41 protein-coding genes and 3 pseudogenes (1 of these 44 running past the window's edge) are annotated in these 57,671 nt (G+C 46.7%); 26 read left to right on the top strand and 18 right to left on the bottom strand.

Annotation, left to right across the window (positions count from 1 at the left end):
* On the bottom strand, positions 1–96 hold the start of the coding sequence (locus tag BN93_RS07430) for a DNA topoisomerase IV subunit B (RefSeq protein WP_019187715.1). Its footprint begins 1,947 nt before the window's first position; the window shows 96 of its 2,043 coding nt (coding positions 1–96); its start codon is at positions 94–96; its stop codon lies beyond the left edge, outside the window.
* 51 nt (positions 97–147) lie between these two features.
* Positions 148–1,293: a hypothetical protein gene (locus BN93_RS07425; protein ID WP_019187714.1), complete on the bottom strand. Its 1,146-nt coding sequence runs from the start codon at positions 1,291–1,293 to the stop codon at positions 148–150.
* 423 nt (positions 1,294–1,716) lie between these two features.
* Here BN93_RS07425 and BN93_RS07420 point away from each other — a divergent pair, with 423 nt between their 5' ends.
* The 7 genes from BN93_RS07420 to BN93_RS07385 all read left to right on the top strand — a co-directional run bounded on the left by BN93_RS07420 (position 1,717) and on the right by BN93_RS07385 (position 11,744).
* Entirely contained in the window at positions 1,717–4,017 is a 2,301-nt protein-coding gene (locus tag BN93_RS07420; RefSeq protein WP_019187712.1) for a carboxypeptidase regulatory-like domain-containing protein, read from the top strand.
* Between the two features lie 39 nt (positions 4,018–4,056).
* Positions 4,057–6,255, top strand: coding sequence for a ribonuclease R (rnr, locus tag BN93_RS07415; RefSeq protein ID WP_019187711.1), 2,199 nt, complete (start codon positions 4,057–4,059; stop codon positions 6,253–6,255).
* 462 nt (positions 6,256–6,717) lie between these two features.
* On the top strand, positions 6,718–7,362 hold the full coding sequence (locus tag BN93_RS07410) for an HAD family hydrolase (protein WP_044260179.1): 645 nt from the start codon (positions 6,718–6,720) through the stop codon (positions 7,360–7,362).
* A 67-nt stretch (positions 7,363–7,429) separates the two neighbouring features.
* Complete coding sequence (gene pncB, locus BN93_RS07405) at positions 7,430–8,650, top strand: nicotinate phosphoribosyltransferase (protein ID WP_019187709.1); 1,221 nt, start codon at positions 7,430–7,432, stop codon at positions 8,648–8,650.
* 372 nt (positions 8,651–9,022) lie between these two features.
* Positions 9,023–9,574: a hypothetical protein gene (locus BN93_RS07400; protein WP_044260178.1), complete on the top strand. Its 552-nt coding sequence runs from the start codon at positions 9,023–9,025 to the stop codon at positions 9,572–9,574.
* Between the two features lie 152 nt (positions 9,575–9,726).
* Positions 9,727–10,371, top strand: a complete 645-nt coding sequence (locus BN93_RS07395) for a heme oxygenase-like domain-containing protein (protein WP_019187707.1) — start codon at positions 9,727–9,729, stop codon at positions 10,369–10,371.
* A 1,019-nt stretch (positions 10,372–11,390) separates the two neighbouring features.
* Positions 11,391–11,744, top strand: coding sequence for a DUF192 domain-containing protein (locus tag BN93_RS07385; protein WP_232211134.1), 354 nt, complete (start codon positions 11,391–11,393; stop codon positions 11,742–11,744).
* 295 nt (positions 11,745–12,039) lie between these two features.
* Here the strand turns inward: BN93_RS07385 and BN93_RS18585 are convergent, their stop codons facing one another.
* On the bottom strand, positions 12,040–12,213 hold the full coding sequence (locus BN93_RS18585; RefSeq protein ID WP_232211133.1) for a hypothetical protein: 174 nt from the start codon (positions 12,211–12,213) through the stop codon (positions 12,040–12,042).
* A gap of 1,163 nt (positions 12,214–13,376) precedes the next feature.
* Here BN93_RS18585 and rimP point away from each other — a divergent pair.
* The 8 genes and pseudogenes from rimP (at position 13,377) to BN93_RS07345 (ending at position 24,695) form a co-directional block, all read left to right on the top strand.
* Positions 13,377–13,841 carry a ribosome assembly cofactor RimP gene (gene rimP, locus BN93_RS07380; protein WP_019187702.1) on the top strand — a complete coding sequence of 155 codons (465 nt, stop codon included), beginning with the start codon at positions 13,377–13,379 and terminating at the stop codon, positions 13,839–13,841.
* Between the two features lie 462 nt (positions 13,842–14,303).
* On the top strand, positions 14,304–15,572 hold the full coding sequence (gene nusA, locus BN93_RS07375; protein WP_044260176.1) for a transcription termination factor NusA: 1,269 nt from the start codon (positions 14,304–14,306) through the stop codon (positions 15,570–15,572).
* A 60-nt stretch (positions 15,573–15,632) separates the two neighbouring features.
* Positions 15,633–18,614: pseudogene (gene infB / locus BN93_RS19140) on the top strand (translation initiation factor IF-2).
* Between the two features lie 151 nt (positions 18,615–18,765).
* A complete protein-coding gene (sufB, locus tag BN93_RS07365; protein WP_019187698.1) occupies positions 18,766–20,217 on the top strand; it encodes a Fe-S cluster assembly protein SufB in 1,452 nt (483 codons plus the stop codon).
* A gap of 38 nt (positions 20,218–20,255) precedes the next feature.
* Entirely contained in the window at positions 20,256–21,023 is a 768-nt protein-coding gene (locus BN93_RS07360) for a hypothetical protein (RefSeq protein WP_044260174.1), read from the top strand.
* A gap of 16 nt (positions 21,024–21,039) precedes the next feature.
* Positions 21,040–21,795 carry a Fe-S cluster assembly ATPase SufC gene (gene sufC / locus BN93_RS07355; RefSeq protein ID WP_019187696.1) on the top strand — a complete coding sequence of 252 codons (756 nt, stop codon included), beginning with the start codon at positions 21,040–21,042 and terminating at the stop codon, positions 21,793–21,795.
* 12 nt (positions 21,796–21,807) lie between these two features.
* Positions 21,808–23,148 carry a Fe-S cluster assembly protein SufD gene (gene sufD, locus BN93_RS07350; RefSeq protein ID WP_019187695.1) on the top strand — a complete coding sequence of 447 codons (1,341 nt, stop codon included), beginning with the start codon at positions 21,808–21,810 and terminating at the stop codon, positions 23,146–23,148.
* A 332-nt stretch (positions 23,149–23,480) separates the two neighbouring features.
* Entirely contained in the window at positions 23,481–24,695 is a 1,215-nt protein-coding gene (locus BN93_RS07345; RefSeq protein ID WP_019187694.1) for an aminotransferase class V-fold PLP-dependent enzyme, read from the top strand.
* A gap of 227 nt (positions 24,696–24,922) precedes the next feature.
* On the opposite strand, the gene BN93_RS07340 is transcribed toward BN93_RS07345, so the two are convergent.
* Positions 24,923–25,225, bottom strand: a complete 303-nt coding sequence (locus BN93_RS07340) for a hypothetical protein (protein ID WP_044260079.1) — start codon at positions 25,223–25,225, stop codon at positions 24,923–24,925.
* A 769-nt stretch (positions 25,226–25,994) separates the two neighbouring features.
* Between BN93_RS07340 and BN93_RS07335 the strand changes: the two genes are divergently transcribed.
* Positions 25,995–26,597, top strand: coding sequence for a ribonuclease HII (locus BN93_RS07335; RefSeq protein ID WP_019187692.1), 603 nt, complete (start codon positions 25,995–25,997; stop codon positions 26,595–26,597).
* 1,339 nt (positions 26,598–27,936) lie between these two features.
* Here BN93_RS07335 and BN93_RS07330 read toward each other — a convergent pair.
* From BN93_RS07330 to BN93_RS07320, 3 genes are all read right to left on the bottom strand, one after another.
* The gene (locus BN93_RS07330) at positions 27,937–28,839 is read right to left on the bottom strand and encodes a helix-turn-helix transcriptional regulator (protein ID WP_019187690.1); all 903 of its coding nucleotides are present in this window, start codon (positions 28,837–28,839) and stop codon (positions 27,937–27,939) included.
* A gap of 91 nt (positions 28,840–28,930) precedes the next feature.
* Positions 28,931–32,161, bottom strand: coding sequence for a S41 family peptidase (locus BN93_RS07325; RefSeq protein WP_019187689.1), 3,231 nt, complete (start codon positions 32,159–32,161; stop codon positions 28,931–28,933).
* A gap of 256 nt (positions 32,162–32,417) precedes the next feature.
* Positions 32,418–33,623 carry an ATP-binding protein gene (locus tag BN93_RS07320; protein ID WP_019187688.1) on the bottom strand — a complete coding sequence of 402 codons (1,206 nt, stop codon included), beginning with the start codon at positions 33,621–33,623 and terminating at the stop codon, positions 32,418–32,420.
* A 680-nt stretch (positions 33,624–34,303) separates the two neighbouring features.
* Between BN93_RS07320 and BN93_RS07315 the strand changes: the two genes are divergently transcribed.
* From BN93_RS07315 to BN93_RS07300, 4 genes are all read left to right on the top strand, one after another.
* Positions 34,304–34,990, top strand: a complete 687-nt coding sequence (locus BN93_RS07315; protein ID WP_044260077.1) for a fumarate reductase — start codon at positions 34,304–34,306, stop codon at positions 34,988–34,990.
* Between the two features lie 29 nt (positions 34,991–35,019).
* Complete coding sequence (locus BN93_RS07310; protein WP_044260172.1) at positions 35,020–37,002, top strand: fumarate reductase/succinate dehydrogenase flavoprotein subunit; 1,983 nt, start codon at positions 35,020–35,022, stop codon at positions 37,000–37,002.
* A 63-nt stretch (positions 37,003–37,065) separates the two neighbouring features.
* On the top strand, positions 37,066–37,821 hold the full coding sequence (locus tag BN93_RS07305) for a succinate dehydrogenase/fumarate reductase iron-sulfur subunit (RefSeq protein ID WP_019187685.1): 756 nt from the start codon (positions 37,066–37,068) through the stop codon (positions 37,819–37,821).
* Positions 37,822–38,512: 691 nt separating this feature from the next.
* The gene (locus BN93_RS07300) at positions 38,513–39,292 is read left to right on the top strand and encodes a phospholipase D-like domain-containing protein (protein ID WP_019187684.1); all 780 of its coding nucleotides are present in this window, start codon (positions 38,513–38,515) and stop codon (positions 39,290–39,292) included.
* A 741-nt stretch (positions 39,293–40,033) separates the two neighbouring features.
* Here the strand turns inward: BN93_RS07300 and BN93_RS17500 are convergent.
* The 5 genes and pseudogenes from BN93_RS17500 to BN93_RS07275 form a co-directional block, all read right to left on the bottom strand.
* Positions 40,034–40,144 (bottom strand): smalltalk protein, encoded by a 111-nt coding sequence (locus BN93_RS17500; RefSeq protein ID WP_019187682.1) that lies wholly within the window; start codon positions 40,142–40,144, stop codon positions 40,034–40,036.
* 458 nt (positions 40,145–40,602) lie between these two features.
* Positions 40,603–41,073 carry an HU family DNA-binding protein gene (locus tag BN93_RS07290; RefSeq protein ID WP_044260169.1) on the bottom strand — a complete coding sequence of 157 codons (471 nt, stop codon included), beginning with the start codon at positions 41,071–41,073 and terminating at the stop codon, positions 40,603–40,605.
* A gap of 545 nt (positions 41,074–41,618) precedes the next feature.
* Positions 41,619–42,065 carry a D-Ala-D-Ala carboxypeptidase family metallohydrolase gene (locus BN93_RS07285; protein WP_019187680.1) on the bottom strand — a complete coding sequence of 149 codons (447 nt, stop codon included), beginning with the start codon at positions 42,063–42,065 and terminating at the stop codon, positions 41,619–41,621.
* Positions 42,066–42,153: 88 nt separating this feature from the next.
* On the bottom strand, positions 42,154–42,552 hold the full coding sequence (locus tag BN93_RS07280) for a hypothetical protein (RefSeq protein ID WP_019187679.1): 399 nt from the start codon (positions 42,550–42,552) through the stop codon (positions 42,154–42,156).
* A 373-nt stretch (positions 42,553–42,925) separates the two neighbouring features.
* A pseudogene (locus BN93_RS07275) lies at positions 42,926–43,327 on the bottom strand (FKBP-type peptidyl-prolyl cis-trans isomerase); the annotation flags it as partial.
* Positions 43,328–43,646: 319 nt separating this feature from the next.
* Here BN93_RS07275 and BN93_RS07270 point away from each other — a divergent pair.
* The 4 genes from BN93_RS07270 (at position 43,647) to BN93_RS07255 (ending at position 47,785) form a co-directional block, all read left to right on the top strand.
* Positions 43,647–44,081 carry a type I restriction-modification system subunit M N-terminal domain-containing protein gene (locus BN93_RS07270; RefSeq protein ID WP_019187676.1) on the top strand — a complete coding sequence of 145 codons (435 nt, stop codon included), beginning with the start codon at positions 43,647–43,649 and terminating at the stop codon, positions 44,079–44,081.
* 401 nt (positions 44,082–44,482) lie between these two features.
* Positions 44,483–45,559 carry a DNA cytosine methyltransferase gene (gene dcm / locus BN93_RS07265; protein ID WP_019187675.1) on the top strand — a complete coding sequence of 359 codons (1,077 nt, stop codon included), beginning with the start codon at positions 44,483–44,485 and terminating at the stop codon, positions 45,557–45,559.
* A gap of 625 nt (positions 45,560–46,184) precedes the next feature.
* Positions 46,185–46,955, top strand: a complete 771-nt coding sequence (locus BN93_RS07260; protein ID WP_019187674.1) for a hypothetical protein — start codon at positions 46,185–46,187, stop codon at positions 46,953–46,955.
* 2 nt (positions 46,956–46,957) lie between these two features.
* Positions 46,958–47,785, top strand: coding sequence for a DNA cytosine methyltransferase (locus BN93_RS07255; RefSeq protein ID WP_019187673.1), 828 nt, complete (start codon positions 46,958–46,960; stop codon positions 47,783–47,785).
* A 190-nt stretch (positions 47,786–47,975) separates the two neighbouring features.
* Here BN93_RS07255 and BN93_RS16735 read toward each other — a convergent pair.
* Both BN93_RS16735 and pckA read right to left on the bottom strand, forming a co-directional pair.
* Positions 47,976–48,122, bottom strand: a pseudogene (locus tag BN93_RS16735) (transposase); the annotation flags it as partial.
* 1,144 nt (positions 48,123–49,266) lie between these two features.
* A complete protein-coding gene (pckA, locus tag BN93_RS07250) occupies positions 49,267–50,880 on the bottom strand; it encodes a phosphoenolpyruvate carboxykinase (ATP) (RefSeq protein ID WP_019187672.1) in 1,614 nt (537 codons plus the stop codon).
* A 272-nt stretch (positions 50,881–51,152) separates the two neighbouring features.
* On the opposite strand from pckA, the gene upp reads away from it, so the two are divergent.
* Positions 51,153–51,812 carry a uracil phosphoribosyltransferase gene (upp, locus tag BN93_RS07245; protein ID WP_019187671.1) on the top strand — a complete coding sequence of 220 codons (660 nt, stop codon included), beginning with the start codon at positions 51,153–51,155 and terminating at the stop codon, positions 51,810–51,812.
* Positions 51,813–52,209: 397 nt separating this feature from the next.
* On the opposite strand, the gene xpt is transcribed toward upp, so the two are convergent.
* The 4 genes from xpt to BN93_RS07220 all read right to left on the bottom strand — a co-directional run bounded on the left by xpt (position 52,210) and on the right by BN93_RS07220 (position 56,354).
* Positions 52,210–52,779 carry a xanthine phosphoribosyltransferase gene (gene xpt / locus BN93_RS07235; protein WP_019187669.1) on the bottom strand — a complete coding sequence of 190 codons (570 nt, stop codon included), beginning with the start codon at positions 52,777–52,779 and terminating at the stop codon, positions 52,210–52,212.
* A 184-nt stretch (positions 52,780–52,963) separates the two neighbouring features.
* Positions 52,964–54,286: a nucleobase:cation symporter-2 family protein gene (locus BN93_RS07230; protein ID WP_019187668.1), complete on the bottom strand. Its 1,323-nt coding sequence runs from the start codon at positions 54,284–54,286 to the stop codon at positions 52,964–52,966.
* 355 nt (positions 54,287–54,641) lie between these two features.
* Positions 54,642–55,070, bottom strand: a complete 429-nt coding sequence (locus BN93_RS07225) for a Fur family transcriptional regulator (protein ID WP_019187667.1) — start codon at positions 55,068–55,070, stop codon at positions 54,642–54,644.
* Positions 55,071–56,354, bottom strand: coding sequence for a histidine-type phosphatase (locus BN93_RS07220; protein ID WP_019187666.1), 1,284 nt, complete (start codon positions 56,352–56,354; stop codon positions 55,071–55,073).
* 493 nt (positions 56,355–56,847) lie between these two features.
* Between BN93_RS07220 and BN93_RS07215 the strand changes: the two genes are divergently transcribed.
* A complete protein-coding gene (locus BN93_RS07215; RefSeq protein WP_019187665.1) occupies positions 56,848–57,582 on the top strand; it encodes a hypothetical protein in 735 nt (244 codons plus the stop codon).
* The last annotated feature ends 89 nt before the right edge of the window (positions 57,583–57,671 follow it).

Below are 57,671 nucleotides of genomic sequence, written 5' to 3'. Positions count from 1 at the left end.
GGTGGATGTGGGCGTGTTGTTTGCGTTCGAACCTGCCGCGTTGGCTGGCTCAAATGTCATCTCTTGTTGATTATTAGGTGTCTTTTTCTTATTCATCTTCTTTTGTGGTGTCTACTAATTGGCTCATTTATATGGTGCGCCCCCGCATTAGAACGTCTTGATGTAGCACTTCCTACGTTTGTGAATGCTAGCATCCAGCCATTCCCATTGGCTTTGCACTTTCGAGTTGGTTTCCATCTCCACCTGTGTTTCTCCCCATTCAAATCCGTACTTCTGGTAGCGCGGAATAAGGTCGGCGAAGAGCAACGAGTTGACGCCTTTCATGCGATATTCGGGTAAAACACCGATGAGCAGCAGGTCTACCACCTTTGTTTTGTGGTATTTGATGGCCCTTAGCACGTGCCACCAACCAAAGGGCGTTAGTCTTCCGCGACGACATTTTTGCAAGGCGCGCGTTAGCGAGGGGATGGAAATGCCCAGTCCTACGAGCTTATTGTCGGCCGCCTCGTCTTCAACAAGGGTGATGAGGTCTAGGTCGGCCATAGGGAAGTACAGCTTTACGTACTGGTCCATCTGCTTTTCGGTAAGTTCCGAGTAGCCGTATAGATGCCCGTAGGTTTTGTTTACTAGGTCGAAGATGCGTTTACCATATCCTCCTTTGAATACATCGTCGCGTGTAAGCTTCTTTATTTTAAGACTATAACGCTTTTGTATCATGTCGGCAATCTTGGCGAACTTCTCAGGAACTTCGTTAGGCACCATCAGCTTGTACTCCACATAGTGATTGTCCACCTCAAACCCTTCGATGCTTTCCATCAGTTGGGGGTAGTACTCATAATTATATATCGTGGGCATGGTGCCTAGTTGGTCGAACCCCGTTGTGAGCATACCTTCTGGGTCCATATCGGTAAAGCCCAACGGACCCACGATAGAGCGCATGCCCTTAGAGCGCCCATACTCTTCTACGGCATGAAGTAATGCCTCTAACACTTCTCGGTCGTTGATGAAGTCTATCCATCCGAAGCGCACGCTTTTACGGTCCCACTTCTTGTTGGCGCTGTGGTTAATGATGGCGGCAACGCGCCCCACCAGCTTTCCCTCTTTGTAAGCGAGGAAGTATTCGGCCTCGCAGAAGTCGAACGCCGCGTTTTTGTCTTTGCTCAACGTGTTCATCTCGTCGCTGAACAGGTTTGGCGCGTCATACTCGTTACCCTCGTATAGGTCGTAATGTAGGTCGATGAACGCCTTTAAGTCGCTTTTGGTGCAGACTTTCTTTATTATCACTGCAGACATGTGCTATGTATATTATTTGCTGTTTTTGTTCTTTTTGCCTTTTCTCAAACGCCTCAGCGGCATGGCTTGGGGGCTTATTTGCGCGTGGGCAAGGTTAGAAAAAGGGCGGTTTAAGCCGAACGTATTCGTGCTTTAACTTGCAAATGTACAATAAAATGCGCAGACTTCAAAGAAGTTTTTGTAAAATGCTCCTTTTATCTCACATCTTTTTTGTTACTTTGCGGTAAGATATGACAAGTATGGAATAAAAGAACAACAGATGTTTGATGGCGTATGGAAGGGGAACAAGGCTATTTATCGCGGTGTTAAAAATGCGTAACGCACCGCAGTTTTGGTTGCAATAGCTTTTGTACTCGGAATAAAACGCCTACTTTTGACCAACGTTTGACAGTAATCTTATAACAAATTTAATACACAAATGGTATGCAAAAAACTCTCTTGCTTTTGTTTTTTCTTGTGTTATGGACTAGCCTTAATGCACAGATAAACATTACAGGCCTAGTTCAAGATGAGGTTGGTAATCCCTTGGAAGGTGCCGTTGTGAGTCTCGTCTCGGATAGAACAAAAGAAAAACAAAATGCAATCAGTGATGCAAATGGTCGTTTTGGTTTAGCCGTTAACAAGGATAAACACTTCGACAACCTCTTAGTAACTTATCTTGGCTATGCCGATTATCATGTAAGATTGGAGAATGTAGTCCATGATTTATATTTGGGTGAGATAACCATGCTGCCTGTTGAACGCACGGTGCAAGAAGTAGAGGTGGTGGGGCAACGTGAAATACAAAAGATAGATCGTAAGATTATCATCCCTTCCAAGTTCCAATTGAAAGCTGCTACCAATGGATTTGGACTATTGCGAAACATGCAATTGTCTGGAATTAGGCTCAACACCATCGATAATACCATACGCACATCTACGGGCGAGCCCGTTCAATTGCGCATCAATGGCGTGAAAACAACTATTGCAGAGATAAAGGCCATTCGCCCACACGATGTTCTAAGGGTGGAATATTACGATATGCCTGGGGCACGCTATGCAGGTGCGGCAGCCGTTATCGACATTATCGTGAGATATAAGGAAAGGGGAGGCAATGTTAGTGGCGACTTAACCAATGGCGTTTCGATGCTGGGCTTTGGCGAATATCAGCTGTCTGCCAACTATCATGAAGGCAAATCGGAACTGAAAGCCGTGGCATGGTGGAACAGACGTGACCTGAAATGGATAAGGGAGAATACCGAAACATACCACTATAACGACCGAACTTTAACCAACAGAGAGATAGGCGACCCCACAAAAGCTAAGTTCAATAACTTTGATTTCTCTCTGTGGTATAGCTACGCGGTTAACAAAAGCGTGTTCAGTGTTATATTCCGAGACAGGTATAACCACGTGCCGAACTCCACTACCGATAGGATTAGCACTTTATATACGGAGAACAAAACCTATCGCATCAACGACTTTATGCGCACGCACGACAATTCGCCCTCGCTAGACCTGTACTTTCATACCATGCTACCTCACCAACAGACTATCTATTTCGACCTCGTTGGCACTTATATCGGCAGTGGAAGTAATCGTAAATACACCTTGTTTGAGACGGGACACAATGATCAAGACTTTGTTTCCGAAACAACGGGGCGTAAGTATTCGCTCATCGCCGAAGGTATATACGAAAAGATGTTCAACCGCAGCAAGCTTTCTTTCGGTGTTAAGCATACGCAGACGTACACCAAAAACAGTTATAGTGGGACAATAGAGAACCTAGTTAAGCTGAACACATCGGAGACTTACCTTTATACCGAGTGGCTTTCTAAACTGGGGAAACTAACTTATACCTTGGGATTGGGGGTAATGCGGATATACAATAGTCAGGCAAACAACAACCTTAGCTCGCTAATCTTTCGGCCTAGGTTATCGCTTGCTTACAATGTGACAAACAGCTTCGCGATAAAATACACAGGATATGTGTCGGGTTATGCACCTTCGCTCTCTAACATGAGCGACGTTTCTCAAGACATTGACATTTATCAGCTAAGACGTGGAAACCCAAATCTAAAAGCAGTTACTTTCGTATCGAACAGTCTTTCTGTAGATTGGGCGACGAAATGGCTGAATGTTGGCCTGTACGGAAGGTACAGCTACGATCACAAACCCATTATGGAAGAAACGCTATTGGAGAACCAACGCTTTGTGCGAACGATGAACAATCAACGCGGTTTCCACCGTATTAACACCCGCATTGATTTTAAACTCCACCCATTTGGCGATTGGCTTTCCCTTCAAGTAACACCATTCTTCAACCGATTCATTAGCAATGGCAACCACTACACCCACACTCACGCCAACTGGGGAATGCGCGGGCAGCTGCTAGCCATGTATAAGCAGTGGCTTTTGGCTGCCGAAATGGAGACGAGCCAGCATAGCTTGTGGGGCGAAACGCTAGACAAAGAAGAGGCTAGCCATAATATAGCTCTTGGATATAACAAGGACAAATGGGCGGTACAGTTAGTGGTGGCGAACCCATTCACCACTCTTTATACCAACGAAGTGGAGAACCTGTCGCGTATTGCGCCTGCAAATAAACTGGCGTATTCCAGAAATCTGCGGCGCATATTGATGATAAATGTGTCGTTCAATCTCGACTTTGGAAAGGCCAAGGCCGCAGGGAACAAGCGCATAACCAACACTGATGAGAATACGGGCGTGCTGCATGGCAGATAATGCCCTTTAATTTAGATAAGCCATAAACAACAGCCGAATATGGGAAAAGGAAAGAAAGGAGGCAAACGCCTCACCAAAAAGCAGGTGGCCGAAAGGCTACAACAGTTTTTCGAGCAACATCCGGGGAAGACTTTCAGCTTTAAAGAAATCTTCAAGAACCTGAAACTCGACACGCATCCGCTCAAGATGCTGGCCATCGACGTGATGGAAGAGATGGCTTGGGACGACTTCTTAACCAAAGTGACCGACAGTTCGTATCGACTGAATCAGGCCGGACAGGTGCTCGAAGGCCGTTTCGTACGCAAAACCAACGGCAAAAACTCGTTCGTACCCGACGATGGCTCATTGCCCATCTTCGTAAGTGAGCGAAACTCCATGTCGGCACTTAACGGAGACCGCGTTCGCGTGCAGCTGATGGCGCGCCGCAAACGACATATCAAGGAGGCGTTGGTTATCGAAATACTGAAACGTGCCAAAGACCAAGTGGTGGGAAAACTGCGGGTTGAACGCGATATGGCGTTCCTCGTAACCCCCGAAAACCTATATGTACACGACATCTTCGTGCCTAAACGTAAGCTTAAAGGCGGCAAAACGGGTGATAAGGCCGTGGTGAAAATAACCCAATGGCCCGATGCCGAACACAAGAATATCATGGGAGAAGTTATTGATGTGCTTGGTCCTACGGGCGAAAACGATGTCGAGATGCACGCCATCTTGGCCCAATACGGCTTGCCCTACACTTATCCCAAGGCGGCAGAAGAGGCTGCCGAACGCATTTCGGCCGAGATAACGCAGAAGGATTACGACGAACGCGAAGACTTCCGCAACGTGTTTACCTGCACCATCGACCCGCGAGATGCCAAGGATTTCGACGATGCACTGTCTATTCGCATGCTCGATAAGGGCCTTTGGCAGGTGGGCGTGCACATAGCCGACGTGAGTCATTACGTTACCGAGGGCAGCATCATCGACAAAGAGGCCATGAAACGCGCCACAAGCGTGTATCTTGTAGACCGCACCATACCCATGTTGCCCGAACGGCTGTGTAACTTTATCTGCTCACTTCGCCCCGATGAAGAGAAGTTGGCTTATAGTGTTATCTTTAATATGGACGAAAACGCCGACGTAAAGGCTTATCGTATCGTGCACACCGTGATAAAAAGCGATAGGCGATATGCTTACGAAGAGGTGCAACAACTATTGGAAGACAACGGTGTTGTTGACGGAACGGGCGAACCTGCGCCGCCAGCACCGAAGGGAGGATATAAAGGCGAGAACGCCGACAGCTTGATAATGCTGGACAAACTGGCCAAGAAACTACGCGAAAAACGATTTAAGAACGGGGCTGTAAAGTTCGACCGCGAAGAACTTCACTTTGATGTAGACGAGCAAGGCAAGCCCATTCGCGCCTATTTCAAGCGTTCGAAGGATGCCAATAAGCTGATAGAAGAGTTTATGCTTTTGGCTAACAAGACCGTGGCCGAGAGTGTTGGCAAGCCCAAAGGCGGCCGAACGCCCAAGACTTTGCCTTATCGCGTGCACGATAATCCCGACCCGCAGAAGCTCGAAACCTTGCGCGAGTTCATCATGAAGTTTGGTTATAAGCTGAAAACAACAAGCACTAAGGGCGAAACCTCGCGCTCGTTGAATAAGCTAATGGACGAGGTGGCGGGCAAACGCGAGCAAAACCTCATCGAAACCATCGCCCTCCGCGCCATGATGAAGGCCAAATACAGCATCCATAACATAGGTCACTTCGGCTTGGCCTTCGATTATTACACGCATTTCACCAGTCCTATACGCCGTTATCCCGACACGATGGTGCATCGTTTGCTTACGCGTTATGCCGCAGGAGGCCGCAGTGCGAACAAGGAACACTATGAAGAACTGTGCGAGCATTCGTCGGAGATGGAGCAGGTTGCACAGAATGCGGAGCGCGATTCCATTAAGTATAAGATGGTAGAGTTTATGGCCGACAAGCTGGGCGAAGAGTATGATGCACACATCAGCGGCATTGCCAGCTATGGTATCTATTGCGAGATAGACGAAAACCACTGCGAAGGCATGGTGCCCATGCGCGATTTGGACGACGATTACTACGACTTCGACGAACGAAACTATTGTCTTGTGGGCAGGCGACGCCACCGCAAGTATCAGCTTGGCGACCCTATTCGCATACAAGTGGCTCGTGTGGACCAAGAGAAACGTCAGCTAGACTTCACTGTGGTTGATAAATAAAACCTCACCCCCTGTCCCTTTTCCCTTTGGAAAGGAGGCAGGGGTGTGCTTTATTCATCATCTTTTCACGGCGTTATCCATCTTTCCCCCTTTTCACTCTTGCACCTTTAAAAGGCTTTATCCATCCTTTCACCTTTCCACCTTTCCACCTTTTCACCCTTTCACCTTTTCACGGCGTTATCCATCTTTTCACCTTTTCACCCTTTCACCTTTCCACGGCGTTAGCCATCCTTTCACCTTTTCACCTTTCACCTTTTCACCTTTCCACCTTTTCACCTTTAAAAGGCTTTAGCCATCCTTTCACCTTTCCACCTTTTCACCTTTTCACCTTTAAAAGGCGTTAGCCATCCTTTCACCTTTCCACCTTTCCACCTTTTCCCCTTTCCACTCTTTCCCCTTTTCAATTTTTCACCTTTTCACCCTTACTTACTCCCAAAGTTTTCATACCTTTGCATGAAAAAGATGAGAATTACCACCGTGATACTCGACTTTGACGGCACGCTAGGCGACTCGCGCCGCATCATTGTCGACACACTGAGAGAAACCCTGCGGCTACATGGCTTGCCACAAAATAGCGAAGACCAATGCGCGGCCACCATCGGGCTACCCCTTAAAGAGGCTTTCGTGCGTTTGGCAAACGTAGACGATGCAACGGCCACAGCCTGTGTAACAACCTATCGCAGCATTTTCGACATCAACAATGTTACGGGTGCAGTAAAGCCCTTTGCCAACGTGGTGCAAACCATTAAGCGCATGCACGATGCAGGCCTAACGCTCACCATAGCCAGCAGTCGTGGGCGCGACTCGCTACCCAACCTCGTGCGGAGCATCGGCATAGGCCCATACATCAGCTATATTGTGAGTGCCGACGATGTTACGAATGCCAAACCTCATCCCGAACCAGTGCTCCTTACCCTCGAACACTTTGGCGTAAAGCCCGAAGAAACGCTCGTTGTGGGCGATATGGCATTCGATATCGAGATGGGGCGTCGCGCCAACACCCTTACTTGTGGCGTAACCTATGGCAATGGCACGCCTGCCGAGTTGGAAGAGGCTGGTGCTAATTGGGTGATAGACGACTTTGCCGAGCTGCTCAACATCATTTAATCCCCTTAACCCCACTCGCGCAACACCCACCGCACTTCGAAATAAAAACCCATAAAAAACGATACTTATGCAACCAATCATCAACCACCTTACCGACAACGATGCCTACACTTTCAGTTGCCAGTACTACATCTTGCAAACCTATCCGCGTGCCGAAGTAGAATACACCTTCTTCGATCGCAACCACACCGTGTACCCCGAGGGCTTTGCCGAGAAGGTGAAAGAGCAGATTAACATGATGCAGAACGTGCGAATAACCGAAGAGGAGATAGCCTTTATGCAGCATCGCATGTATTATCTGCCCCAATGGTACTTCACTTTCTTGCGCGGTTACAAGTTCAATCCGGCCGAAGTGCATATCGAACAAGCCCCAGATGGGCAACTCGCCATATCCATTCGCGGCAAATGGTATTCCACCATCATGTGGGAAATGCCCGTATTGTCCATCGTTTCCGAGTTGATGCACCAGCATCGCGGAGACTTAGAACGCTATGATGCCGCCGTAGAGTACGAACGTGCTGCCGACAAAGCTAGGCAGATATTACGCGGAGGGTTGATTTTGGGCGACATGGGTACGCGCCGCCGACTGTCGTTTGTGCATCACGACAACGTGATACGTGCCATGAAAGCCACCGCCGATGCAGGCGGCGAGCAAGTAGACGGTGTTTTCGTGCCGTGGAAAGGTCGCATCGTGGGTACAAGCAACGTGTATCTGGCCATGAAATATGGGTTGGTGCCTATGGGAACGATGAGCCATCAGATTATAGAATTTGAAGAAAACGTCAGCGGCATCTTCGAATGCAACTTCAATGTGATGCGTAAGTTCAGCGATGTTTACGATGGCGACAACGGCATTTACCTCTACGACTGTTTTGGCGACAAGGTTTTCTTCAACAATCTATCAAAGCGCATGGCCTTGATGTTCGTTGGCTTGCGTGTAGACAGCGGCGTGGAAGAAGAGCAAACCGAAAAAATCATCGAAAAATACAAGCAGCTGGGCATCAATCCGGCCACCAAGCAGGTGATATATAGCAATGGCTTGAACATCGAACGCGCCTTAGAGATACACCGCTTTGTAGACGGACGTGTGCAAGACAGCTACGGCATGGGCACCTTCCTTACTTGCGACGTGCTGGGATGCAAGCCCATGAACATCGTGGTGAAACTCACTAAGTGCCGCATTACTGAGAAACGCGAATGGCACGACTGCGTAAAACTATCGTGCGACAAAGGTAAAACGCTGGGTAATCCTGAGAAATGCGCCTATCTGTTGAAGCAGATAGGGTAGGGCGAAGGATGTAAATAACAAAAGAAAAGCGAACGGAGGCCACTCGTTATGTTAGTACAAGGTCTTCGCTCGCTTACTTACGCCAAATTGTGAGTAGACGAAACTGCTATTGTTCGAGGAGGTGCGAGCATAGGTTGGAGGGCATGTTGAAACGATTTAAGTGTAGTTTGCATAATTTGTTTTCTGCCTTCTTAGGCGCATTTCGCCCTCTTTCTTTTTGCTTTCTACAAAATAAAGCATATATTTGCAGCATCTAGCAATAACCATTTTATGGTAGGGACAATCGTTCTGCCCCAATTGATTAACTCAAAACGGCATGTTGAGGATTTTTACCACGTACGCATCTCGTTGCCGTTTATAAAACCGAAGACGATGAAACAATTGAAAAGCAGTTTGTGGTTGATGGCAGTGCTTGTGCTGTTGGCTGCTTGTAGTGCCGATGAGGAGAAAGAAATGTACAGGCCAATGACGGCATCTGCCGTCAACAGCACCGTGTATGTTGAAGTGCAAGATGGCGAGAAGGCCGTTTCGCCAAGAACCTTGCTGTACGAGTGCAAGTTCTCGGTGTTTGGAAAAGCCAGTAAACGCACCTTAAACGTAGATGCCTACAAGCTAGATGACGTTGACGTGTTTCGCTTTTTTGCCGACTTGCCCGACTTGTCTGTAATGAAATTCTGGGACACGGCCGAGGGAAAACGTGGCGAAGGCTATGCAGATGTGGTGATAACGATAGATCGCGTTAAGCTGCCGATGCGTTTTCATTATGCGTATGCGGCTGTGCCCAATGCCGAAAAAATGTATGGAGGAACGAGTATTGTTATAAAATCGGTGGAGTATCAGGGTAAAACAATAGACCCTTACCTGCATAATAAGCATTTCAAAATTGTTTTGCGCAAGCAAGAGCAAGGCTATTCGGTGGAGTAAAGTGGTGTGCATACATCCTTTTGGCTAAGCCGATGGCGTTAACATTCAATCCAAAGTGCTTGTATTTAGCAGCAAGGAGTAACATTGAAGGCTGGCAAACCCATGCCTCCATCAACTTACGAACTCACAAATTTGAATATTGACAACATACGATGAAACATTTGCGAATACGCTTGCTCGCAGCGTTGGCTGCCCTATTCGTTGTGGCTTGTGGCTCGAACAACGATGCAGACGATTCTGCCTTTGTGGTGGAAAACAAAGTCTACGTGCAGGTACAAGATGAAAATGGGCAGCCCATAGACCCCGACGAGCTATTGAAAGATAATAAGTTTTCTGTTGTTGGGCAGAATGGCGGTAAAGCCTTAGACGTGCGAACAGAAGTGATGGAAGGCGATAAGCTACTCGTTTTCTCGCCCGAAGTTCCGTTGAAAGAGATTCCCCCATCTTATGCTGCCAAAGGCGCAACACGCTCTGATGGCCGACGAAACGGCATTACCGACGAGTACATTGCCAAATTGAAAAAGCGATTCACAACGGGCATCGGATATTCCAGAGTTGAAATGTCGATAGATGGGGTACAGATACCGCTAATCTTTTATTACGGCTTTTACATCGATTCCTCTAAATTTCTATCTTCAGGTTCGCTGTCGGATACTGGTGTCGAACTCCTAAGCGTTTATAGTGGGAACAATGGCACAATCCCCCACATGTCGTTTTCCTATTTTAGGCTTGAATTAAGGAAAAAAGGGCAGGGCTACACGTTTGTCGATCCCTATAATACTAGCTCTGATCTCTAGTCTAACCCCAATCGTTCGTTAATCCGCTTACCAGTTATTTTTAGGTTGTTGGCATCGCTCCCTGTTCGCCTTTCGTTTGCTCGTCGGCATCTTGCCCGTCTTATTCTCTTGTCGTAGTCCGCTACGCCTTCAAGAGTATGACAGACAATAGGCTCAACAACCCAACAAGCCTGCACTGGCTCTAACGGCCGATTCGGGTTAATTGCCATACAATAAACGTATTAAAGGCGCACCCCGCGGTGCGCCTTTAATGTTGAAATAGTCTTGAATTTTAGTTTTCCCATAACTGTAAGAGAGGCTTATCATCTTTGGTACATACGCGAGAAAACAGATAAACACACCCCATCATGCACAAAGTACTAAGACGACGATGCGATTAAATTCAAAATTCAGCATCATTTGTATGTGGCAAAACGTGCTAATGCCTTGAAAAGTGCCGCAAACATACTAACTCACAACCTCACCAACTCACTAACTTACACGCTTATAAACTCACAAAATAATAGTGAGATTACCAACCTTTTAGGGCACTTTCTTATCCCGAACTGGCGTATAATGGTAAGCGTTCTGGTGCCTACACCATATTATTAACCTCTTTCCACATGTTTCTTCACGTGTTTTTAGACATGCCCAACAGACTAACAGGGCAATCGATAGAACGAGGTGGAAAGGTAGCAAGTTACATTCTTAGTTATACCAAACTGGCCTTTGCAAGCATCTGCAACATAAACAAAATGTTTGCTTTCAGCGTGGCAAAAAGCAACCAAGAAAAACAACAAAAACTTTTTCGTGTTTTGCAAAAAATAGACTACCTTTGCTTTCGGATAAGCTGTTTCTTATCCACAACACCATAAATTACAGACCAATAAATAATGAATTGTATTATGACTTACAAAGGATTAACCACGAAAAAGTTTTTACAGGCGCATGCGAAGCTGGTGCTGAAAGGAGCTGTTGTATTGTGCTGCGCCATTTTTAGCGCATGTTCAACGTCCGTGATCGAATTTGAAAAAAAGGATTTGGCAATTACAAATCTTGACGGCAAGACCATTCCCATAACAGTTGAGCTTGCCCGCTCACGCCGAGAGATGACAAAAGGCTTTATGGGGCGCACAAATATTCCCGATGGAACGGGCATGCTTTTTGTGTTTAAAAAAGACCAAAAGCTCACCTTCTGGATGAAAGACACGCCTACGCCCCTTTCAATCGCGTTCATCAGTGCAAGTGGCGAAATCTGCGAAACACGCGATATGGTGCCCTTCAGTAAGGCAAGTGTAGAGTCGTCGCAATCTGTGCGCTATGCGCTCGAAGTGCCGCAAGGCTGGTTCAAGAAGAACAACATTGGGCCGGGATGTGCTATAAAGCTGCCATAACCGATACTGACGACACCTGCCGCACAAACGCAGCAGGCCAATTTACCTGCGGTAAGCTAACAACCCAGGAGGGATTGGCGTAGTAATGGCAATTGAAATATAGGTGGTGTTTTGAGCCACAGCCATCTTATCCCGAATTGGCGTAAGCTTAAAATATTTTTACAAAACACCCCCTGCTCGCACACCCTTCTAGCGCAAAAACAGCCTTCAAAACAGGCAAATGGCTGCAAATTTGGGTTTGGCGCGTTCCTTTTTTAGTCCAATTTTGAGCATGCCACCTGCATTTTGCACCACTTTACCTTTCTAGTTTGCTGCCGACTCTTGTTTTTGCAAGCCCCAAATTGCTGCTTTTTGCCCCTAAAAACCCACTTTTTAGGGTACATTTTGCCCTTTTGAGCCATGTATTTAATGGTTCTATAAGGTTGTTTTTATACCATTGCGGCGGATATTTATGCTTTTCGCCTTGCATTTAGCGGCATATTGAACTGCGTTTTGCACCATTTTACCTCGCGTTTAGCGGCAAAACGCATTGCATTTAGCGGCATATTGCAGTGCATTTAGCAGCAAAACGCACTCCATTTTGCACCAAAACGCAGTGCATTTAGCAGCAAATAGCCCAAAAGTTGGTGCAAATGGTGGTTCGTTTAAATAAAAATTCATTTTGCCGCACCCACAGACTAACCCTATTTTGCATCGAAACCAACCTTCGCGAGAATCGATTTTTTGCGGCAAGGTGCGCGATTGGTGAACAAAAAGGCACTCATAATGTTAAATTTTATACCGAAAAGCGGACAAAAGTTGGAGGGGGTTAGTGAGTTTGTTGGTCAGTAAGTTTGTGAGCTAATAGCTTTCTGAGCATGCAAAAGCTTATTCCGTGTGCTGCGTTGGCTTATCGTGTGAGGCGGTTTCTTTGTTTATGTGCAGTTTATATGCAATGCTCGTGGGGGGCTTAATGATGTTGTCGTGGGGGCAAAGCAAGATAAGGTGCTGGTTGCGCAATAGACCTTAATGCCAGGAACAAACCAACCGAGAAAGCAAAGCAGGCTGCATGGATGCCGTAGGGGGATGTTGCGCCCTCGCGCGTGCAGGCATGCGCATATATAATAAGGTGCATGTTGTGGGGGAGTGGGCTATGAATATCATGGTAAGTGGCAAACTTTAAAACGCTCTGATTTGCAAAGTTATACCTGCAAATATGGCTATCCGTTTCGCAATTGTTTGTTTGCTGCCTTACTTGTTATAAGGCATGTTCTAAAAATTCCCCGCAAAGGTTCAATTGTTGTTCCTTGTTTTGCTCTTTGCTGTCTTTTTGCTTTTATCTGGCATCTTTCGCTTACTCTTTCAGTCGCATAGTTCACTATGCTCCTTCAAGAAGTAAGCAAAACCTGCTCAGCTAAAAGCTAAAAATACAGTAAAGGTAATTTTTAGAACCTGCCATAACTGATTTTATGTAACTTCCTACCTATCAAAAATGCACCGAAACGACTTCCATATACAAAAATCGTGGATAAAAACACTGAAAACGTAAAAATATTTTGTGCGTTTCGCTATTTTTTCGTAACTTTGCAGCATTCAGTGGAATGAGGGGCTCCGACGAGAGTTCCTCATTTTCATTATCAGTAACAACAAAATATGATTGACAAAAACGTTGTAAAAGAACTTGTTGAACAATGGTTAGCCGACAAAGAGTATTTTCTTGTCGACGTTGAGACTAGTCCAGACAGCCGTATCGTGGTGGAAATAGACCATGCCGACGGCGTTTGGATTGAAGACTGCGTGGAGCTGAGCCGCTTTATCGAGGAACACTTGAACCGAGATGAAGAGGATTACGAACTGGAAGTGGGTTCGGCCGGACTGGGGCAACCCTTTAAAGTGCCACAACAATACGTGAACTTCATCGGTAAAGAGGTTGAGGTGTTGGATAAAGACGGCAAAAAATACAAGGGAATACTCAAAAGCGTGGACGGAAACGACTTCGTGGTTGCGGTGAAAGAAAAAGTGAAAGTGGAAGGGAAGAAACGCCCTGTGCTGCAAGACGTAGACCACAACTTTAAGATGGATGGTGTGAAGTACACCAAATATCTGATTCAGTTTTAACGTTTTTGAGTAGTAGGTAGTAAGGAGGTAAAGTAGTAAGTAGGAGTTAAGGAGTTATGGAGTTAAGGAGTTAAGCCAAATGCTTTGGGGCAGAGTGGAAAACTTTCTTGTAAACTCATCGACTTGTCTGATTATTCAATGCCTACAAAGCTAAGGAGTTAAGCCAAAGGGTTTGTCGCAGAACCGCAAGCATTGCTATTCATACTTCGATAAATTAGCTCTAAACCCGTCAGCCCAAAAACTTGTCAACTTAGCCCGCTAGCCAACAGACCAACTGGTCACCTCGTTAACTTGTTAACTTGTCAACTCGTTAACTTGTAAACTGACCAACTTGTCAACTGCAATTATATAAAGAGAAACTAATTGGCTCGCCCCCATGCCGCCGATACGTGGAAACACCATTCGCACGTGCAATCGGCTTGCAATGTTGGGGCAAGACCACATCAAACGATAATAAACCCTATGGTAGCAAGAAAAAAAGATGAGAATATCTTGAGCATGGTCGACACGTTCAAGGAGTTTAAAGACACCAAGAATATCGACCGAATGACCTTGGTGAGCGTTCTGGAAGAAAGCTTTCGCAACGTGCTTGCCCGTATCTTCGGTAGCGACGAGAACTTTGATGTTATCGTAAACCCAGATAAGGGCGACTTTGAAATTTACCGCAACCGAATGGTAGTGGCTGATGGAGAAGTGGAAGACGAGAACAAACAAATTGCGTTGGCCGAGGCGCAAAAGATTGAACACGACTACGAAGTGGGCGAAGAAGTTACCGAACGAGTAGACTTCGCCAAGTTTGGACGTCGCGCCATCTTAACGCTACGCCAAACGTTGGCATCGAAGATATTGGAACTTGAACACGACTCTTTATATAATAAGTATAAGGACCGTGTGGGACAGGTTATCGCTGGCGAGGTGTACCAAGTGTGGAAACGCGAGGTGCTCATCGTAGACGACGAGAACAACGAGCTGATTCTCCCCAAGTCGGAACAAATTCCTGCCGACCAATACCGCAAGGGCGAAACCATTAGGGCCGTTATCTTGCGCGTAGACAATGAGAACAACAACCCCAAAATTATACTTAGCCGCACCAGTCCCATGTTCCTTGAAAGGCTGTTGGAGGCAGAAGTGCCTGAGATTAACGACGGATTGATTTCGATTAAGCGCATCGCCCGCATGCCGGGAGAACGCGCTAAGATTGCCGTAGAAAGCTACGACGAGCGTATCGACCCCGTTGGTGCCTGCGTGGGCGTTAGGGGAAGTCGTGTACACGGCATCGTTCGCGAACTTTGCAACGAGAATATCGACGTGATAAACTACACGGCCAACACCAAACTCTTCATCCAACGCGCACTTAGTCCTGCACAAGTGAGCAGCATCAACATCGACGAAGAGACCCGCAAGGCCGAAGTGTTCTTGCGCCCCGAAGAAGTGTCGTTGGCCATTGGACGTGGCGGACTCAACATTAAGCTGGCATCCATGCTTACCGAATACACCATCGACGTGTTCCGCGAAGTGGCAGAAGGCGAGGCCGACGAGGATATCTACTTGGATGAGTTCTCAGACGAGGTAGACCAATGGGTTATCGATGCCATTAAGAGTATCGGTCTTGATACGGCTAAGGCAGTGCTTAACGCACCCCGTGAAATGCTGGTAGAGAAGGCCGACTTGGAAGAAGAAACCGTAGACAACCTGCTACGCGTGCTAAGGGCAGAGTTCGAACAAGGATAAAACCCCGTATGGGTAGATAAAAACGAGGCCAGAACCAAAAAACAATAACAAAACAACAGAATGAGCATCAGATTAGGCAAAGCAATAAGTGAATTGAACATCGGACTCCAAACGGCAGTGGAGTTCTTAGAAAAGAAAAGCGAGCTGGGAGAAGTGAAAGCCGAACCCACGTTCAAACTGAACGATGCGCAATATCAGGCCCTTGTGAAAGCGTTTCATAAGGACAAGGAGGTGCGCAACCAAGCCGACAAACTTTTCCCAAAGAAAACGAAGGAGAAGAAACGTGCGGCCGAAGATAAGGACCATCGTGCAGAAACGGTGCTGAACGCTGGAAAACAACAATACAAGCCCTTGGGTAAGATAGACCTTTCTGACCTCAACGGCAAAGGTTCGGCGAAGAAATCTGATGTTAAAGCCGTTCAAGACGATAAAGAAGAGACTAAGCCTGCTGCCGTGGGCGAGGTTTCGAGCAAGGCAGAGAGCGTTTCTGCTGAAAAACAAGAGAAGGTTGACAAGGTGGAAACGCCTAAACAAAAGGTTGAAACGGTTGAGCAAAAGCCCGAAGTGAAGGCCGAAACCATGCAAACAACCCACGTGGAGAAGGCAGAAACCAAGACCGAACAAAAGGAACAGCCTGCTAAGGATGCCAAAACCCACGCTGCACAACCTGCTGCATCGGCAAAAGAAATGGGCGAAAAGAAACAAGGACATGCCGTTAAGGCTCCCAAAGCCGATAATGAAAAGGTGGAAACGCCTGCCGAAAAGGCCGAAACGGCCGAAACGGAGAGCGGCAAGCCTGCTATCTTTACGCTGAAGAGCGAGCAAAACAATGCTCCTGGCATCAAGGTAATGGGAAAGATAGACCTTTCTACCATCAACCAAAACACTCGACCCAAGAAGAAATCGAAGGAAGAGAAACGCAAAGAACGCGAGAATAAAGGGCAACAGGGCGGCGAACGTCGCAAACGCAACCGCATAAACACCGAAAGGGTAGACATTAATGCGGCTGCTAACCAACCCAACGGCAATAAGAATAAGGGCGGAAACAACGGCGGCGGCAACAATAACAATGCCGCTGGCGGACGAAACGCCAATAAGAAAAACAAGAAACCCAACCGAAACCAGAAACCCTTAGAGGTGAACGAAGAAGACGTTGCACGCCAGGTAAAGGAAACCTTGGCACGTCTTACCAGTCGAGGCCAAAATAAGAAGGGTGCAAAGTATCGTAAGGAGAAACGAGAGGCCGCACAAGAGCGTCTGAACGAAGAGCGTGCAGAGGAGCGCAAAGAGAGTAAGACGTTGAAGTTAACGGAGTTTGTTACCGTTAGCGAGTTGGCCTCGATGATGAACGTCTCGGTTAATCAGGTTATCGGTACGCTAATGAGCGTGGGCATCATGGTTTCTATCAACCAACGCCTCGATGCCGAAACCATTAACCTTGTTGCAGAAGAGTTCGGATTTAAGACCGAGTACGTAAGTGCAGAAGTTTCTGAGGCAGTTACCGAAGAGGCTGACGATGAGGCCGACCTTGTTTCGCGTTCGCCCATCGTTACTGTAATGGGACACGTAGACCACGGTAAGACTTCGTTGCTCGACTACATCCGCAACACCAACGTTATTGCAGGCGAGGCCGGCGGAATTACCCAACATATCGGTGCTTACAACGTGAAACTAGACGATGGGCGCAACATAACGTTCTTGGATACGCCCGGTCATGAGGCCTTTACGGCCATGCGTGCCCGCGGTGCACAAGTAACCGACATCGCCATTATCATCATTGCGGCCGACGACAGCGTGATGCCTACCACCAAAGAGGCCATCGCGCATGCACAAGCGGCCAACGTACCGATGGTGTTTGCCATCAACAAGATTGACTAACCGGGCGCAAACCCCGACAAGATACGCGAAGACCTCTCGCAAATGAACCTGCTTGTAGAAGAGTGGGGCGGCGAATACCAATGCCAAGAGATTAGTGCAAAGAAAGGTATTGGCGTTAAAGAATTGTTGGAGAAGGTACTTTTGGAGGCAGAAATGCTCGATCTCAAAGCTAATCCCAACCGTAAGGGCACGGGTAGCATCATCGAAAGCTCCTTAGACAAGGGTCGCGGATATGTTTCTACGCTGCTGGTGAGCAACGGAACGCTGCATGTTGGCGACAACGTGATTGCGGGAACAAGCTGGGGACGTATCAAGGCCATGTTCAACGAGCGTAACCAACGCATAGAAAGTGCTGGTCCCGCAGAGCCCGCCATCATACTGGGTTTGAATGGTGCGCCGACTGCCGGTGATGCCTTCCACGTGTTGGAAACCGAACAAGAGGCGCGCGACATTGCCAACAAACGTCTGCAACTGCAACGCGAACAGGGCTTGCGTACGCAAAAACGTCTGACGTTGAGCGACATCTCGCACCGTATCGCATTGGGTTCGTTCAAAGAACTGAACATCATCGTCAAGGGCGATACCGATGGTTCAATCGAGGCGCTTAGCGATTCGTTCATCAAACTCTCTACCGAGAAGGTGAAGGTGAACGTTATTCACAAGGCTGTGGGACAGATTTCAGAGAACGACGTTACGCTGGCCGATGCCTCCGATGCGCTTATCGTGGGTTTCCAAGTGCGCCCATCTGCCGCCGCACGCAAGTTGGCCGACCAAGAAGGGGTGGAGATAAACACCTATTCGGTTATCTACGACGCCATCGACGACGTGCACTCGGCTATGGAGGGCATGCTCGATAAGGTGAAGAAAGAAGTAGTGACGGGCCAAGTAGAAGTACGCGAAGTTTACAAGATATCGAAAGTGGGCACCGTTGCAGGAGCAATTGTTACCGAAGGAAAGGTGCACCGCGTAGACAAAGCCCGCCTTGTTCGCGACGGCATCGTGGTTCATACGGGCGACATCAACGCCTTGAAACGCTATAAAGACGACGTGAAAGAAGTGCCTACGGGTTTCGAGTGCGGTATAAGCATCGTCAACTTCAACGATATTCAGGTGGGCGACATCATCGAAACGTTCACCGTTATCGAAGTGGAACAGAAGTTGTAGGGTGGGGCTTTGAGTGCACAAACTCACCACCTCAAAAACCAACAGTAACATTTGTTACCGCCTTGTTTTGCGGTACGGTGTTTGCTAAACCAAACGATAGGGGCGCTCCATTGGGGCTGCCCCTATTCATCGCTAATACAAATTTGTATATATGGAAGAAGTAAAGAACGAGAAAAACGCGTTTGTACGAAGTGTTGCCGAACAGAAATACGAGTTCGGTTTCACCACAGACGTGGAAACAGATATTATAGAGAAGGGCCTTAACGAAGACGTTGTGCGACTTATTTCGAGCAAAAAGAACGAGCCCGAATGGTTGCTGGCGTTTCGGTTGAAGGCCTTTAATCATTGGAAGACGTTGAAACAACCCGACTGGGCGCATGTAGACCTGCCCGAAATAGACTATCAGGGCATTTCGTATTATGCCGACCCGATGGCCAAGAAACCTGCCAACAAGGAGCTGGATCCCGAATTGGAGAAGACTTTCGATAAGCTGGGCATACCGCTTGAAGAGCGATTGGTGCTTGGAGGCGTGGCCGTAGACGCCATTATGGACTCTGTTTCGGTGAAAACGACCTTTAAAGAGAAACTGGCAGAGAAGGGCGTGATATTCTGTTCTATCGGCGAGGCCGTGCAAGAACACCCCGACTTGGTGCGCCAATACCTCGGTTCGGTGGTGCCTTACAGCGACAACTTCTTCGCTGCACTCAACAGTGCCGTGTTCTCAGATGGCTCTTTCGTCTACATTCCCAAGGGCGTGCGCTGTCCGATGGAGTTAAGTTCGTACTTCCGAATTAACGCCCGCAACACCGGGCAGTTCGAACGTACGCTCATTGTAGCCGAAGACGATGCCTATGTAAGTTATCTTGAAGGCTGCACGGCTCCCATGCGCGATGAAAACCAATTGCATGCTGCCATCGTTGAAATCATCGTTAAAGACAATGCCGAGGTGAAATACTCCACTGTTCAGAACTGGTATCCTGGCGATGAAAACGGAAAAGGCGGCGTGTTTAACCTCGTTACCAAGCGCGGCGACCTGCGCGGAGTAAACTCCAAGCTATCGTGGACGCAGGTAGAAACGGGTTCGGCCATCACTTGGAAGTACCCCTCGTGCATCTTGCGCGGCGACAATTCGCAGGCCGAGTTCTATTCTGTGGCCGTAACCAACAACTACCAGCAAGCCGACACGGGTACCAAGATGATACACATGGGCAAAAACACCAAGAGCACCATCATCTCTAAGGGTATCAGCGCAGGCCGCAGCCAAAACTCTTACCGCGGACTTGTGCGCGCAACGGCCAACGCCGACAATGCACGCAATTATAGTTCGTGCGACAGCTTGTTGCTGGGCGACAAGTGCGGCGCGCACACCTTCCCCTATATGGACATCCACAACGACACGGCTATTATCGAACACGAGGCCACGACTAGCAAGATAAGCGAGGCCCAACTGTTTTATTGCAACCAACGAGGCATACCAACCGAGCAGGCCGTGGGGCTAATCGTCAACGGCTACGCCAAGGAAGTGCTCAACAAGTTGCCCATGGAGTTTGCCGTTGAGGCACAAAAGCTGCTCAGTGTGTCGCTCGAAGGCACGGTAGGTTAGGTTTGATGGTGATGCAGGCCATACCAAAACCAGGCGACATGAGAACGATATGGATGCTCTTAACGCTCTTTATGGGCTTAACCGTTAAGGCGCAAGACGAAGGAGCTAGAACCTTCGGCATTGACGGACAAATAGGTGGTGCGGCCTCTCCCCACGTGCGAACCGCCACAAATGGCGCGTACGCCATACCAGAAAAGGTTGGTTCGGGCTATGGGATGCTATCCAAATTGCGCGTAGAATACTACTTGCCCAACACGCCGCTCTCGCTGAAAGCGGGTTATGAACATGAGGAATGGAACTTCCTCGACACCAATTTGGGCGATGACATGGCGATTTTTTCGCTCGGAGGGCGATATTATCCCGGCAGAAAGACGTGGGGTGTGCAGCCATACGTCGGGCTCGATGCACTATACAATTTTAACGGAGGCAGCAAAGCCTTCAGCAGAGAGGTGGACAGCAACCGCTATGGCCGTGTGCGTTACGATGGAATGGCGCATATTCCGCATTTCAACCTCGCGCCCACAGTAGGTGTCGACCTCTATCTTTTCACCAGCATAGCCCTTCAGCTAGAATATAGTTGCAGGCTAGGTTTCAGTAAGGCATCTGTTTTCCAGGCCAAGTATGGCCACTTGCCAGAACCCTTCGATGTGCGCTTGCGCCCGATTAGGCACGGATTTAATGTGGGCCTGAAAATCGATTTTCCGTTCCATTTCACCGAGAAAGATGGGATGAAGGTGGTGAAAGGGCTGCTAGACGATTTGCTATACAACATACTGTTTGGCCCCAATACGAATAGTAAACAATAAAACAATAGATATATATATGTTAGAAGTAAGAAACTTGCACGCCAAGATTGGCGATAAAGAGATATTAAAAGGAATCAACCTCACGGTTAAAGATGGCGAAACCCACGCCATCATGGGACCCAACGGCTCGGGCAAAAGCACGCTCTCGGCTGTGTTGGTTGGTAACCCCATGTTTGAAGTTACCGATGGAACGGCCGTTTTTAACGGCAAAGACTTGCTCGAGATGAAACCCGAAGACAGGGCCAACGAAGGCATCTTCCTTTCGTTTCAGTACCCCGTTGAAATTCCAGGCGTATCAATGACCAACTTCATGCGTACCGCCATCAACGAGAAACGCAAGTATCAAGGCCTCGAACCCCTACCAGCAGCCGACTTCATTAAGCTGATGAAGGAAAAGCGGCAGATAGTAGAACTAGATGCAAAGCTCTCTCAACGTTCGGTAAACGAGGGGTTTAGCGGTGGCGAAAAAAAGCGTAACGAAATTTTTCAGATGGCCATGCTCGAACCAAAACTCTCTATTCTCGACGAGACGGACTCGGGTTTGGACGTCGATGCCCTGCGCATCGTGGCCGAAGGCGTTAACAAATTGAAGTCGCCTAGCACCAGTACCATCGTCATTACCCACTACGACCGACTGCTAGACATCATCCGCCCCGACGTGATACACGTGCTTTACAAGGGCAAAATCGTTAAAACGGCTGGGCCAGAGTTGGCCAAAGAGATTGAGGCGCGCGGCTACGACTGGATTAAAGAAGAAGTAGGAGAGAAGTAAAGGCTAGCAAACATGAATAGTGAGAAACAATATATAGACCTCTTCGAGGCCAACCGCAATGTTATTTCCGCCCATTCCACCGCGGTAATGAACGCTCCGCGCGAGGCTGCTTTCGAAGATTTCAAGCGTTTGGGATTTCCTACACGCAAGACCGAGAAGTACAAATACACCGACATAAGCAAGCTTTTCGAACCCGACTTCGGGCTTAACCTGCAACGCTTGCCCATGCCCATCAATCCTTACGAGGTGTTCAGTTGCGATGTGCCGCGCCTTAGCACGGCCAATCACTTTGTGGTTAACGATGCTTTCTTGCAGCCCACCGCGCCCCACAAGCAACTTCCCGATGGCGTTGTTATTACTTCACTGTGCCAATACGCAGAGAAAAATCCCGATTTCATCGTCAAATACTATGGTAAGTTGGCCGCAACGTCTGGCGATGCCGTAACAGCACTCAACACGATGCTGGCACAAGACGGGCTATTGGTGTATGTTCCGCGCGGCGTAAAGATCGAACAAACCATACAAGTAATTAATATTCTGCATGCACAAGTAGACCTCATGGTTAATCGCCGCGTGCTTATCATCGTTGAACCGCAAGCCGAGGCCAAGTTCTTGTTTTGCGACCACACCTTCGACGACCAACGTTTCTTGGCCACGCAGGTTATCGAGGCCTTTGTTGGCGATAACGCCCGACTAGACCTTTACTGCATGGAAGAAACCCACGAGAAGAATGTACGTGTGAGCAGTGTTTACATCGAACAGCAGTCTAGCAGCCGCGTGAACCACAATGTGATAACGCTGCACAATGGTGTAACGCGCAACAATGTTTCGTTAACGTTCCGTGGCGAGGGTGCCGAATGCAACTTGTCGGGCTGTGTTATTGCCGATAAGAAACAGCATGTGGACAACAACACCGTGATAGACCACGCCGTGCCCAACTGTCAAAGTCACGAGCTATATAAATATGTGTTGGACGATGAGGCAGTTGGTGCCTTCGCAGGCTTGGTGTTGGTGCGACAAGATGCCCAACACACCGATTCGGAGATGCGTAACCAAAACATTTGTGCAACGAAAAAGGCGCACATGTACACCCAACCCATGCTCGAAATCTACGCCGACGATGTGAAATGTTCGCATGGCTCTACCGTAGGGCAGCTTAACGATGCGGCCCTGTTCTATATGCGCCAGCGTGGCATAAGCGAAAAGGAGGCGAAATTGTTGCTCGAATTTGCTTTTATCAACGAAGTAATCGACCAAATGGACCTCGAACCGCTACGCGAACGCTTGCATCATTTGGTAGAAAAACGTTTCCGCGGCGAGTTCGACCGATGCGAAGGATGTAGAAAAGTGTAATAAAGCCTCACCCCCTTCCCCTCTCCAAGGGGAGAGGGGCGTGATATGGTTTGTTAGTTAATGGGTTGACGAAGGCTTTTAGTTGACGAGTTGACAAGTTGATGAATTGACAAAGTTAACGAGTTGACAAGTTGATGAGTTGATAAGTTAACGAGTTGTCAGGGCTGTTTTACCACTCTGCAACAAAGCATTTGACTTAACTCCTTAGCTTCATATACATTGGATAATCAGACAAGTCGATGAGTTTACAAGATTGTTTTCCACTCTGCAACAAAGCATTTGGCTTAACTCCTTAACTCCTTAACTCCTTAACTCCTTAACTCCTCAAAGATATGTACAACATCACCTCCATTCGTTCAGATTTCCCCATTTTATCGCGCGAAGTGTACGGTAAGCCATTGGTTTACCTAGACAATGGGGCGACAACGCAAAAGCCCCTTTGCGTTCTCGATGCCATGCGGAACGAGTATCTCAATGCCAATGCCAACGTGCATCGAGGTGTTCACTATCTTTCGCAGCAAGCAACCGACCTCCACGAGGCTGCCCGAACCACCGTTCGTAAGTTCATTAATGCCCGTAGCGACAACGAAATAGTATTTACTCGCGGAACAACCGAGGGCATCAACCTTATCGCCTCTTCGTTTTGCGAGGGCTTTATGCAGCCTGGCGGCGAGGTGATAATCACCGCAATGGAACACCATAGCAACATTGTGCCGTGGCAATTGCAAGCTGCCCGTAGCGGTATTGCCATCAGGGTGATACCCATTGACGACCGAGGGGAGCTTATCCTCGATGAAATGGATAAATTATTTACTTCGCGTACCCGACTGGTTAGCGTGATGCAGGTAAGTAATGTGTTGGGAACGGTGAACCCCATTAAGGAGATTGTGCGTCGCGCACATCTTCATGGCGTGCCTGTTTTGGTGGACGGGGCGCAGAGTGTGCCGCATTTTAAGGTGGATGTGCAAGACTTGGATTGCGACTTTTTCACCTTTTCGGGGCATAAGGCTTATGGCCCAACGGGTGTTGGCGTTGTGTATGGTAAGGAAGAATGGCTCGAAAAGCTACCGCCATACCAAGGAGGAGGCGAGATGATTGCAACAGTGAGTTTTGAAAAGACCACCTTTGCCGAACTGCCGTTTAAGTTCGAGGCTGGTACGCCCGACTATGTGGCCACTCACGGACTAGCAACTGCCCTCGATTACCTTTCGACTTTGGGCATGGACAACATTCAACAGCACGAACAAGACCTTACGCGTTATGCCACTCAACAGCTAGAAACCATCGACGGCATGCGCATTTTCGGCCATTCCACCGATAAAGACGCCGTCATTAGTTTTCTTGTTGGCGACATTCACCATCTAGACCTCGGCACCTTGCTCGATCGTTTGGGCATTGCCGTTCGCACGGGTCACCACTGCGCGCAACCGCTTATGGCTCGTTTGGGCATTTCTGGTACCGTTCGCGCCTCGTTTGGCTTGTACAACACGCGCGAAGAGGTTGACGCCCTTGTAGCTGGCGTGCGTAGAGTGGCGGCAATGTTCTAGGGCAGAACAAGTGTTTTTGGTTGCCTTGTTTTTTAGGAATTTGTGGCTAAATAGCATTTGTTTAGCCTGAAAATGCTTGATAATGGGTGTGTGTTGTTGTTCTAAATGAAATGTATTTGTTTGCGTTGCACCAACAAATGGGATGCAACGCAAACACGTGTTTGATAGGCCTTGCCTATCGATGAAACCGCTGTTTCTTGCTTTTTTGTTGCTCTGGGCGCACGCCTTTATCTGCGCTTGCTGCCTTTTAAACTTCGTTTGCATCCGCTAATGGCTGTGGCGAACCATGCTGTGCATACCACCCGAAGGATAAAAGGGGCGTTGGCAGGGAATACGGCGAGGGCAAAAGCCACTTGTGCATTGAGCAGTTGAAATGTGGTTTTGACACTTATCTCCTTGTTCAATACGGCCGAATAGTATTGGCTTAGCCACACTATGGGGAACATAATGCCTTTCTTTATGCTAGCAAAGAGGTTGTTTATACGCATCTCGCTTGCAGAATTAACTGATAATGTCATCTCCTTTTTCATTGTTCTCTATGTTGAATGTTATTATTTGCTTATCTTTGTAGGTGCAAAATTGCAGCAAAATATGGAAGTGATATTTCACAAACAAATGAATTTGGTTAATAATTAACAAAAGGGGGAAGTAGGAAGTGGTAAGTAGTAAGGAGGAAGTAAGAAGTAGGAAGTAGGAAGTAGGAAGGAGAAAGGAGGAAGTAGGAAGGAGGAAGGAGGAAGGAGGAAGGAGAAAGGAGTAAGTAGTAAGTAGTGAGGGCAGTAAAGGATTAAGCTAGATGCTTTGCCTAGAAAGCCTAGAGTGCCTAGGAATCCTAGAATAACTAGAAACCCTAGGAGTGCTAGATCAACTAGGGAACCTAGATGCCCTAGAATAACTAGAAATCCTAGAACAATTAGTTAATCTAGAACAATTAGTTAATCTAGAACTACTAGTTAATCTAGAACTACTAGTTAATCTAGAACTACTAGTTAATCTAGAACAACTAGGCAGCCTAGAACAACAAGATAGTTAATAAGCACTGTCAGTTTTCCTCCTTAGCTAACAAGCTAGAGGGCGCAGCCATCTTTTCACCTTTTCACCTTTTCACCCTTTCACCTTTAAGGTGCGCAGCCATCTTTTCACCCTTTCACCCTTTCACCTTTAAGGTGCGCAGCCATCTTTTCACCTTTTCACCCTTTCACTTTTTCACCTTTAAGGTGCGCAGCCGTCTTTTCACCTTTTCACTTTTTCACCCTTTCACCTTTGTCTGCCTTTTCGCCCCCATAAAATATAAACTTTATGCTAAAATCTCATTTTTTTACCGATTTAATCGAGGCCGGTTGCGACGAGGCAGGCCGTGGATGTTTGGCTGGCAGCGTGTTTGCGGCAGCCGTAATATTACCTGTTGATTACGAGAACGCTTTGCTAAACGACTCGAAAAAGCTGACCGAGAAACAGCGTTATGCCTTGCGTACGCAGATAGAAACCGATGCTTTAGCGTGGGCTGTGGGCGAGGTTACGGCCGATGAAATCGACAAAATAAACATTCTTAATGCGAGCATACTTGCCATGCACCGCGCACTAGATGGCTTGAAACTTCGTCCGCAGGCCGTTATCGTAGACGGAAACCGCTTTAAACCCTACGGCACTCTGCCCCACGAAACGATTGTTAAGGGCGATGCCAAGTTCTTGTCGATAGCTGCTGCCAGCATTTTGGCCAAGACTTACCGCGACGATTATATGAATAACCTTGCCTTACAACACCCCGTATACCAGTGGGATGTGAACAAAGGCTATCCTACAAAGGCGCATCGCGCTGCTATTGAAGAACATGGAATTTCGCCATTTCATCGTAAAACATTCAAAGGCGTTAAGGAAATGTTGGAGGATGAGAAGGTTTAAGTTTATGAGTTTATGAGTTGGCGAGTTTTTAAGCAGGTTAGTTTATGGACTTATGAGTTTCTTAGTTCATAGGCTTTTAAGCATGTTTTTGGTGCCGTTGCTCATTCGCGCGTGTTTACGGCATAATTGTTTTGTCTAGTTTTAGGCAACAAATTTAACATTGTGAGTACCCTTTTTGTCCACCAATCGCTCATCTTGCCGCAAAAAATCGATTCTCGCGAAGGTTTGTTTTGATGCAAAAAGGGGGTAGCTTGTGAATATGATGAAATGAATTTTTATTTAAAAAGATCGCCATTTGCACCAGATTTCGGGCTATTTGCCGCTAAATGCACTGCGTTTTGGTGCCAAATACACTGCGTTTTGGTGCTAAATACACTGCGTTTTGGTGCTAAATGCAGTGCGTTTTGGTGCTAAACGCAAGGTAAAATGGTGCAAAATGCAGGGCAAAATGGTGCTAAACGCAATGCAAAAAGCATAAATATCCACGGCAATGGTATAAACAAAACCTTTTAGAGCCGTTAAATACATGACCGAAAAGTGCAAAATAGTGGTTAAAAAGTGGAATTTTAGGGGTTAAAAGCGCATATTTGGGTGCGAAAAATAATGAGTTGGCAACCAATCTAGAAAGGCTAAATGGTACAAAATGCAAGCCTTTTTCTTAAAATTGAACATGTTGGGAGAAGTGAAAGGCTAGAAAAAGGTGAGATTTGCCTACTTTATGGCCTATATTTTCGCTAGAACGGAGCGAAAATTGGAGCGATATTGTAAAACAAAAGAAAATAATTTAAGTTTTCAAGTTGGTGAGTTGGTGAGTTGGTGAGTTGGTGAGTTGGTGAGTTGGAGATGTTTTGAGTAGATGAGTTTTTGAGTTGGTAAGTTGATGTGTTTTTGAGTTGATAAGTTGATAAGTTGATAAGTTGATAGGTCGATAAGTTGATGAGTTCGTAGGTTGATTTATCCTGTACTTCGCGTGTGAGAAAGGGGGGTATCTTGTGTTGGTATGACAAGTGACACGACTGGGTAACGGCTATTCGTGTGTAAGAAGTGTGTTTTTCTTGTGTTGGTATCACTGAGAGAACAAACACCTCTTAATTTATAGAAACATAAAAAGCCAAGACTACTTCTTGATGATTTAAACTTTACAGGCGGTGAAATGGCGGATTTTGTGTATGTAAGTTGATAAACCAATAAGCTTTTGGTTTCCTTGGCCTTCTGCTTTAAGGCTTTGAACAGCTGTTTTTTATCGCCCTTACGCTTGTGGTTACTGGTAAACATGTTTGTTTACTTGCTAGATGGCTTTAAGTGGTTAATGTGCATGCAAATGTGTTAACGCGACTGGCTAGCCCACTTTCTCAACCATTGCTCTTACCTTATTATATATGTAGTCTGCGAAATCGGGGCTGCCTAGTACTTCGATGTCGTGATAAAGACCCAGTACGAAACGGCCGATGCCGAGGTAACTGGCAACGTCTGAAGAGAAAGTCCAATGCTCGGAGTCGTCTGCCGGGCTGATGTAAGCCGCTGCTGCGGGGTATTCTTCTAGTAGAATGCTGTGCGATAGCCGCCCCAACTTCAACTCTACGGGTAGCCTTTCCTCACCGCTGAACATGAAGATATCGGTAAAAATGGATTTGTGGCTTTTCTCGTTGAGCCATTCCACGTCGGTCATCTCTACCGATTCGGCACGCGAAGTTTTGAAAGTCTTGTTGGTGTGACTGTTTATCTCGAAACAGCGGATGTCCATTTCGGCATTGAGAAAGAGGAAAGGTTCAACCATTCTGTCGCTAACGGTGCGACTATGGGGCGACGAATAGTTTTTGAGTATCACCACCCGGCGTAGCGCAATGGCCTCGCGCAGCACGGCAGCGTTACGCTCCGCCTGTCGGCGTTGACCCACATCGGTAAGCAATTCGAGGTTGAAGAAACGTTCAAGTTTCGATTGTATGTTCTTCGAAAGGTAGTCGGTGTGCGGCAAGCGGTCGAGCAGACGGTATACAAACATGGCCTCTTCTTCGGTAAGGGCGATGTTCTCGTGCAGTCGTTTGAAGAAAGAAGAATGGCGGTCGAGCCGATAGCGGGTGCTTGTCTTAATGAGTTTAAAGCCACATGCGCGCAGGTTTTCGAGGTCGTAGTATAACTGGCGGCGGGTTATGTCAAGGCGGTCGGCCAGCAATTGTACGGTGTAATCGCGGTTTTCGGTTAATAAGAGCAATAGCTCTAGTTCACGGCTAAGGTTGTTCATTGAGGATAAAAGCTCTAAAAGGTGGTCTGGACTGGTCGGACTAGTCAGGCTAGTCCGACCTGTTCAGACCACCAAGTGCATGGATTCTAACTTACTTCTTCACCACCTTCATCATCTCTTCAACGGCCCTAACCAGTTGTCGGTCGTATCCGTTGAGATAGTCTTCGGGTGTGTTATACACTTCGATGTCGGGGTCTAGCTGGGTGTTTTCGCCATACTTGCCACGCATGTCGCGACATCCCACTTGCGGAATGCCGAACACGATGGAGGGGTCGAGCAGGTTTTCCCACCAAACGGCGGTCATTGTTCCTGCAACGGGCGTACCTATCAGCTTGCCAATGCCCAACTCTTTATATACCCAGGGGAAACCGTGGCCGTTGCTGTAATCGTCTTCGCACACCATTACGCACGAGGGTTTAGTCCATTTGTTGAAGGGGTCGCTACCCACATAGCGCCCGTTAGGCACAAATTGTTGGTATTCCTTGCCGCTTAGCAGCGTGCAAAGGTCGTCGTGTAGCCATCCTCCGCCGTTGTGGCGTTCGTCTACGATAACGGCATCTCTGCGGCGGTTGGTGTCGCTGAGCAGTTCGAGATACACTTGACGGAAACTTGAGCTGTTCATTGCCTTAACGTGTACGTAGGCCAAACGACCTCCCGATAGGCTATCAACAAGGTGGCGGTTGTGGTCTACCCAGCGTTTGTACAGCAACTCTTGTTGTTCGCTTGCCGAGATGGGACGTATAACCACGTCGAAACGTTTCTTTCCCTTGGGGTTGAACACCGAAACGCGCACGGGTTTGCCTGCTTTGCCATCGAGCAAGGGGTAATAGTCTTTACCTTGCAGGATGCTGTCGCCGTCTATCTTCTCGATGATGCAGCCTGGCGTAACCTTTGTGTTGCGCACGGCAAATGGTCCGCGTTTGATTACTTCTTGCACGCGAAGGCCGTCGCCCTGATATTCCGTATCGAAGAAAAGGCCCAATTCTGCCGTTTGCAGTCGCGGAGCTGTGCCCCAATAGCGTGCGCCAGTGTGCGAGGCGTTCAGTTCGCCCAACATTTCGCTGAGCATTTCGCTGAAGTCGAAGTTGTTGTTGATGTGGGGAAGGAACTTTTCGTACACTTTGCGATAGTTGGCCCAGTCCACTCCGTGCAGCGTAGGCACGTAGAACTTATCCTTTACTTGTTGCCAAACGTGGTTGAACATGTATTGCCTTTCGGCGTAGGGTTTGAGATTGAAACGCGCCTCGAACTCAATGTTCTTACTTGTTCCACTACCCAAGTCGATCTTCTTAATGGCGTTGTAGGTACAGAGGTACAAGTTGCGGAAGTCTTTGTCGGGGATAAACTCGCCACCGCCCACGTTCTTCATCGCGATGGCTGTTTTGTTTTCGCTAATCTCGCGTTTCCAAAGGTCGTACCCGCTTTCGAACGCCGATTGGTAGTACAAGGTGTCGCCGCCATTGCTCAGCACATAGTCGCCTAAGTGCGAAGAGTGGTCGGTAAGGCGGATGACGCGGTCGCGACAGTTCTCCAAATCGAACTCCAAAGCCTTCACATCGTCTTTCTTATCCTTCTTAGCCGAACCAAGTTTCAGCTTGTCTTCTTCTTTTTCTTTCTTATTTTCATCCTTTTCCTGAACTTCGTTCTTGGCTAGTTCGCGTTCTTCCTTGTTTCGTCTGAACTTTTCGTAAGCGTCGAGGTCGAAGAACATGATGTAAACGTCGCGTTCGGCACCCCACGAGCCATGACTGCGATAGCCGGCACGGTCGCTACTGAAAAGCATTGCCTTGCCGCCGAGCACCCATCGGGGGCCTACGTCGCTGTATCCGCTTTGCGTAAGGTTGTGAATTTCGCCCTTTCCATCGGCCTTTACCAAGGCAACGTCGGGACTGTTCCAGCCGCCAACGCCGATATACGATGAGAGCAACCAACGGCTGTCGGGGCTCCATGCAAAGCTAATGTCGCCATCGGAGTAGGAGTAAACGTACTTTCCATCCATCACCGTGCGCACGGCCTTGCTCTTAATGTCGAGAACGCGTAAGGTAGAGCGGTCTTCGAAGAAGGCGATGCTCTTGCCGTCGGGACTGAAACGAGGCTGTTGCGAGGTACGGTCGCTCTTTACCAACTGTTCTTCTTCAAGTTGAGTGGCGTATGCAAAGCTTTTTTCCTTGTCTAGCTTCAGCTTTGTGCGATAGATTTGCCATAGTCCACCGCGTTCTGATGCGTAAACGATGCTGCGCCCGTCGGGAGCGAATTGTATTTCGCGCTCTTGTTCGGGCGTGTCGGTTATCTGTTTGGTGGTGCGATAGTTGTTAGAGGTGACATATACGTCGCCATGCAGAACAAAGGCCAACTCTTTGCCGTCGGGCGAAAGTGCAATCTCCGTTGCGCCCGTGAAAAGCGTCTGCCTGTCAAGGTCTGTGTCTATCTTGTCGGTTACGATGTTCACTTTCAGTTTCTGCGGTTGCTCGCCCTGTTTCAAGGTATATATCTCGCCGTCGTAGCCATAACACAGCGTTCCGTCGTTGGCGGCGGTTAGAAAGCGCACGGGATTGGTGGTGTGGTGGGTTAGTTGTTGCTTGCCAGTGCCGTCGATGTTGCGCATGTACACGTTAAAGGTGCCGTCTTCTTCGCTCAGGTAGTAAAAGGTATCTCCCTGAGCAGCCCAAACGGGTGTGCGGTCTTCGCCGTTAAAGTTGGTAAGCTTGGTGTATTTTCCATCGCGGCGCAGCCAAATGTCTCGCGTGATGGGCGAGCGATGGTGCTTGCGCCAAGGGTCTTCGTAGCCCTTTTGGTCGTGATACAGCAAGTCGCCGTTGGGCCGGATGCTGATGTCCATCATGGGAAGAGCCGAGAAAAGATGGGGTCGGCTACCATTAGTGCCCACCTCATACACCTGCGGGAGCATTCTGTTGGCAAAGATAATGCTCTTGGCCGAGGGCATAATGCTACTGGTGTAAAGCACGGTGTTGTTGTCTTTAAATGCGATGGGCGTCTCGCTGTTGCTGTTGGTGGTTAGTCTTCGGGGCGTGCCACCTTCGCGTTGCATCACATACACATCCATGCTGCCTTCTCGGTTAGAGCAAAACGCCAGCTGTTTGCTGTCGGGGCTCCACACGGGATGTGTGTCGAAGGCGGCGTTGGTTGTAAGTTGGCGTGCTGTTCCACCCGTTGTAGGAACGGTGTAGATGTCGCCTTTGTAGGTGAAAGCCACGGCAGAGCCATCGGGAGAAATGGCGCAATAGCGCATCCACAAAGGATTTTCTTGGGCCGATACCGATGTAGCTAGGGCAAGGGCCACGATTGTCAGGGTCGTTTTCATCGTCAAAAATTGGTATGTCTTTATATTATATGCGATTGTTCGGATAGCTGATGGTAGGGCAGGGTGGCGTTTGCGCCACTTCGTTATGCTGCTCGCGCAAGATGGTTTCCTTGTTATATGGCTGCAAATATATTGATTATTCACGAGACAACAAAGCGGTTGGGGGGATAAATTTGCAAAGTAAATTGTACTGAAGACATTATAGGTGAGTTCTAACAGTACCTACACAGAAAGTAACTTTTAGAACTCTACCCGATTAATAAAGTAATCCAAACATCCACAGGGGAATTCTGTTTCTGGTACCTATTTCAATGTCGTCAACGGCAAGAAAGCTGTCGGGCTCATCTTTTATCTGCTCAAAACTTTTGCCAGAACCGCCTACTTCAAAAAGAAATTTGCCATTTATGAGGAAATCTCCCTTTTGTGGCATGGTTACGCTTGCCACCGCTTGCAGCTGGTTGTAGAAAAAGGCCTCACGCTTATTGCCAACATTGGTATTCGTCCCCAGGGCTTCCATCAGGTTGGTGTTGCCTATGTATATTTTTTCGGGAGAAGATAAGTGTTTGTAGTTTTTCTCTGTCTTTGTTAGTAATGAAACGATTTGAGCCTTGTCTAGCGTGTAGAGCATTCTCAAACAATTGTCGCGGGTTGTTTCTAGCGCTTGTCCAAGCTTGTTTATGTTTGGCACTAACGGAACGCTTTGGGAAATGATAGCTAGCAATTTCTTCGTTTTCTCTACTGTTGCGTACGAAACATTTTCAACGGCAGGCATGTCGCTTTCTATCACCAAGGATGCGATGGCGGCAAGCCGCATGTGGTAGTCGTCGCCGGCTTCCATAAAGAACGGATAGCAACCCTTCACCAGGTAGTCGTTGAAGGCTTTGAGTATAACGCCTTGCGAGGTTAAGTTCATGGATAGGGAAACGTGGTTGGCTAGCAAATCGTTTAATGTAATGGGCGGGATATTCAGAGTGCCAGAGAAAGCAAGATATTCTCTGAACGACATCACGGGCAGTGTATAGAGCGACTGGCGGCGGGAAAGGTCGGTTTTGGAGTTGTCTATTTCCAGTATAGACGAACCTGTATATACCACATTTAGGTCGGGATAGCTGTCGTAGATGTTTTTCAGAACAATAACCCAATCGGGATATTTGTGAACTTCATCAACGAAAAGATACCTCAACCCGTGACTATAAAGGTATTCCACAAGCTGTGGAAGACTGTGAGTTTTGAACCAAATGTTGTCTAATGAAACCCAAAGCGCATTGTCGACATCGTGAAAATGCTTTTTTATGTGTTGCAAAAGCAAAGTGGTTTTGCCTGTTCCGCGCGATCCGCGTATGCCAATTAGTCTTGACTTCCAGTTTATCTTGTCGTGAAGAAATCGCACAAACCGCATATCTGTGGTGGCTAGTCTACGATGATAGGCTGTCAACAAGGGGAAAACATCGTTTTGTTCCATATCTCGTTAATTGGTAAATGAATACTTGTGCAAATGTACAAAATAACTTTTTCAAAAGCGAATTATATACGAAAAATAACTTTTCTAAAAGCGATTTTTGGTCAGGAAATGGCTTTTAGAAAAGTTATTTTTCGCGTGGTGTTTCGCATTGTGGCGTTTACATCCAGCTAGTAAAAGGCATTTCGCGGTGTCAAGAAGAAGATATTTGGGGCAATAAGGTCCACTTCTTGCCGCCGTTGCGGGCTTTAGGCTGCCATTTGTCAATGTTCGAGGGGTATATGGTGTGAGTATTGATAGTGCGAAATGGTGTAATAAAGCGTCAAAAATACTTTGAATACTCACCAAAATATAGTATTTTTGCATCGTGTTACGCAAGTAGCATACCTAAATCAAGGTATTGCCAACGGGCAAAAAGTTTGTTTCTTGTGCAAATTTTAGCCGGAGACATCGGCCGAGCTTGCGTCTTATCGTGCAGGGTGTGCGCTATTCTTTGGGGGAACAAGCGCGTTCCGTGTGTCGAAAGGTAAGGCGCAAACATGCCCAACTAGCCCCCAAACCATGATGCGCAACGCAAAAGACGGCCCTTCGGCACGTGGGGATTGCCAGGCTCGCCTAAAACAAACACGATAGATAACAGGAAAAAATACAAACATAATTAATAATTAAATTTCAATCAATTTATGTGGTTAATCAATTCTTCTATCGGTAGAAAGGTTGTCATGTCTGTAACCGGCGTGGCGCTCGTTCTGTTCCTGACATTTCACATGTCGATGAACATCGTTGCGCTGTTCTCGGGCGAGGCATACAACATGATCTGCGAGTTTTTGGGTGCCAATTGGTATGCCGTAGTTGCCACGATGGGTCTTGGAGCCCTGACGGTGGCGCACATCGTGTATGCCTTCATCCTCACGGCACAAAACCGCAGAGCCCGCGGAAACGAGCGTTACGCCGTTACCAGCAGGCACGAGAAGGTGGAGTGGGCATCGCAAAACATGCTTGTTCTGGGTATCATCATCGTCCTGGGCATGGTGTTGCACCTCTACAACTTCTGGTACAACATGATGTTCGCTGAACTTACGGGGATGCACATGCAGTATCATCCCGCCGACGGGTTCGCTTACATCAAGGAAACATTCTCCAATCCCGTTTATGTTGTGCTCTACATCGTGTGGTTGGGGGCCATTTGGTTTCATCTCTCGCACGGTTTTTGGAGTGCCATGCAAAGCCTTGGCATTAACGGCAAGGTATGGTTCAATCGTTGGAAAACCATCGGCTTGGTTTACACCACGCTGCTCATGTTGGGTTTCCTCATTGTAGTGTTGGCCTTCGCTTTCGGTTGCGCACCTAGCTTGTGCTGCTGCGCTTAAATCATGATACGTATAAAAAGATAAAGATTATGGCTATTAAAATAGATTCGAGAATTCCCGAAGGACCCGTAGCTGAGAAATGGACCAACTATAAGGCTCACCAGCGACTGGTTAACCCCAAGAACAAACTCAAACTCGACGTTATCGTGGTGGGAACTGGTCTTGCCGGCGCCAGTGCAGCCGCTTCTCTTGGCGAAATGGGTTTCAATGTGCTGAACTTCTGCATACAAGACTCGCCACGAAGGGCACACTCCATCGCCGCACAAGGTGGTATCAACGCCGCAAAGAACTATCAAAACGATGGCGACTCGGTGTATCGCCTATTCTACGACACCGTAAAAGGTGGCGACTACCGCGCTCGCGAGGCCAACGTTTACCGCTTGGCCGAGGTTAGCAACAGCATTATCGACCAATGTGTGGCGCAAGGCGTACCCTTCGCACGCGAATACGGCGGCATGTTGGCCAACCGTTCGTTCGGTGGAGCCCAAGTAAGCCGTACGTTCTACGCCAAAGGACAAACGGGACAGCAACTTTTGCTGGGTGCATATTCGGCCCTGAGCTGCCAAGTGCACGCAGGAAAGGTAAAACTGTACACGCGTTACGAGATGGAAGACGTGGTTATCGTCGACGACCGCGCACGCGGTATCATCGCCAAGAACCTCGTTACGGGTAAGCTAGAACGTTTCTCGGCCAACGCCGTGGTTATTGCTACCGGTGGATATGGCAACGCCTACTTCCTCTCTACCAACGCGATGGGCTGCAACTGCACCGCCGCCATACAGTGTTACCGCAAGGGTGCCTACTTTGCCAACCCTGCTTACGTGCAAATTCACCCCACATGTATTCCCGTACACGGCGACAAGCAGTCTAAACTGACGTTGATGTCCGAGTCGTTGCGTAACGACGGCCGTATTTGGGTGCCCAAGAAGATTGAAGATGCTAAGGCATTGCAAGCTGGACAGAAACGCGGTTCGGACATTCCCGAAGAAGATCGCGACTATTACTTGGAACGTCGCTATCCCGCCTTCGGCAACTTGGTGCCTCGCGACGTGGCTTCGCGTGCCGCCAAAGAGCGTTGCGACAAGGGATTTGGTGTTAACAACACGGGTCTTGCAGTATTCCTCGATTTCTCTGAGAGCATCGAACGCCTGGGCATCGATGCCATTCGTCAGCGTTATGGCAACCTCTTCGACATGTACGAAGAGATAACCGACGTTAATCCCGGCGAGTTGGCCAACGAAATTAATGGCGTGAAGTATTACAACCCGATGATGATTTACCCTGCCATACACTACACGATGGGTGGCATCTGGGTAGATTATGAGTTGATGACCTCTATTAAGGGGCTTTTCGCCATCGGCGAGTGCAACTTCTCCGACCACGGAGCAAACCGCTTGGGTGCGTCTGCACTGATGCAAGGTCTTGCCGACGGCTACTTTGTGCTGCCTTACACCATCCAAAACTACTTGGCCGACCAAGCTATTTGGCCACGTCTTTCTACCGACCTGCCCGAGTTTGCGGAGGCCGAGAAAGGTGTGCAGGCCGAGATAGACAGGCTGATGGGCATTCAAGGTCAGCGTTCGGTAGACTCGATACACAAGGAACTGGGCCATATCCTATGGGAACACGTGGGTATGGGTCGCACGGCCGAAGGCTTGCGCGAGGGTATCAAGAAGTTGAAAGAGCTGCGTAAGGAGTTCGACAGCAACCTCTTCATCCCTGGTTCGAAAGAAGGACTGAACGTTGAGCTTGACAAGGCTATCCACCTGCGCGACTTTATCATCATGGGCGAGCTCGAAGCCTACGACGCACTTTCGCGTAACGAGAGTTGCGGCGGACACTTCCGCGAGGAATACCAAACGGAAGAAGGTGAGGCTAAACGCGACGACGAGAACTACTTCTACGTTGGTTGTTGGAAGTATCAAGGCGACGACACCACCGAGCCCGAACTCATTAAGGAGCCTCTGGAATACGAAGCGATAAAGGTTCAAACACGTAACTATAAGCAATAATTAAGTTAACGAGTTGACAAGTTGACGGGTTAACTCTCGTCAACTTAAACAAAAGTAAATCACATGGACAAAAATATAAGTTTCACACTTAAAGTGTGGCGTCAGAATGGACCCAAAGCCAAAGGGCATTTTGATACGTTCGAAATGAAAGATATACCTGGCGACACTTCGTTCTTAGAGATGCTCGACATCCTTAACGAACAGCTTATCGAGGCACGCCAAGAGCCTTTCGTATTCGACCACGACTGTCGCGAAGGCATCTGCGGTATGTGTTCGCTCTACATCAACGGCCATCCGCACGGCCCTGCTACGGGTGCAACCACCTGTCAGCTGTACATGCGTCGCTTTAACGATGGCGACGTGATAACCGTCGAACCTTGGCGTTCGGCAGGTTTCCCAGTCATTAAAGACTGTATGGTAGACCGCGGCGCATTTGATAAGATTATCCAAGCAGGCGGTTACACCACCATTCGCACGGGTCAGCCCCAGGATGCCAACGCCATCCTCATCCCCAAGGAAGATGCAGACGAGGCAATGGACTGCGCAACGTGTATCGGTTGTGGCGCTTGCGTAGCCGCTTGTAAGAATGGTTCGGCCATGCTTTTCGTTAGTTCGAAGGTCAGTCAGCTAGCATTGTTGCCCCAAGGAAAGCCCGAGGCAGCCAAACGCGCCAAGGCAATGGTGATGACGATGGAAGAGTTGGGTTTTGGAAACTGCACCAACACCCGCGCTTGCGAGGCCGAATGCCCCAAGAACGAGTCTATCGCCAACATCGCACGCCTTAACCGCGAGTTTATTTCGGCTAAGTTGGCCGACTAAACCCCAGGGCATAACCAAACCTGTGCAACGAACATCTACACTTGCCTAAGTGCAGGTGCAGATGTTTCGCCTGTGCCCAATCATGTGAGAACGTTCTATGTCGAGGCCATAGAATGTTCTCACATTTTGTTTTTAGCCTGTTAGTTAGTTGATGAGTTAATAAGCCAACAAGTTAACGAATTGACAGATTCTATTCTTGCGTATTAGACATAGAAACTGCGGCATTTAAATAGCAACAGACCGTTTTGACATAAGAACAAAAGGAACATAAGGTGAATCAATGCGATTATTCCATCTCCATAGTAAATAAACGCGTATGGTTGTTACATCTTTTCACCTTTATAAGTGTTGCTATAACTTCGTCTTGAACTTATAGGGCATAGACTCAATTACTTCCAGCAGATACTTTTTTCGAGATATAGCTGCGTTTTACCACTGATAAACAAGGCTGTTTTTCAAAGTATATTGACTTTCCTCTATTAAACCGAAAAGAAATTTATCTATACAGGCTTATACATCGTGTTTTTTATGTAATTTTGTCCAGTACTTTGTAACATGAGAGGAGTTTTAATCTTGCTACTGTAATACAGAAAGGGAAGTCTCTCTCAATTTATAGTATAGGCTTTATATAATTCAAGACGACTTCATTTTTTACAATGGCTAATGTCGGTCAAAGATATTTAAATACAATATGAAACTAGCAAATAGTTCTTTTGAAAGAATTGCATACACAATAAGGGATGCAAAGACGTCTACAAAATGGGTCCATGTAATGAATCGTTATTCTTTTAGGGATGATGTGATGGACAATGGCAAACTTCCCCAATTGAATAATAATGGATTAAATACTTCCAAGTCCCAGTATTTAACAGATCGACTTTCAAAATTAAACGGAAAGGATGATTTGCGCCGGCTATTAGAGGAGATAGCTACGTCTCATCCTGATTACGTTGATGCAATTAATGAGATTATTTCTGAGGATGGTTTTCATCTAGAAACCAATGAAGGTAATTACGTATTAGAAGGAGTCGTTGTTGATCAACAGCCCCAAATAGAAAACACTACGGCATTTAGAGATTGTCAAAAGAAGATTCTTGACGCTTTGGATGATGCAAAAGTATCTATTAGAGTAGCCATTGCATGGTTTACAAATCAGACGATTGCAGATAAGTTGATAGAAAAATACAATGCTGGAGTTGATGTTGGTGTTTTGATCTATGATGACGCCATCAATAGCAAATATGGAGTAGATCTGAAGACAGTTCCATTTAAATTTGTTAAAGCGACTAGAGGCGGAAAAATGCACCACAAATTCTGTGTAATTGATAATCAGACGGTTATTACAGGCTCATACAATTGGTCGACAAATGCTGAGTTTAAAAATGACGAAAATGTGCTTATTAGTAAAAACGCTAATGAATCTGCTACTAAATTCACATTGGAATACAATCTCCTAAACAGTATGGAATAGACAAATATTATGAAGAGTTCGAAGAATTCAAAAACAAGGCAAGATGTGTGTCTATAGCCTTGTGTACATTGATACTGGGTTCCTTTGGGAACAGTCAATAGGCAGCAATGGTTCCTAATAAGTTGACGATGAACTTTTCAAGGTCTTTATGCTTGGAGCACTCCACCTGGACAATGTCCTTAAGCTTTTCATTCTGAAACATTTTAAGTGCATGTTGTATCGCATTTTGCCTATTGTAAAATGCTATTTGCTGCAAGATAGAATGTGATTTATTGCATAGTGTAGTGTTATTCTCAAGAGAAAGTAGTGATCAAGTAGAGGATGAAAGGAGTTATAAAGGCTTTAACGTTGAAAAAGTGAAAGAGTGAAAAGGTGAAAGAATGAATAACGCTGGGTAAACTTGTTGGTTTATCAACTTTCTTGCTCGTTAACTTGTCTACTTAGTAAGGTAAGAAAGATGCAGAGACTATCAAAAATGTTCGTTTGTTCTTAGCCTGTGTTCGTTATGTTGTTTGCTTATGTCCCTTATGTTCTTCTGTCAAGAACAGGCTTTATATGCGAAATAGGGGTGGGGGAGAAAGAAAACGCGGGTTTGGAACTTGTCCCAACCCGCGTTAACGAGGGCGTGTGTGTGAAGGTAGAGGCTAGTTAAGTAGCCAACTGCAACTGAATATTGCAACGGTGGTGGCTAGTAGGGCGATGGATTTGAGGATGAAGAGTATCATCTCTCGCTGCTCGCGACTAATCTTCATCGCCTAGTCCTTTGCCTGCAATCACGCCAAGCACGGCAGTGGCAATGGCGGCAATTACTTTGATGATTAACTTGAAGGTTGATAGTTTCTTGGTGCTCATAGTGCTTTGAAGTTTAAGATTAATAAAATGGGTGGGGCTTTTAAAGGTGAAGGGGTGAAAAGGTGAAAAGATGGCTGACGCCTTTTAAAGGTGAAAGAGTGAAAGGGTGAAAAGGTGAAAAGATGGCTGACGCCGTGTAAACTCATCTACTTATAAACTCATTCACTTGTAACTCGTACACTTACATACTTGTTATTCGTTAATTAGTCTACTTGTTAACTCGTCTGCTTGTCAACTCACTAACTCGTCCACTTGCTAGCTCGTCTACTTGCAAACTCGTCCACTCATCTATTTGTCAACTCGTCCACTCGTTAACCAGTTAACTTGTCTACTTGCCAATTCATCTACTCGTCTACTTGTTAACTTGCCAACTTGTCAACTCGTCTACTTGCAAACTCGTCCATTCATCTACTTGTCAACTCGTCAACCAACTCTTTCACCCTTCCCCCTTTCCCTTATCAATGTCCAGGTGTAGGAGCGGGAGTAGAGCCGCCGGCCTTCTTCTTTTTCTTCTCAATCATGTTGAGGGGCAACTCCTGCACGCGACATCCGTCGAGCAAGGCCTTTTTGCGGCTCTTGTCTTTGTTTATCTTCGTCTGCGGACGGAAGAGCACGTGCGTGCCCACAACATTTTTAGAGGCGTTGAAGTCTTCGGCCGAGAGAGCAGGTTTGGTTTTGATGCCGATGCGGAAAGCACCCAGACCATCGAGGCGAACAATCTTTGAGTTTTGCAACTGCTCTTTCATCACGTCGATCAGTTCGGCGATAACCGCCAGGATGTCTGCCTTCTTCAAGGTGCAGTTCTGCTGCATGATGTTGGCAATTGTTGCCGTGTCCACCGTGTCGATGGCGATGGCACGTGCGTACCATTGGCCTTTGAACTTGCTCTTGGGGTTCTTCTCTTGACGTAGTTTATACATTACTGCCATAGTTGTGTGTTGTTTTAAAAGGTTTTTTTGATTAATAATGTTTACTATGTATCGGTAGTGGCCATCCGTTTCGCCCTTGTTGGGTGGCGGCAAGTACGGCTTGCGCTAGTCGACATCGCGCATGGCGTGTGTGCCTGTTGGTGGGCGGCGGTGTGGTTGGTTACTGATTACGTTTGCAAAGTTACTAAATCAGGGTGCCCTTGTCAAGGAATAGTGGTGTAGTGATGGGGATAGTGTTTGGTATAGTGTTTGTAAAGACTTGGTTTAAAGGGGAATATAAGGGCGTTGCGGATGTGCGCTTAGGACGAAGGGTGAGCAAGTAAGGGCGTAAGGATTGGGGGAAGGCCGACTAAATTTATCGAAGAAGTTGGGTAGACAGTGCTTGTTAAGGCGGGTATGTACAAGATGTGTGGCGTTGGGTGGGCTTTATAATAACGGTCTAAGGGCGTAAGTTTGGGGCAAAAACAAAGGACGGGCTGGGCAAGCGTTTGCTTATTCCCAACCCGCCCATAGCGTTAGCGGTTATGTTTGGGCGTGGTTAAACCCTAAACATTGATTTCTGATTTGATTTTGCGATTGCCTGCGGCGTTATACGATACGTGTAGCCAGTTAGCCCTGTCGCTTTGTCGATGTTCGAAAAGCAATTGGTCGTAGTCAAGGTGTTGGGCAACGAAGTTGAACATCTTCATGGCCACCTCCTTATTAGAGAGGTGTATGTCGGCCGCTTGTCCCAGCAGGTGTTGCGAATTGTGCTTGCCGCCCACCAGGGTGTTTAGCTGTTCGCAACGGTAGCCACTGGTTATGCGTATCACACCGAAACGGCGGCGTAAGGGTTCTAATACGTTCTCGCAAAGCAGTCGCAGGTTGTTAATTACTTCGGGTGTTGGGCTATTCGCCATGTTGTGGCGTATGGCTACGCCTGAACGAACGAATTCGGCAAGGGTGAAGTGTGGGGTTAACTCTTGGTTGAGCTTGATGTGTTGTGTGTTCATAGGGTTTGAATTTTTTAGTTGAAGAGGGGGCTAGTTAACAAGTCAACTCGTTAACTTGTCAACTCGTCAACGAATAGATCTTGTCAACTTACCCTGCCATCCACGCATACAGCGGTTCATTAACCCCCTGTTCGTAGAGCAGGTGGCAGTATCGTTCTAGCAAAGGGGCTTGTTTCGTGTTTTTTCGTTGCATAGCTTTACCCACAAAGGCACTGGGGTTTCGGGGCATGGAGAGCAAGAAATTGGCGCAGGCGCGTTGCACCATCCATAGAAAGGTGGCCGGGCGACCTTGGTCGTCGCGTACATAAGCGGAGGTATAGGCCAGGTGTACCATCTCCAGTAGGTCGGTCTTGGTGCCAATCCACCTTTGGCTGCCTGCGTGTTGAGCCGACAGCAAGGGCGCAAACGCATTGATGAGGTGTTGTCGGGCTTGGGTTAGTCGCTGCTTGCTGTGGATGTGTTCTGAGTTGTTAAGAAGATTATTCATACAGATTTCTTTTTGATTGATTGTTTCATTTCTGCTGCAAACTTACGGCGATAAAATGCAAGGATATTTCAATCCAAAAGTTTTTCTGTTAATAAACCCCAATCGGTCCTTACACCGCTTATTATATGTTTTAAGTCGTTTCCATCGTTTCCTATGCAGATTTCGTTTGCTTGTCGGCATCTTACCTATCTTATTTTTGAAGGCGTAGCCGCCCACGTCAAGCACATAAGACAGGCAGTCTGCTTAGCCATCAAACGAAATCTGTACAGGCTCTAACAACCATTTGGGGATAAAGAATAAGGAGAAACGCCCTTCCCCAGGTTCGTTGTTACCCTTTGGTGTGCAAAACAAGGGTAACAAGCCCACCAAACACTTAGCTCACCCCCAGCAGCTCCACCTCAAAAACGAGGGTCGACCCGCCTGGTATTCCTTCTTGCCATTGCTTGCCATAGCCCACCTCGGCAGGCAAATACAGCTCCCATTTATCGCCCACATGCATCTGTTGCAAGGCAATTATCCAGCCCTCAATCAGTTGGCGCAGACGGCAAGCCAGTGGCACACCGCCCTGGCTCGTGTCGAATTGGCGGCCGTCGATGGTTCGCCCCGTGTAGTGAACCGTTACGATGCTCTGCGGCGAAGGACTTGCGCCCCCCGTTTTGCCCTGCTTTATCACCTTATACATTACGCCCTTAGCCAGGCATTTCACCCCCGCCTCTTTTGCTTTTTCTTCAAGCCAGCGTTTGTTGGCCTCCATATATGCACGTTTTGTCATGTTGTTTAGGGTTTGTTTATGGGTTTGTGGTGGTTCGTAAAAAACAGGTGCGTGGGGCTAAAAACAAGCCGTTGCGCACCGCTTTTCTCAAATTAAATGATTACTTTTGCCTTGGCAGGCTTTTTACGCCCTTTGTTATAAGCAGCTAAGGTAGGTAAATTTTCTGTCTGCACCAAGCTCCTTGCCTGCTTTTTTGCAGGTTTGGGCGTGTGCCTTTTGCCTTTGTGCCGTGCGTGGCATGGCGCTAATGCCCTACATTGGCAAGACCAATCAAGATAAGACAAACATACATAAAATGACTAGTTTAAAATAAAGAGACGAATTGCAGGCTGCCATTTGGCGCATTGCCAACGATGTGCGCGGTGCCGTAGACGGGTGGGACTTTAAGCAGTTTGTGCTAGGCACCCTTTTCTACCGATTTATCAGCGAAAACTTTTGCCAGTATATCGAGAACGGCGACGACCAAGTGCATTATGCCCAAATGGCCAACGAGGATGTGCCCAGCGAGGTGGTGGCCGACGCCATCGTCACTAAGGGCTACATGATTTATCCCAGCGAGCTGTTTGTTAATGTGGCCAAGCATGCCAACACCAACCCCAACCTTAACACCGACTTGGCGGATGTCTTCTCTGCTACTGAGTGCTCGATTAATGGTATTTGTTTGAGAAAGGAAGGTCCGTTTAGCCTTTCTTTGACCGATGAATATATCAGCAACAATTGGAGAAGATATCTTTTGTGTCATACCCGAAATGTATGAAAAATATTTGATATTGGCAAATTGAATGAAGGGTTTTGCAGAGGCTTTAATGAGATTGTTTTAGTTAAAAGCAATAAAAACCCAAACAGCATAAAAAAACAAAATGATAATCTATTTTACGGTGTTTTTAATGGGTATTCCAATAAAATCATATAACTTTGCTTTAGATAAAATATTTTGAGAACTACAGATAAGATGAATTGCTTAGAAAGTAGTGCTTGATGAAAAATAGAAGAGTGGTAAATGGTTGGCAGATCATTCAAGGAAGTCAATCATATTGTCAACAAGGAGCGTGCAAATTCAACTAAACTTGTAGATTATGTCACGAACCCTATAATTCTTGAATTAAACATAAAAGATTTGTTTGTCAATAACAAGGATTTATACTGTTACAAATTAATATGCTTAGCTTAGATAGAGGTGTATCATTAAAGTGTATTGACCTTTTTGCAGGTGTAGGAGGCATTCGACTTGGTTTCGAACAGGCTTGTAAAGTGCTTGGTTTGAATACAGAATGTGTTTTTACAAGTGAAATTGATGAGTGGGCTTGTCAAACTTACAGGAAAAATTTTCCAAATGATAAACATAATCCCCTAAGTGATATTACTAAAGTAGATGAAACCCAAATACCTGATTTTGATGTTTTATTAGCAGGGTTTCCATGCCAGGCTTTTTCTATTGCAGGAAAAAGGGGTGGTTTCAATGACACTAGGGGAACATTGTTTTTTGATGTAGCAAGAATAATCAAAGAAAAACGTCCCAAAGCCTTTCTTCTTGAAAACGTTAAAGGTCTGACAAACCATAGAGGCGGTAAGACTTTTGCAGTGATTTTAAATACACTGAAAGAAGATCTTGGTTATACTGTCTTTTATAAAGTTTTAAATGCAAGAGACTTTGGCCTTGCACAAATGCGAGAAAGGATCTATATTGTCGGCTTTAGGGGAGATTGTGGCGGTGGAAGTTTCGAGTTTCCGCAACCATTTCCAAAGTCTGAATGTAAAGTCATTCGGGATATAATGGAAGAAGAGCCTGTTGAAGCAAGATATTATTTATCTACAGCATATATTGCGAGTATGAAAGCTCATAAAGCTCGTCATCAAGCTAAAGGGCATGGTTTTGGGTACGAAATTCGATCGCTTAATGAAATTGCAGGTACAATCGTTTGTGGAGGAATGGGTAAAGAGAGAAATCTTATTATTGACCCTCGCCAAACAGATTTAACACCAACAACACATATTAAGGGTGAATACAATAAGGAAGGTCTAAGAAGAATGACTCCAAAGGAGTGGGAACGTCTTCAGGGCTTTCCAGACGATTGGACAGCAGGCTTAGCCAATGTTCATCGATACAAACAAATGGGTAATTCTGTTGCAGTACCTGTTGTTGAGGCTATTGCATTAAATGTTATTAAAGAACTTCAGAATCCTACCAAACCAAAGGCTGAGAGAACTGCAGTTCAACTTGAATTTCCGTTTTAATGAATAAAATGTTTAGCAATAAAATATACCGAATATAGAAGAATAAAAGTTTAACATAATAGCCCAGGCATACACCTTTAGGAACAACAGTCGGCAAACTTGGTAGATGACAAGGAGTTGTATGTCCTCACTATCCGTGTCTCAACATGGGTCGGTGGGGTATTGTCATCTATGTTTGCCGACACAGTTCCTTGCCCCCCACTCATGTTTTTCTATAAGAAATGCGTTTCCATGCTTGTAGAGCCTCCGACAGGATAGTGATATTCGGTCGGAGTTTTTTTATGCGTACATATAAACAGCAAGAATTTCCGAATCAATTAAAAGAAACTTGGGGGAACGCTAGGGAATGAAATGCTACATTATAAACAACACCAGGTTAGATATCGAAGAAGGAATTGACCTTATGATTGTTACTCAAAGAAACAGCTATGGAATTTGTTTCTCTACAGATACTGATAGAGCTTTTACTGGAAGAAAAGCTAAAGTGCACAGCCATACCCCTGTTAACAATGTAAGGATATGTGGAGTTACCTAGCGATTCCAATGGTGGTGTTGTAGCAGAAGACTTTTTCCTATACAGATGATAAGAATATAATGAATTATATAACACATTAAGTAAATAGATATGGCAAAAAACATTGGAGAATATGATGAAATGAGAGCAAATTTGCGCCTTATAGAATTACGTGATACAAAGAAAACCGTTACTATGGGAGGTAACGTAGTTGGTGTTCTCAGTGTGAAGAATTATAAAGGAGAAGAGTTTGAGCCACTCCCTGAAGGAACTGATTTAGCCAAGTTAAGTGATTTGGAAGTAGAAAGTTTGGCAAAACAAGTTGGCGCATTTAAGGCTCCAGCTGGGAGTAAAGCTGACGTTTATGTAAATGACTTAGGTATTTCTGTTAAATCACATCGAGGTGCAAACCCTGCTTTCCTTAATCACACACATCGGGCTGGATTCCTAAAAGTATGTGAGAGAATTCATGTCAGAATTGATGAATTAGACCTGATTATAAAGGAGTACTGGGAAAAAAGAAAAGCAGGTGTTATTCGGGAAGATGTGTCAAATAGTGACCCAAATTCTCCATTTGTGAATCATCTTGAATATCTCAAACCAATCATGAACTATTTCTTGTTTAAAGGCACTGCTCAAAAGGACTCTCCGTACCCTGCAGAGTTTATCCTTGACTTTACAGATCCTTTAGATGAGTCCCGTTGGAAGTTTTCAAAGGATGACTACCTTGATGACAACTGGGGCCATATTATTTTTTCAGTGCGTTCAAAAGGAATGCCACCATCATATCCTAATGGAAAAGGTGCAGATTTTATCAAGCCTTGGGTAGAATATACAGATGGTAAGTATAAAGGTTCTCTTCATGGTCGTGCTCAATTTTGAATATGTTTAAGTTTATAGATTTGTTTTCTGGTATAGGAGGTTTTCATCAGGGTGCCTCATGGGCAGGTGGTGTTTGTGTATTAGCTTCTGACATTGATGAGGTTGCTAATCAAACATATAAAGAAAATTATGGAATCACTCCAAAAGGAGATATTTACGAAATCAAAGGGAGTGATATTCCTGAATTTGACCTGTTATGTGGAGGTTTCCCTTGTCAAGCATTTAGTCAAGTTGGACAGCGGAAAGGACTTGAAGATGAAAGAGGTATTCTTATTTTCCAAATAATCAGAATTCTTAAAGAAAAACAACCAAAAGCTTTTATCCTTGAAAATGTAAAAGGGTTATTATCTATACAAGGTGGTACAATTTTTCAAATGATTATTGAGAACTTAGAAGAGGTTGGATATAAGGTCTATACAAAAGTGCTTGAAGCAAAAGATTATGGGACGCCTCAACTCCGAAAAAGGTTGTTCTTCGTTGGAATCAGAAAGGATATTCATGTTGATTTTCAATTCCCTAAACCAGTCCCTTTAAAATACACATTTTCTGATGTGATGGGTGGAGAAACGGAAAGGGACTACTCTTTTACCATACGAATAGGAGGAAGAAGATCAGGAATTAATAATCGGTTTAACTGGGATGCATACTTAGTAGATGGTAAAGTACGCTACATTACCCCAGAGGAGTGTCTTATGTTGCATGGTTTTCCTAAGGATTTTAAACTTTGTGGCAATCAAGGACAAAAGTATCATCAGGTTGGCAATAGTGTAAGTTGTTGTATAGTAAATGAGTTGGTTAAACAATTACAATACTATAGTATCTTAGATTAAAGAAATTATCTATATAAGTATGGGATGAAACCTCTCTGAAACTAGCCACTCTTTTAATTTTTATCTCTATGGCTAAAAGATAAGGGTTTATAAACAGCTGATGACGAGGAGGCATAATTTAGCGCAATAATAACCCTTTCTTGGACGTATAAAACGCCCTTCCTTGGGCGTATTTCCCTTTTCTGAAACAATTGGACACGATAATCCCTAGTGTTCTATACAAGTTGTAGGCAATGGATTCCATAATTTGCTGTGCATGTGTTTTTGAGAGTCCACCATACCTCGCTATTTCAGTGCCAAACCATCTATGCATAGAACCAAAGGTACGCTCTACTTTGCATCATATCTTGCTATTTGAGAAAAGAGAGTCTGCTTAACCTTGTTTGGGCAAGAAGATATATCAGCAGAACTTGGAGAAGATAACTTTTGTTTCAATATTATAAAGGAACGAAAACATTTGATATGGACAAATAAATGAAGAGTTTTGCTGATGTCTCAGCTCTGTTTCTACGCCTGTACTCACTTAATCTTGTTTATATCTTTGCCCACATCATGCTCGCCTTATCGCCCATACCAGTAAATCGCCGTTCTGTGAGTTTTCTTATCTTGGAAAAGGGGTGTAAATGATTTGTTAAAATGGTAAACATTGTTTACAAAACGCGTTTTTTGGGCGAACCATTCTAGAAAAAAATACCTTGAAAACCTATATAAAATGCACCCGAATGATGGAAATGGCGGACAACATTGGGTGCTTTTCTCCTCTCCACTTTTTGCCATTTACTATGGTTTTGCATTTCTCTTTGAAGAAAAATGATGCCAAATTTGCATCCGCAACAACAAAAAAATGCTGGCCAAAACGCTTGTTTTTGCCACGCATTTAGCACCAAAACACCCTGCATTTAGCACCAAAACGCACTGCAATTAGCATCAAAACGCATTGCATTTAGCACCAAAACGCATTGCATTTAGCACCAAAACGCAGAAAATAGGCATAAAAAGCGGCGTGTAAAGGGCTATTTATGGGCAAATAGCCCCTTAGAGATGAAAAATGGGTTGGTGACTTTTGGTTGGGCATTTAGTTGTGCCCAGCACCCCAAATTTATGCTAAAAAGGCCGTATTTTATGCCTAATTTATCGTAAACATCAGTAAATCAGATGGTTATAAACTTGAAAAATACGCGCCGAATTTCGCCCCATGCTCGGATATTTTGCGGCGAGGGCACTCATAATGTTAAAAGATGGTGCAAATATTTTACATTCTTGTAGCTGTTGTTCCGTGTCATGGCATGGTTTAAGCGTTTAACCCCAATGGGCTATTTGCGCCTATGCCGATTGGGGTTAACAAGGGCTTAGCCACTGTTTAACCCCCTGTACGGACACTTTTGTGGGCTGCAAAAAGGCACAAAAAAGCTCGCCCCACGAAGGAGCGAGCCAACAATTTAAAAATGATCTATGAAAAAAATCAATGTGCTTAAAGCCAATTACAACTTTGGACCAGCAGCTACGAGCGCCTTACCAGCCTCGTTGCCTTCGTACTTCTGGAAGTTCTTGATGAAACGGCCAGCCAAATCCTTAGCCTTCTCGTCCCACTGAGCGGGGTCGGCATAGGTGTCGCGAGGATCGAGGATGTTGGTGGCAACGCCTTCGAGAACGGTAGGAATTTCGAAGTCGAAGATAGGCAACTTCTTGGTGGGAACGTTGTTGATGGCACCGCAAAGGATGGCATCGATGATGCCGCGGGTGTCCTTAATAGAGATGCGCTTGCCCGTTCCGTTCCAGCCGGTGTTAACGAGGTAAGCCTTAGCACCGTTCTTGGTCATCTTCTTTACCAACTCTTCGGCATACTTCGTGGGGTGGAGTTCGAGGAACGCCTGGCCGAAACAAGCCGAGAATGTGGGCGTGGGCTCGGTGATACCGCGTTCGGTACCTGCAAGCTTAGCGGTGAAGCCCGAAAGGAAGTAGTACTTGGTTTGTTCGGGGCTGAGGATAGAAACGGGAGGAAGAACACCAAAGGCATCGGCGCTGAGGAAGATAACTTGCTTAGCAGCGGGGCCAGCCGAGATGGGGCGAACGATGTTCTTGATGTGGTTGATGGGGTAAGACACGCGCGTGTTCTCGGTTGTGCTGCCGTCGGTGAAGTCTATCTTGCCATTGGCATCTACCGTTACGTTCTCGAGCAGTGCGTTACGACGGATAGCACCGTAGATGTCGGGTTCGCTTTCCTTATCCAAGTTGATAACCTTAGCGTAGCATCCGCCTTCGAAGTTGAATACGCCGTTGTCGTCCCATCCGTGTTCGTCGTCGCCGATGAGCAAGCGTTTCGGGTCGGTAGAAAGGGTGGTTTTACCCGTACCAGAAAGTCCGAAGAAGATGGCGGTGTTCTCTCCGTTGAGGTCGGTGTTGGCCGAGCAGTGCATGGCAGCGATGCCTTTGAGGGGCAGGTAGTAGTTCATCATGGAGAACATACCCTTCTTCATTTCGCCACCATACCAGGTGTTAAGGATAACTTGCTCTTTGGTTGTAACGTTGAACACCACGGCCGTTTCCGAGTTCAGGCCCAGTTCCTTGTAGTTTTCAACCTTAGCTTTGGATGCGTTGTAAACGATGAAGTCGGGCTCTTGGTCCAATTCTTCTTGGTTTACGGGCTTGATGAACATGTTGGTAACGAAGTGTGCTTGCCATGCAACCTCCACGATGAAGCGAATCTTCATGCGGGTGTCTTTGTTGGCGCCGCAGAAACCGTCTACCACGAAAAGGCGTTTGTTAGACAGTTCTTCCTTAGCCAGCTTGTTAACGGCTGCCCAGGCTTCCTTGCTGGCGCGGTGGTTGTCGTTCTTATATTCGTCGGAAGTCCACCAAACGGTGTTGTGTGAAGTCTCGTCGTCAACGATAAACTTGTCCTTAGGCGAGCGGCCGGTGTAGATACCCGTCTTAACGTTAACGGCACCCAGCTCGGTAACTTGGCCTTTCTCAAATCCTTCGAGGCCGGCTTTGGTCTCTTCTTCGAACAACACTTCGTAAGAAGGGTTGTAAACAACTTCTGTTGTACCTTTAATTCCGTACTTTTCTAGTACTGACTTGTCAAACTTTGCCATTTTTTAAATATGTTTAAGTGTGAAATTTTATCCTAAGCACATGTCTTTTGGTATGCAGCGCAAAGGTAGCAAAATCATAAATAACCACCAAGCTTGCGAGAGAAAAAATGCGCGAACGGCTTTCTTTTTAGGTTAAAGAAAGCAAAAATAAGGGTGCGCCGCCACTTTTGCTATTTGCACATTACAAAAATAAGCGGGAATTTAATACTTTTGCATGGCAAAAGATTAGCCGAAACATTTAACAACCCCATATACTTATATTTCTGACGATAATGAAGATAGTAAATTTTAGCGAACAGAACTCGATTGTAAACCAGTACTTAGCCGAAATGCGCGACGTGGACTACCAAAAGAACCGACTGCTTTTTCGCAACAACATTCAACGCATTGGCGAGTTGGAGGCGTACGAGATAAGCAAGACTTTGGACTATGAGGCGCGCAACATCACGACACCTTTGGGCACGGCGAGCGTGCAAGTGCCTACGGATAAGATTGTGCTGGCCACTATCTTCCGCGCAGGATTGCCCTTCCACAATGGTTTTTTGAATATCTTCGACCACGCCGGCAATGCCTTTGTGTCGGCCTATCGCGAATATGTTGACGAGCAACATACCAAGGTGGGCATACATGTGGAGTATCTGGCCACGCCGAACATCGAGGGCAAGAACCTCATTATTGCCGACCCGATGTTGGCGACGGGTGGTTCGATGGAACTTGGCTATAAGGCTTTCTTGACCAAAGGCACGCCCAAACGCATCCATGTGGCTTGTGTTATCGCATCGCCCGAGGGCATTGAGCACATCCGCAAGACGTTCCCCGAGGACAAGACCACCATCTGGTGCGCCGCCATCGACCCCGGATTGAACGAACATAAGTACATTGTGCCTGGTTTCGGCGATGCCGGCGACCTTTGCTATGGCGAGAAGGTGTAGACACCATAAAACTTAAATAGCGATAAAACGCAAAAGCTTAAATAGCGATAAAACGCATACGAGGGCCAGCCTAACTTGCTTGAAAAAAGTTGGGCTGGCCCTCGTTTTGATGGGGTGGTAAGGCCTTATTTGGCGGTTTCTAAGAGGTTTTTGGGACTGGTTAGGTGGGCAAAAAAAACGAATATCCCTATCCTTGACATGGCAGACGTAGTAGGGCTTTTTCGATTTTGTGCGGGCAGAAGAACGAATATCCCTGGCCTTGACATGGCAGACGTAATAGGACTTTTCCGATTTCGTGCTGGCAGAAGGGCGAATATCCTTAGCCTTGACGTGGCAGACGTTGTAGGACTTTTTCGATTTTGTGCAGGCAGAAGAACGAATATCCCTGGCCTTGAGCTTAATCTCTCAACTTAATTTTGCAGTTGTCCAAGCTTTCTACGGTGGCCAATGCCTTATAGCGGATGCCTAGTTGGCGCAGGGCATCGCCGCCCTTTTGGAAAGCTTTTTCGATGATGAAACCCATACCTTCGAGGCGTGCGCCAGCCTGTTTGCAGAGGTCTATCACGCCCATCGAGGCGTTGCCGTTGGCCAAGAAGTCGTCGATAAACAGCACATGGTCTTGCGGGGTGAGGTAGTCGGCCGAGATACACACCGTGTAACTGCGGTCTTTGGTGAACGAATGCACCACCGAAGTGAGCATGTTGTCCATCGTTTTAGGCTGCTTTTTCTTGATGAACACCACGGGCAACTGCATGATGTAGCCCACAAGGATGGCGGGTGCGATGCCGCTAGCCTCGATGGTGACAATCTTGTTGATGTGTGCGTCGGCAAAATGCTGGCTGAATTCCTTCGCTACTTCCATCATCAGGTTGGGGTCCATCTGGTGATTGATAAAGCTGTCTACCTTTAAAATGCCGCCTTCGTAGCATTTGCCGTCTTGAAGAATGCGCGTTTTTAATTTATCCATTTGTGAGTTGGTGGGTTTGGGAGTTGACGAGTTGATGAGTTAACGAGTTTGTGAGTTGACAAGTTAACGAGTTTATGAGTTTTTGAATTGGTGGGATTTTGAGTTGTTGGGTTTATGAGCTTTTGAGTTGATAGGCAGATTGTAAGCGAAAACTTACCAACTTATCAACTCATAAACTCACCAACTAAATTCGCTTTCTATTGAACAGGGCGTTAGCTAAGATAGCAGTTAGTCCGCCCGTGGTGATACCCGACGAGAAGATTGTGCGTACCCCTTCGGGCAATTGTTTCAGTATGTCGGGCATTAGTTCGACGCCCATTCCCAATGCCAAACTAGCTGCAATAACCAACACGGCCTTGCGATCTAGCTTCTCGCTGCACACGATGCGAACACCTGCGGCGGCCACCGTGCCGAACATCAGTAGCGTGGCACCGCCTAATACGGGCGAGGGCATGAGCGAAAATACGATGCCCACGATGGGGAAGAGGCCCAAAACCACCAACATCGCAGCGATGAAGTAGCCCACATAGCGGCTCGCCACGCCCGTAAGCTGGATAATACCGTTGTTTTGAGCGAAGATGGAGTTGGGGAATGAGGAGAAAATGCCTGCCAAAAGCGAGTTGAGTCCATCGGCGAACACACCTCCCGAAACGCGCTTTACGTACACTTCGCCGTCTACGGACTCGCCCGAAACCATCGAATTGGCCGTTACATCGCCCGTGGCCTCGATGGCCGTAACAAGATAAACCAATGCAACAGCAATGATGGAGGAGATGTTAAAGTCGATACCTAGCTTAAAAGGAACGGGTACATAGAACGATTTTACGTCGCCTACGTTCAAACTACCAAAGTCTACCATGCCCATGCAGAGTGCCAACACATAGCCAATAACTACGCCTAGTATGATAGAACTCATGCGTACGTATTTGTTGTTGCTGCAATTCAAGGCGATAACACTGGTCAACACCGTGGCGGCAACGATGAGATTGCGCGGCGAGCCAAAGTCTGCCGCTGCAAGATCGCCCCCTCCACAGGCCATTACGCCTGCCTTAACAAGGCTCAATCCGATGAGCATCACCACGATGCCGCTTACCAAAGGCGTGATAATTCGCCGTAAATATTTAAACGAATAGCTAACGGCCATCTCTACGGGAGCGGCAGCAATGCAGGCTCCGAATATCAAGGGCAGCCCGCCTACCTGACCAATGGCGATGATGGGACCAATAAACGAGAAACTGGTGCCTTGCACACAAAGTAGTCCGCAGCCCACTGGGCCGAACTTGCGGCATTGTATGAAGGTGGCAACACCCGATACGAAGAGTGCCATCGACACGAGAAAACCCGTGGTGGCGAGGTCCATCTTCAAGGCTTTGGCGATGATTAGCGGCGGCGTGATGATGGCCACGAAGATGGCGAGCAGGTGTTGAACGGCCGCAAAAAGAGTTTCTTGCAGGGGTGGGCGGTCGTTAACGCCGTAAATAACGGCTTTGGTTGTCTTTTGTTCCATGTGTTATCTTGAATAAAAAGCGTCAGTCCCAACGCCTCTCGGCCTCACCCCCCAACCCCTCTCCAAGGGGAGAGGGGAGTGATATGCTTTGTGAAGCCTCACCCCAACCCCTCTCCGAGGGGAGAGGGGAGTGATATGCTTTGTGACTTTATGAGTTTGTGAGTTTGTGAACTTATGAGTTTATAAGCTTGTGACTTTGTGAGTTTATGAGCTTGTGAGTTTGTGAGTTTATGAGCTTGTGAGTTTGTGAGTTTATGACTTTGTGAGTTTATGAGTTCTTTTTTTACTCTGCAACAAAGCATTTGGCTTAACTCCATAACTCCTTAACTCCTTAACTCCTCAACGTCTTAACTCCTTATTTCTCCTTCCTCTCGCATTCGGGGCATACTCCTTTAAGAACATAGTTCACACTATTTAGCCGAAAGCCGTCGGGTAACGGCACCACCGGCACCGCCAATTGTTTAAGACAGAACGTGCGGTGGCAATGTTCGCAATAAAAGTGCGTGTGCTCGTCTTGCACAGTGCAGTCGCAATCGTCTGCACATACGGCGTATTTCAGTGCGCCCGACCCGTCGTCGATGGCGTGAATGAGCCTGTGGAGCAAGAAAAGCGAGAGTGTTCGCGAGATGGTGCTCTTGTCTATCGTGGGCAATAGGCGTTCAAGTTCGGGCAACGAGACCGTCTCGTCGCCCCGCATCATCTCGCGAACAATAAGCAGTCGCGTAGCCGTCGGCTTGATGTGGCGCAGCGTTAGTTTCGCCACAAAGTAGGTTTCATCCTGCATTTATTCTTTGTAAGCGTCTAATTTTTTCAGATAAAAGTCGCGGAAGTCCTTCCATCGATAATACGAACCGCTAACAGCTTTCAGCGGAAGTGTGGCCTCGTTCTCGTTAAGCATCACCTTGAAAAGCACATCTTTGTCGGCAACGTTCTTGCGATAGAATACAAATTGCAGGTTAGATGCCATCGGGAAGATTTTATAGTCCACCCAATTCTCGGCGGCAAGCTTTTCCAAGTCGACGATTTGTCGGCCGTTTTGGTTTAAGTCTAGCAAACAAACCAAAGGCATCACCATGGTGTCGTGCCCATAACGCAGCGTTGCGCCAGGGTTAGGCAGCGCGATGCAGCTGTCTGCTTGGGTTATGATGTTGCGCAATAGGTTACGTTGACTGTAAGGTTGCGTGCCGCCGTTCAATGGCGAAGGGCCATAGGCGATGTACCAACGGGCATTGCCCACCAGCCAATTGTCGTACAGCTCTTCGTCCGTAAAGAGGTCGAGCAGTTGCAACTTATGGCGAAGTTCTGTGCTCTGCACGTTGTTGGCCACCCTGATAAGCGTTCGGTTAAACTCGGTGCCGTTAAGGTTTTGTTTCCAATATTCGGGGTCGTTGAAAAGCGAATTCATCAGTCTTTCGTGCATGTCATGTCTCTTCGCAAACGCCGTCCACTCGTCTTTTGCACGTCCGCGCATCTTTTTCGCACGCAAGCTGTCGTCCGTTTGGTTCATATAATACATGTCGTGCATGCTGGCGTCGTGTTTAATCGTGAGCTGTGGATTGAGCAACAAAAGTTGTTGCAAGGCGTTTTCCATGGATAAAATGCAGCGAATAACGGTAGTACTCTTGGCATCGACGGTTGTTCGTCCTGCAAAAACCTCAGGGAAATTCTTGAACATGCGGCGTGCGATGCCCTTATGTTGTTCTGCTCCGCGCTGTGTCAGTTCGCCGTCGCGCCCCATTGCCTCTTCGCGAATCAGTTTTAGTTTGCCCATTGTTGCTTTTCCCAGCGGGGTAAGCTTGCCTAAGCTGTCGGCCTTAGCCAAAGAAAAGTAAGCGGTGTCGTAGTCTTTCATGCCAATGAGATAGCGCGACCCATGCCTGCCATAGTGGCTGATGTAAAACGGCTTGTAACCTTTTGGCGCAGGCGTCTGTGCCTTTTGCGGACCGGGGTAGGCCCAGTAATTACCGGCAGACATAAGTCTGTCTTTCTTGAAATCTTCTTTGGCCTGTTGGGCAAACGCACCAACGCTAAGGGTCAAAGCGTAAAATAGAATTGTAGCTTTTCTCATAAGGCGATAATAATGAATGTGCAAAGATAATTAATTTTTTGAACTTGGCCAAGACAATGGGGAAGTTAAGGCTGAGCAGTTGAAGGGTTAACGAGTTAACAAGTTGACAAGTTGACGAGAAGACGGGGTGGCGAGAGGTTGAAAAGTTAACGAGAAGGCAGGTTAACAAGTTGACAAGTGAACCAGAAGATAAGTTAACAAGTTGATGAGAAGACGAGTTGACAAGAGGTTTAGCAGTTGACAAGTTGACAAGAAGTTTAGCAGTTGAAATCAGCCTGTTAATCGATCAACTTGTAAAATTATCACCATTGGTCTAGGTTTAGAATATAATTCGTACCTTTGCCCAGCCGTTCAACGTTTTGCAAGTGCGTTTAGTTGGATGCGGCTTAGGGCAAAACGAAAGCACAGACATGGCCATATCGTAGGCCACACCTTATTAATAAGGCAACCTTTGACATGAATAATAACCATACAAAATTAACATATACAACCCATGAATGATGGTATCATCTTAATCACGATATTGCTCCTTGTTGTGGCAGTCAATCTTATTGTCGTAAACCGAATAAGGAAACGAACGGATAAGATTGTGGGAGTTGACTCTGACAAGACGGGGGAAGAGGTTGAAGAAGGTAAGGCGTGGCGTGCGTTGTTGTGTAGATGGATAAGCACAGGCAACGTAATCACCTTAATTGGCGGTGGTGTTTCCATTTATTTCGACAACCTATTGCTTTACACGCTATTCGTTTCTTTGCCCGTTCCACTGGGCTTGCTGTTTGCATACGGCAAGAAATGCAAATCGGGTAAAGGCGGTTCTCAGCAGAAAAGCACAGTGCTTATCGTCACCATTGCCGTCGTCTTTCTTCTCGAATTGGTGGCTATCGTGGCCGTTTCCTTTCATGGCAGTGGCGACATAGACCTCTCGTTTAACCCAAAAGAGTTGGAAATCCACGGCTTATATGGCACAAACATCCCGTACGAAGACATCAAACAACTTAGTTTGAAAAGCAGCTTGCCCGCGATAAAGCACCGTTCCAGCGGGTTTGAGGCACGAAAGACAAGGCTGGGCAACTTCGTAACGAACGACGATTTGCGCATCATGCTGTTTACACACTCAGACACTTGCTTTATTCGCATTGTTACGAAGAGCAACGAGGTGTATTATCTAAGCAGTAGGCAACCCAACAAAACAAAAACGCTTTTGGGAGAAATACAGAAACGCATATAGGGTGGATAAATGTTAATACAGACATCGTCGCTTTTTGTAGTAGTCCCCAAAAATCTAACATTAGCTTATTTTTATCATGGCAAATAATT

It is taken from the genome of Prevotella conceptionensis 9403948 (assembly GCF_000312305.1).
Classification (GTDB): domain Bacteria; phylum Bacteroidota; class Bacteroidia; order Bacteroidales; family Bacteroidaceae; genus Prevotella; species Prevotella conceptionensis.
The sequence above is the reverse complement of the archived record's forward strand: the minus strand, read 5'-3'. Positions and strand labels throughout refer to the sequence as shown.

Coding starts and splice junctions, on each gene's coding strand:
- BN93_RS07425 (WP_019187714.1), bottom strand. CDS start 1,293: ATGTCTGCAGTGATAATAAAGAAAGTCTGCACCAAAAGCGACTTAAAG.
- BN93_RS07420 (WP_019187712.1), top strand. CDS start 1,717: ATGCAAAAAACTCTCTTGCTTTTGTTTTTTCTTGTGTTATGGACTAGC.
- rnr (WP_019187711.1), top strand. CDS start 4,057: ATGGGAAAAGGAAAGAAAGGAGGCAAACGCCTCACCAAAAAGCAGGTG.
- BN93_RS07410 (WP_044260179.1), top strand. CDS start 6,718: ATGAGAATTACCACCGTGATACTCGACTTTGACGGCACGCTAGGCGAC.
- pncB (WP_019187709.1), top strand. CDS start 7,430: ATGCAACCAATCATCAACCACCTTACCGACAACGATGCCTACACTTTC.
- BN93_RS07400 (WP_044260178.1), top strand. CDS start 9,023: ATGAAACAATTGAAAAGCAGTTTGTGGTTGATGGCAGTGCTTGTGCTG.
- BN93_RS07395 (WP_019187707.1), top strand. CDS start 9,727: ATGAAACATTTGCGAATACGCTTGCTCGCAGCGTTGGCTGCCCTATTC.
- BN93_RS18585 (WP_232211133.1), bottom strand. CDS start 12,213: ATGCAAGGCGAAAAGCATAAATATCCGCCGCAATGGTATAAAAACAAC.
- rimP (WP_019187702.1), top strand. CDS start 13,377: ATGATTGACAAAAACGTTGTAAAAGAACTTGTTGAACAATGGTTAGCC.
- nusA (WP_044260176.1), top strand. CDS start 14,304: ATGGTAGCAAGAAAAAAAGATGAGAATATCTTGAGCATGGTCGACACG.
- sufB (WP_019187698.1), top strand. CDS start 18,766: ATGGAAGAAGTAAAGAACGAGAAAAACGCGTTTGTACGAAGTGTTGCC.
- BN93_RS07360 (WP_044260174.1), top strand. CDS start 20,256: ATGAGAACGATATGGATGCTCTTAACGCTCTTTATGGGCTTAACCGTT.
- sufC (WP_019187696.1), top strand. CDS start 21,040: ATGTTAGAAGTAAGAAACTTGCACGCCAAGATTGGCGATAAAGAGATA.
- sufD (WP_019187695.1), top strand. CDS start 21,808: ATGAATAGTGAGAAACAATATATAGACCTCTTCGAGGCCAACCGCAAT.
- BN93_RS07345 (WP_019187694.1), top strand. CDS start 23,481: ATGTACAACATCACCTCCATTCGTTCAGATTTCCCCATTTTATCGCGC.
- BN93_RS07340 (WP_044260079.1), bottom strand. CDS start 25,225: ATGAAAAAGGAGATGACATTATCAGTTAATTCTGCAAGCGAGATGCGT.
- BN93_RS07335 (WP_019187692.1), top strand. CDS start 25,995: ATGCTAAAATCTCATTTTTTTACCGATTTAATCGAGGCCGGTTGCGAC.
- BN93_RS07330 (WP_019187690.1), bottom strand. CDS start 28,839: ATGAACAACCTTAGCCGTGAACTAGAGCTATTGCTCTTATTAACCGAA.
- BN93_RS07325 (WP_019187689.1), bottom strand. CDS start 32,161: ATGAAAACGACCCTGACAATCGTGGCCCTTGCCCTAGCTACATCGGTA.
- BN93_RS07320 (WP_019187688.1), bottom strand. CDS start 33,623: ATGGAACAAAACGATGTTTTCCCCTTGTTGACAGCCTATCATCGTAGA.
- BN93_RS07315 (WP_044260077.1), top strand. CDS start 34,304: ATGTGGTTAATCAATTCTTCTATCGGTAGAAAGGTTGTCATGTCTGTA.
- BN93_RS07310 (WP_044260172.1), top strand. CDS start 35,020: ATGGCTATTAAAATAGATTCGAGAATTCCCGAAGGACCCGTAGCTGAG.
- BN93_RS07305 (WP_019187685.1), top strand. CDS start 37,066: ATGGACAAAAATATAAGTTTCACACTTAAAGTGTGGCGTCAGAATGGA.
- BN93_RS07300 (WP_019187684.1), top strand. CDS start 38,513: ATGAAACTAGCAAATAGTTCTTTTGAAAGAATTGCATACACAATAAGG.
- BN93_RS17500 (WP_019187682.1), bottom strand. CDS start 40,144: ATGAGCACCAAGAAACTATCAACCTTCAAGTTAATCATCAAAGTAATT.
- BN93_RS07290 (WP_044260169.1), bottom strand. CDS start 41,073: ATGGCAGTAATGTATAAACTACGTCAAGAGAAGAACCCCAAGAGCAAG.
- BN93_RS07285 (WP_019187680.1), bottom strand. CDS start 42,065: ATGAACACACAACACATCAAGCTCAACCAAGAGTTAACCCCACACTTC.
- BN93_RS07280 (WP_019187679.1), bottom strand. CDS start 42,552: ATGAATAATCTTCTTAACAACTCAGAACACATCCACAGCAAGCAGCGA.
- dcm (WP_019187675.1), top strand. CDS start 44,483: ATGCTTAGCTTAGATAGAGGTGTATCATTAAAGTGTATTGACCTTTTT.
- BN93_RS07260 (WP_019187674.1), top strand. CDS start 46,185: ATGGCAAAAAACATTGGAGAATATGATGAAATGAGAGCAAATTTGCGC.
- BN93_RS07255 (WP_019187673.1), top strand. CDS start 46,958: ATGTTTAAGTTTATAGATTTGTTTTCTGGTATAGGAGGTTTTCATCAG.
- pckA (WP_019187672.1), bottom strand. CDS start 50,880: ATGGCAAAGTTTGACAAGTCAGTACTAGAAAAGTACGGAATTAAAGGT.
- upp (WP_019187671.1), top strand. CDS start 51,153: ATGAAGATAGTAAATTTTAGCGAACAGAACTCGATTGTAAACCAGTAC.
- xpt (WP_019187669.1), bottom strand. CDS start 52,779: ATGGATAAATTAAAAACGCGCATTCTTCAAGACGGCAAATGCTACGAA.
- BN93_RS07230 (WP_019187668.1), bottom strand. CDS start 54,286: ATGGAACAAAAGACAACCAAAGCCGTTATTTACGGCGTTAACGACCGC.
- BN93_RS07225 (WP_019187667.1), bottom strand. CDS start 55,070: ATGCAGGATGAAACCTACTTTGTGGCGAAACTAACGCTGCGCCACATC.
- BN93_RS07220 (WP_019187666.1), bottom strand. CDS start 56,354: ATGAGAAAAGCTACAATTCTATTTTACGCTTTGACCCTTAGCGTTGGT.
- BN93_RS07215 (WP_019187665.1), top strand. CDS start 56,848: ATGAATGATGGTATCATCTTAATCACGATATTGCTCCTTGTTGTGGCA.